Source organism: Chryseobacterium sp. JV274 (assembly GCF_903969135.1).
Classification (GTDB): Bacteria; Bacteroidota; Bacteroidia; order Flavobacteriales; family Weeksellaceae; genus Chryseobacterium.
Genome location: NZ_LR824569.1, coordinates 3,432,401 through 3,490,071, shown reverse-complemented (window position 1 = coordinate 3,490,071; position 57,671 = coordinate 3,432,401). Strand labels below are relative to the sequence as shown.

Genomic DNA, 57,671 nt, shown 5'->3' with positions numbered 1-57,671 from the left:
TTTATTGAGTATTTATGCAGGTTACGACTCTTGGTATGAGTTCAAAAAGCTGCATCTTTTTGCGGGTGAATTGCTACAGGAAAATGAAAATTCTGAAGAAGAAGATCTTAGTGAACTTGAAAAAACAGTTTCTACAGCTCCTGATATTCCAAAAACTGAATTTCAGCCTAGAAAAACCGAAAACACCACCCAAGAAAACATTGATTTACAAAAATCAAATACTGATAACCAGCAAGTTAACCAAAATAACAATACCGCTCAGAAAATTGAAATTTCATCCGTTCCACCTAAGAAAAATTTCTTCAAAAAGAACGCCTGGGCATTCGTTACTTCCGTTTTAATTACGATCACCGGTCTTTTGGGATTTAAAGATGTTCTTTTTTCGAAAACTTATAAATATTGTTTTATCGATAAAGATAGAGGAGTTTCTGTAATCAACACTTTAGAAATAATGGTGGTGAAGGAAAACGAATCTCCATTGATGTATAAAATAAAACCTGGTGAGTGTTTTTATTATTCTACTAAGGATAAAAATTTAAAAATGCGTATCAGCGCTCCTTTCTACGAGCCTCTGGAAGTCAACAGAAACCTTGAGAATGCACCTGAAGAGGAAAAAATAGAACTAAAGCCGGACGATTACAAGATGGCCGTGTACTATTTCTCGATAAAAGACATCAAAGGAGGAAATCCGGATGAACAGGTTGCCCTTATCAAGCAGAAAAGAAATCAGCTGGAAAACCTGATCAGCAGCAATGCTGTAATTTATCAGGTATATGACAATGACACCTATGGAATAGAAAGACTGGATAAACAGAAATACATCACTCTGGTCACTACTCCTACAACTTCACTGAAAAATCTGAATGTAATAGAAATGAAAAAGGATAACAAAGGTAAAATTGTATCCATCAAATTTAAAATTGCTACCACAAATGAAAAGAATAAGTAATTTTTTAATTTTCACCGTACTTCTGACATTATTTATTGCTTGTAATAATAAAACCTCAGAGGTAAGCGACCTCGATAAGCTACGAAACAGCAACAATGAAAAGAGTTATCCTGCAGTACAGATGGACAGCATGCAGGCGATCAATTCTATTACCAAACAGAAAGTTCAGGAACTTTTTGACCTTTCTACTCTTTATCTGTCCGGAAACAGAAATACAGAAATAGATACCGTTATTTATTCACAAATGGAAAGTTATTTCCATAAACCGGATTCTTTGACATTTAAAAGATTACTGAAAGAACTGGATAGCATGAAAGTAAAAACAGCAAAGGTGAGCAACCTGAATGTTTATAAAGAATTCTATAAAAAAGACACACTGGACTATGCCAAGTTTAATGTGGAATATTTTGATAATAAAAACAGATCTCTGGGAAGCTTTGAAAAAAATGCACAATATATACTGCTGTCTACTTCCAAGCTCAAAAAAGAGTTTAAATTCTACTTTTTAGATTTCTATTCCCCACCGATTAAGAAAGACAGTACTTCAGTAGGAGTAATTAAATAGTCTACAGGAAGATCATTTTCCCAGACATCATCCACATATTCATCGGGGTCAAAGTAATTGACTCCGATTTTTTTGGTATATGCTGATATATGCTGGAATAATCCATCATAAAAACCTTTCCCATATCCTACTCTATTTCCATTTTTGTCACAGTACAGCAATGGTGTAATCACATATTGAAAATTATTTTCACCTGAATCTTCATTGGAAACAGGCTCCGAAATACCCCAGCTGTTGGTTTCAAAAACAGTATTTTCAAAGATTTCAATACTAATAAGCCTATCACCCACAATTTTAGGAACATAAACACGTATATTCTTCGCCAAAAAATACTGAATGAAGATTTGGGTATCAATTTCTTTTCTTGCAGGAATTGGGATGAAAACATGTACTTTTTCCCCTTCCTGAGGATTGAAGTGATCAATAAAATTTTCAAAAATCTTTTCAGATAACAAGAAAGCCTCATCAGAAGACAAGGCTTTTCTTTTTTGGGTATATTTTTTTCTAAGCTCAGCTTTTAGCATAATTATTAAGTTTTTAGAACTGAAATAATTTTTACCGGACAAGCTTTCACAGCTTTATCGTTTATTCCTGACTATGCGTTTTGCACAATTCTGTACAGTTTATCAGATAAACGAACTCTGAATGGAAGTTCGAAAGTGATCTGATCTCCAATTTTTGCTATTTCACAAGGACCTCCATTTGCATAAATTTCAGTAATAGTAATTTCCTGTTCTCCAGTTGTTGGACCTGAAATTAATACTTTATCTCCAACTGACAAATCTTTATGTTCAATTAAGAACTGTGCAATTTTTGATTTTGAGAAATAATGCTCTGCCTTTCCAATCAGTTCTTTTTTAACCGCAATTTTTTGGCGTATATTCTTTGTTTCTGCTTTTGCTAAAGGTTTATCAGATAAATCACCTGAATTTTTAAATTTCAAGGCATCAGACTTCCCTTTTCTGAATACTTTATTTCCAACCTGTAATCCTTTTCTTAGCTTCACCTGTTCGTCCCAAGACAGATGTATAGTATCCAGACATTCTGTAGAACAGCAGTTCTCCATTATTGCTTTACACTCATCACACTGGATAAACAGAAGGTGGCATGCATCATTAGCACAGTTGGTATGGTTATCACAAGGTTTTCCACACTGGTGGCACTGTGAAATAATATCATCTGTAATTCTTTCCCCTAAACGGTGGTCAAATACAAAGTTTTTACCTATAAATTTACTCTCTATTCCTTCTTCTTTAATCTGGCGGGTATACTCAATGATTCCTCCTTCCAATTGGTAGACATTTTTAAAGCCTTGATGTTTGAAGTAAGCACTTGCTTTTTCGCAACGGATACCTCCGGTACAGTACATCAAAAGGTTTTTATCTTCTTTAAAATCCTGTAACTGTTCATTGATAATCGGTAAGCTTTCTCTGAAGTTTTCCACATCCGGAGTAATAGCTCCTTCAAAGTGTCCTACTTCACTTTCATAGTGATTTCTGAAGTCTACAACGATTGTATTCGGATCTTCAAGTAAATTATTGAACTCCTGTGCTTTTAAGTGAATTCCTTTATTGGTAACATCAAAAGTTTCGTCGTTCAAACCGTCAGCAACAATTTTATTTCTAACCTTAATTGTCAATTTTAAAAAAGAATAGTTATCCTGATCAACAGCGACGTTCAAACGGATTCCTTTCATAAAATCATAAACTTCAAGCGTATTTCGAAAAGCCTCAAACTGATCTGCAGGAACACTCATCTGAGCATTAATTCCTTCTTTTGCTACATAAATACGGCCAAGTGCATCAAGGGCATTCCAGGCTATAAATAATTCGTCGCGAAATTTTTTGGGATCTTCAATTTTGGCATACGCATAGAAAGACAAAGTAAGACGGTCTTTACCGGCTTCATCAATAAGTTGAGCTCTTTCTTCTGCGCTTAAGGTGTTATACAGTTGCATGCTATAAACGTTTTAAGTGAGAATAAAATTTTTGCAAAGATAATCATTTTTGAATTAAGTATCTTTATGACACAAATCACAGGTAATGAATAATGAGCGGCCAGCATTGAATAATTAGTAATAAATAATGGAAAACAGAATGTATTTTACACCCTACAAACTGACATTTTTTCTTTAATATTTTTTTAAGTTTTGTTAACCTTGACATTAACAATTATGACATAAGACATAAAATGACATAATAGCCGTTAAATTTTAGTTAAAATTGAAACATAGCATACTAATTGCTTACTTATTTAACATTAAATTTGTTTACTCAAAAACATAAAATAGAAATTAATTAATAAACAAGAAAGATATACAATGAAGAGTACTTTAAAAAAACTATTACCATTTGCAGTAGTAGGAGTTATTTCCGGAGCTACTACCGTTGGAGCCATACAATATTTAGGACACAGCTCCAACAATGGAGATCAATCTTACTTCACAACGTCAGCACCTAACACCTCATTCGCAGGAATGAATACGGGGGCAGTAGGTGACGATTTTGTAAAGGCAGCCAAAACAACCGTTCCGGCTGTAGTTACCATCAAAAATTACCAAAGCAGAACAGCAAGCAGAGCTTCAGAACAAGACTTGTTCGACTTTTTCTTCGGAGACCCTTTCGGGGGAAGAGGCCAGGGCCAGCAGAGACAGAAGCAGCAACAGACCCCGGACAATATGCCATCAGGAATGGGTTCAGGTGTCATCATCTCTCCGGATGGGTACATCATCTCCAATAATCACGTGGTAGCAGGTGCCAATAAGCTGGAAGTAGTATTAAGCAATAAAAAATCATATATCGCAACTCTGGTAGGAACTGACCCAAATACGGATATCTCACTACTAAAGATTGAAGAAAAAGGTCTTCCTTACTTAAATTTTGCAAATTCTGATAATATTGACGTAGGACAATGGGTACTTGCAGTAGGAAATCCACTTGGATTAAATTCTACGGTAACAGCAGGTATTGTTTCTGCAAAAGGAAGAGGTATCGGAATTTTAGGAGGCCAGGGAAAAGCAACTAATCCTATTGAGAGTTTCATTCAAACGGATGCTGCAATCAACCCGGGTAACTCAGGAGGAGCTTTGGTGAATACTAACGGGGAGCTTATCGGAATCAACTCTGCGATCCAGTCTACTACAGGATATTATCAGGGATACGGATTTGCTGTTCCTTCTAACTTAGCCAGAAAAATTGTTGAGGATATCAAGAAATTCGGAATTGTACAGAGAGGATTCCTGGGCGTTCAGTCTCTGGACCTTTCCAATGACCAATTGGTAACTTCATACAACAAACAGTTTAAAACGAGTCTGAAAGTAGGTTCAGGAATTTATATTACAGGATTTGGTGACAATAGTGGTGCTGAAGATGCAGGATTGAAAAAAGGAGATATTATTACCAAAGTAGACAACTACGATATCACAGACTTTGCTGATCTTTCAATGTCAATCGGAAGCAAGCGTCCTGGTGATAAAGTTCAGGTAACCTATTCCAGAAATGGTAAAGACGGTACGGCTACTGTAACGCTTAGAGACCAGAAAGGAGGTACTTCCACGAGAACAAAAGCAGATCTTAGCGTAACTGAAAAAATCGGAGCTGAATTCCAAAGCATTGACGAAAGAACGAAAGCATATTACGGCTTAACTAGCGGAGTGATTGCTAAAAACGTTTTAGAAGGAAGCGAAATGGCCAAAGCAGGAATTGTAGACGGTTATATCATTACAGAAATCAATGGTAAACCTGTAAATTCACAGAAAGATGTGGAAAGTTTATTGAATAAGTTCACAGGAACTATACAAATAAAATATATGGACGACTACGGAAGAAATTACCAGAGAGGATTCAAAATGCCTTAATCAGAAGACAAAATTAGTTTTTCATATCAACAAAAAACGCTGCAGAGATCTGCAGCGTTTTTTATTATTTATTTAGGTTTATTCATTTTTTCAGCAATTCTTTTCTGCTTGTTCCGCTCATAAATAACTTCTACAATCTTACCTCCAATCCAGGAAAACGGAAAAAAAGTAAGGAAAATAGAGATCTTATAAAATGTAGGATGGTAAGGAAATATAATCACATCCAGCATAGCAATAAAGAGCATAATAAAACCAATCAGAATAGCATAAGCTACTTTAGCATATTTAACGATGATGGCTGTTGCAACGCCCCCAATAGTAGTTCCCAATCCGGAAATAAACAACAGGAAGCCAAAAAACGCCTGATCATCTTTCATACTGAAAAGAAACCTCTGCCAGTGCTCAAACGGAGCAAAAGCCTCAAAAGTAACCCATTGCGGAAAAACCCTTATACCAAGAGTAATAATAAGCCCTGCAATGCCAAGACCTACCAGAACCGCAATTGTATTTCTTATAAAATTCATTAATCCTGATGTGCGATCATAGAAATTTCGATATCCACATTTTTAGGCAGGCAAGAAACCTGTACTGTTTCACGGGCAGGATAGCTTTCTGAATCTAAGTAAGAAGCATAGATATCATTCATTACAGCAAAATCATCCATGCTCTTAAGGAAGATGGTAGCTTTTACAACGTTTTTGAAAGTCATTCCGGCTTCAGTAAGAATTGCCTCAAGGTTTTTCATTACCTGGTGTGTTTCTTTTTCAATTCCTTCTACCAATTTACCAGTTGCAGGATCTACAGGAATCTGTCCGGAGATATACAAAACTCCGTTTGCCATATTAGCTTGTGAATAAGGACCGATAGCTGCAGGTGCATTAACTGTGTTGATTATTTGTTTCATAGCGGATATTTATTTTTTTCTAAGGTCATATGCCATCACTTTTGCCAGTAAGAAAATCCTGTCAGCAGTGATTTCATTAGAGTTTATTTTGATTGCAAATATAAAATTTATATTCTCAAATGCCAATCTGATATTAGAAAGGTGCATTAGGCTGGGTAAAGCTTCTGTCTTTGTACTTCAGTGCGTCACTTAAGATATTGGCTTTTATACCAATAAAGAAGTCATACACTTTATACTGTCCGAAAGGCACCCAGTTGAAATTGATGGTAAAACTTCGCTGATCTCTTGAGAAACCAATTCTTGTATACGCCAATTCTTTTGTTACCATATCATAATGCGTACTTCCTGTAATATTCCAGAAAGGAGTCAACTTAAGGCTCCCGTCTAATCCTATGGACGCAATTTTGTTGGCAAATCTGCTCAGTCCTTTTGAGTAGGCATAATTAGCACTGATGTTTAAAGTCCATGCCTGATCAAAATGGGCGTAATGATCATCATCAAAATAATAATTTTCATTTCGGATCTCTCCTTTTGAAGAATATTTTTTAGCATAATCTGTTTTCTCTCCAAAAATCTCACTGCTTAAAGGATAAGATAACTGAACATTGAATCCCTGTACACTGAAGTGCCCGAACTGTTCTGTTCTTACCCCTGAATCCTGACCAGAAGAGAAATCTATTTTATAAGGCTCCAGCGCAAGACTGGTATTTACCGTAAGTTTATTATTGAAGAATGAAGACTGTCCGTTGATTGAGAATACAGACCAAGGGTGGTCATTAGCAGCGAAATTATAGCTTCCTGAAAGGTTTAAAGATTCAAATATCTTGATTTTTTTCACTCCTGTGGAATCACTCTTAGACTTTACTTTCATCTCGATATTGTTACCGATATTGAAACCTAAAGCACCCTGCATTCCACTTGACGGGCTTCCTATGATCCCTTTTTCGAAAATAGAATAAGGAGTCAACGCTCCGGTTGCATTGTAATAATTTTTATAATATCCGAAATTAGGACTTGAAAAATCCGGAGAATAGGTGAAGCTTACACTTGGAGTCATCATATGTCTTACTGCTTCTACTGCAGATCCTTTTTTAAATTTCATCATCCCGAAAAGGGTGGTCTGAAGACTGGCAGAAGTAGAGAATGTAGAATATCCTGTAAAGTTCTTATTGATCTCATCTACTGTTACATTCTTTACCGGATCATAGAATCTGTTCAATGTTTTTGTAGTCAATGCATTGTCGATATTCGCACTTAAACTGAAAGTGAAATATTTTGCCACTGTGGTATTGGTAGCCAATGCAATATTGTTTTTAAGACCTGTCTGCATTTTGTCCCACATTTCTTTTTTAAACAGTTCGTTCTCCTGAGTATTAACAAAATTGGTAAGGTTGAAACCTGTATTCACTGTAATATTTTCAAGAAGTCCCTGTCTTATTCCCGTTCTTGATTTAAACAGATAAAACTGGTTAATTGCTACGTTCATCTGTGGAAGACGAAGGTCTGCCAATCCTGTTGCAAAGTTTTGTGAATAAGAAGCCGTTCCTGTAATTGTTGCCGGAAGTTTCAGAAATCTTTTGGTAAGGGTTACCGTAGAGTTCTGCTGGGTATTCAATACATTCTGGTTGAAAATATAGTTGTTGTTAAGAGGATTATTATAAAACTTTGTACTTACGATATCCACAGAAGCACTGAATGTAAGAAAAGGATTGGCTTTAGAATCCTGGGAGTGCGTCCAGTTTATTCTATAAGTACTGTTCTTTGTATAATCATCTAAACCTTTAATACCTCTTACCATGGTTCCAACATCCGCTGTAAAGTTTCCGGAATAACGGTACTTCTTCTGATAATTTACCTGAGGCCGTAAATTCCAGCTTCCTTTGGTATAAATATCAGCAAGAATCTTCACGTCAAAGTGTTCCCCAATTGGCTGGTAATACCCTATTCCATTAAGGAAAAACCCTACATCTTCCCTTTCCCCGAAACTCGGAATCAGGATACCCGCTGCCCTTTTATCTGAAAACGGTAAAATAGCAAAAGGAAGGTAAAGAGGTGTAGGAACCTGCTCAATAAACATCTGGATAGGCCCGGTAACGATCTGGGATTTGGTTTTGGTTTTAATCAGCTTAATATTGTAAGCTCTCATAAAATAATCCGCGGCGGTATCTTTTTTCTTAATGAAATAATCATCCGTGGTATAATCCGCTTTTCTCATCGCGAATACGGAGTCGTTATATTTTTTGGTCTTCTGCGCTATAATTACCCCTTCACTTTCTTCTGTTCTTGCATTGAAAGCAATTGCCTGTTTGGTTTTTGTGTTATAGCTGAATTCGTTGGTTTCGTATTTTTTCCCGGCCTGTGTTGTAATTACAGGTTCAATAATTTTTCCTAAAGAATCTTGTTTTCCTCTGGCGTAGATCAGATTTTTATTATCATCTATGGAAATATAGTCTGCATCAATCTGCATATCCTGATACTTCACCTGCGCATTTTTGTTCAGAAAAGTCATCTTTTTAGGGACATCTCTTCTCTGATCATCAGCTTTTGTGCGAAGAACATCATCCAAAGTTTCTTTTTTTACAACTATGGTATCCTTTTTGGAAATAGTATCATTAACCGCATTTTTAGGCAATTTTTCAGGAGTTTTCTGTGCTAAAAAATTGTTAAAAATTAGGATAATTAAAATTTGTAATATATTTTTGAGGACGGTTTTGGCCAATTTTATTATATATAATTAAGGCCCAAAATTAATATAATTTTTATAACTGTAAGATGCACAAACAAAATTTTAAAATAATTTTATCATTTCTCCTTATCCTGACCAGCAACTTTATTTTCTCTCAGAAGAAGTTTACTATCGTTCTGGATGCGGGACACGGAGGAAGTGATCATGGGGCCAACAGGACCTATTCCGATATTGGAAGAGTCGCTGAAAAAGACATTACACTTGCCATTACGTTAAAAGTAGGCTCAATGTTAGAGAAAAACAGAGATTTCAAAGTTATATATACCCGTAAAATTGACGAGTATCCTTCTCTATCTGACAGAACCAATCTGGCCAACAGGAGCAAAGCAGATCTTTTTGTATCTATCCACTGTAATTCCTCCCAAAGACCTACAGCTTATGGTACAGAAACATATGTACAGGGACCTAACCAGAATAACGAAAATCTTGAGGTAGCCAAAAGGGAAAATGACGTGATCTTCCTGGATGAAAAAGATAAGCAGACCTTCGGATCTTATAATCCTGACTCTCCGGAGTCATTAATTGCCTTAAAACTTCAGCAGAACAAATATCTGGAGTCCAGTCTTCTTTTGGGAGGATTGGTAGAGGATAACTTTGTAAATAAAGACAAGCGTTCCTCAAGAGGTGTTTTCCAAAAGAACCTTCACGTTCTCCGTATGAATGCCATGCCATCTGTACTGATAGAAACAGGCTTCATCAACCATCCTGAGGAAAGCCATTATATTGCTTCGGATAAAGGGCAGACTGAAATTGCAGAAAGTATTTACAATGCTATTATTGATTATAAAAAAGCAGTTGACAGAAAATCGGGAGGTTCTATTGCAGTCAGAAAACCAGAGCCTGAAAAACCTGCAGAAGTTCCTTTGAAAAATGATTTCAGAATTCTACTCATGAGTTCTCCTACGAAATACAATGAAAATGATCCGGCTCTGAAAGGCCTGAACTATATTCTTACTCTTAAAGAAAACGGACAGTACAAGTATTACTATGCTGTAACCAATATGGCCTCTGTAAAAGATATTAATCTTAAAACAGCCAAGGATGCAGGTTTTAGAAATGCTTTTGCAGTAGGATTTATGCCTAATCAAAGGATTAATATGGGATACTACACCATAGAAGTATATTCGGGTGATAAACTGAATGGAAATTCTTACATTCTTCAGAACCTGAAAGATGTGGAAAGAGAGAAAGACAATGGCGTTTTTTATTACACTTATGGAAAAGTATACACGTTGGAAGATGCAGCAAAACTTCAAAAGGAGCTTGAAGCTAAAGGTATCAAAAACACGGTGATACAGAAAGTCTATAAATAATTAAAAAAAATAATTTTGAAGTTAAAAAGTTAATGATTACTTTTGCAACCTCAAAATTTGGCCTATTCGTCTAGTGGTCAGGACTCAAGATTTTCATTCTTGCAACAGGGGTTCGATTCCCCTATAGGCTACAAACTTATCAACCTTTAACGAATCCGTTAAAGGTTTTTTTATGGCTTATTTTATACTGTATTTTACTTTCAAAACCAGCTTGAATATTTTCTGAGAACTCTTTTTAAAATTAATATTCTCCAGATTTTTACAATGCTCTGACAAAATTTATTAGCAATTGCAATATTCTAACAACCTGAAAATTAATATCATTATAATATAGGGCTTTTACTTTTATCGTAAAAATTCATTCCATTTATGTTATATGTCACAAAAGCATTATATTTGCAAAAATTTTAGCCATGATTGGTCACCCAAATATGGCAGCACTGATGAAAAATAATATTGATAAATCATTGTTTGTAGTTTTCTACAGGCTACCAAATTTTATATCATGCCGGATTTAAAAATACAAGAAGCGAAATTGCTTTTTAAGAAAATCCACTCTAACCCAAAAAGTTACGATTTACAAATCAATGAAGACGGGATTACAGGCAGAGATGATAAAATCAGTTTCAGACTTTACAGGACTGGAGAGAGGGTTGCTTTTGAAGTAACAATTGATGGACTCACTTTCACCAACACCACTGGAGAATGGAACAATGCATTGATCATGCTGGGAAATACGATCAAAAAATTAGAAAAAGAACAAGAAAATTTAAAAATAGAACAAGCAATAAATAAACTAAGAAAGTACCTTTCAGAAGAAAATTAAAATTTTTGAAAATAAATTTGGTAGTTTTAAAAAAAGTTTATAGTTTTGCACTCACATTTAAACGATATGGCAAATCATAAATCAGCACTAAAGAGAATCAGACAAAACGAAACTAGAAGACTTCGTAACAGATATTACCACAAGACTGCTAGAACAGCTTTAAAAGCTTTAAGAAATGAAGAGAACAAAGCTGCTGCTACAGAACAACTGCCAAAAGTTATCGCTTTATTGGATAAATTAGCTAAGAAAAATATTATCCACAAGAACAAAGCGGCTAACTTGAAAAGCAAATTGACAAAGCACGTTAATAAATTAGCGTAAAAATATAGCTGGCCCGTTCGTCTATCGGTTAGGACCTCAGATTTTCATTCTGGTAAGAGGGGTTCGATTCCCCTACGGGCTACTTACATCTTATAAAACCACTGTAATAACGGTGGTTTTATAAAGATCACAGTAGAAAAGCTATATATAAAATAAATCTAACCGGCCCGTTCGTCTATCGGTTAGGACCTCAGATTTTCATTCTGGTAAGAGGGGTTCGATTCCCCTACGGGCTACAAGATTAAGAGTTGATACTTATAAAAACAAAAACTAACACATTATTTCGGTAATGGAAGATAGAGGGCCCGTTCGTCTATCGGTTAGGACCTCAGATTTTCATTCTGGTAAGAGGGGTTCGATTCCCCTACGGGCTACAAAAGGATTTTTTCGAAAGTCCTTTTTTTGTTTTATACATACATTCGGACCATCTTTACCCGGCAGTATCTTACTTATTTAATCACCGGATCTCCTAAATTACCACACTACCCTATCATTTTGGGAATCCTCCATTGAATTATACCCAACAAAAGATACTCTTCAATTTTTGCATCTTCCTCTTATACAATCCAAAGAATCAATAGTCTTTGTCATCCGATAACAAGACCATATTAAATTTCATTAAAAACATCACCAATAATGGAAATATTATTTTTTACTTGGTCTATTAATCCTTAAATTTGGCTAAAACTATTCACAATAAAAATAAATAACATGAAAATTAATTTACTTCTGGGAAACCGATTCTCTTTTAAGGCCGGATTAATGGCTTTATTTCTATTTTCAACCAGCACATTATCTTTTGCACAAAACAGAATTTATGCACACGCTCAAAGCTCAGGTGTATTTGGTGTAGCCTGCCTGGGATGTCACATCGAGAATCCTTTGAATGCAGTTGGGTATAACGAAGATGACTATTCAACAATGGTATTGGGAACAGCTTTGTTGGGTGGAATTCAACAAACACTGATTTTTCCTGACCTAAGATCAGACACAAGACTGGTTGTAGGAATTGGTACAGACAACATTCCATTATCTGTACAGTTATTAAGTGGAGTAACTCTTGAAACTATGAATGGAGGCACTTCTAATGAGGACCGCAGAACGATAGATGTAAGTCTTCTTAAACTGGGAGCAATACCAAACAGAGGAACAGTAGAATTCAAGCCGACAAAACCTTATGACGGAATAAGAATAGGCTTAACGGGAGGTGTACTGAGTCTTGGCGGCGGATTCCGAATTTATTATGCTTATCAGGATCCATTGATCAGCATTATGGCCCACAGTCAAAACGGACAGGTTACACTTGGAGGAAATGTTCCGGCAGAAGGCTCAGAAGTCACATTATTCAACACTTCTGGTAAAGAAGTATTTCGTTCTACATTACAATCAAACACTTTTGAACCGAGACAGCCTGAAGGAGTTTATATAATGAATGTGCAGACTAAAGAAGGAAAAACATATTCCAGAAAAATTTTAATTAAATAATAAAATAAGCGATATGATACATGCGGTAGACTTTTAACTACCGTATTTTTTTGCATTCATTTTCAGCGAAATACAAAAACAAATTATTAAGTAAAAATAAATTCATAATTATAAATATCAATAAATTATTAACAAATCACATAAATATGAAATAAAATAAGCAACATAATCATTTTATTTATAAATTTACACGAAACTAAAACCCAAAATTTTTCTACATATGAAAACTTATTTATTACTTGGCCAACGCACCATGAAAGCTGCAGTTTTGGCATCATTCCTATTTTTAACAAGCACAATGTCTTTTGCACAGATTGTGAAAACCTATGTAAGCAGCCAAACCAACCAGGTATTGGGAGTATGCTTAGGCTGCGGAGTATTGAATCCTCAAAATGCAGTAGGAAGTAACGAAACTGACTACTCTACTATCCAGGTTTCAGTAGGCCTTTTGGCGAGAACGGAACAGACATTGATCTTCCCAACGACCAATATCGCCAATAACACCAATAAGCTTGTCATTGGAATTGGTTCAAATGGTACTCCACTATCTGCTCAGGTATTGGGAGGTGTATCAATTGAGACATTCAATGGAGATGTTTCCAACAACGATCGCCAAAATCTTAGTACCAGCCTGCTCAACCTTGGAGCTGGAGACCCAAGCAAAGGTGAGATTGAACTTACCATGAACATTCCTTTTGACCGTATCAAAATCAATGTGAATTCAGGATTACTAAATATTGGTGGTGAGCTTAGAGTATACTATGGATATCAGTACAAAGATCCGTTCATCAATTTCATGGCTCACAGTCAGAATGGACAGTTTACTCTTGACAAAAATATTTCTACACAAGGTTCGGAGGTTAGTCTTACCAATACTTCAGGAAAAGAAGTATTCCGTTCCAAGCTAACATCAAATACATTTGAAACAAAGCAGCCACAAGGAGTATACATCATGAACCTTACTACGAAAGAAGGAAAAACTTACTCTAAAAAGGTAATCATCAAATAAAAGATCCACAACAGATCAAACCCGGCAGGCTTTTCAAGCTTGCCGGGTTTTTTATTAGGAATAATGTGTTACTATTTTTCATGATAAAAAAATCTCTATCACTTCATAAATAAACCCTGACCAAAACTGGCCAGGGTTATATTAACAAGATTTGCTATCTAAAATAGTATTAGTTTTTAATTACTTTTTGCTGATATACCGCTTTATCTGTAATGGCTTTCAAAATATAAATACCTTTTGGAAGCGCGCTTACATTGATTTGTCCGTTGTTCAGCTGCGCATTAAACATTCTTCCTGAAGCATCATACATAGAAACATTCTGGATTTTCTCCTGTGTTTTGATGGTAAGAATATCAGTAACCGGATTCGGATAAATACCAAATTCAAGTTTCTTAACCTCAGCAGTTGCCAAAGTTGAAGTAGTACTGTTTACTGTAAGCGTTTTTTCTACTAACTTACCATTTGAGTTAAACTTGATCACGATATCAGATGTACCTGCAACAAGTGGTGTTAAAACCAGCTCATCATTATCATTAATTACTGCAGAAACTGCTGTAGGATTACTGTTTGATTTGATAGACTTCACAACTGAAACAGTCATATTGTCTGCATCAGAAACTATTGATTTCAAATCAATCGCAGTAGTATTTCCTGCTGTAACCTGTGAAGGTAAAACGTTACTCACAACAGGAGCTGAGTTATTGGTAAATACCGTTAATGCCGGGAACCAATAGTAATCATTCAAAGTTTTTGTACTGATAAGAGCTCCGGCCATATTATAAGTATGGATCCAGTTTTTCTGATAGTGTGCTCCGTATCCGCTTTCTGTTGTGTTCAGAACAAGTTCACCGGTAACAGGATTTACACGAAGAGCCGCACCGTAAGGAATCTGCTTAAATTGTCCTGTCTGCCCTGGAATTGCGGCAAAGTTTTCGTTAAATGTTTTCGTTGTAACGTCAAATCTTACAATCTGTGTTCCTGAACTCCAGCTGCTGATTGAATTGATCCAGTATAAGGCATTTTCTTTATTACTTGCTGAAAATTTACCAGCATTCCATGCTCCCCAATCTCCAATATATTTCGTTGTTGGGATATTGTAAACCTGTGTGGCAAAAGTAGTGGGATTGATGCTGATCAGCTTCTGATCCTGAATTCCCCATACGCTTCCGTCTTTAGCCTGAGCAACAGAATAGAAACCTCCGGCAATGGTACTCACTACCGTATCTGTATTAGGATTAATTACTAAAATTCCTACTCCCTGCTTCACTGCGAATACATATTGTGAAGTACGGATCATATTTCCAATCTGTCCGCTGCCGCCAGTTCCGGCAATTAAAGAACCTACCTGTAAATTATCAATGTTGAAAAGAACAATTCCGGTAGAAGTACCAATATATCCTTTGTGCTCATTTACTCCTACAAATGACCTTCCATCACCGCCTCCAATGTTATTAAACCCGGCAATTTTCTGCATAGTCTGTGCATTAGCTACAACAAGTCTTCCTCCCGGAGTATATTGAGTATCTCCTCCATCGGCAGCCTGTTTTGATACAAAATAGAATTTGTCTCCATAGATGGTTCCATATTGTGTAGTTGCACCGAAAGCCTGGTTGTTGTTTGCATTACTGTACACACGGTAATTGATCTGACCGTTATTGTCAATAAAGTTCACAGAACCGTTGGTATGACCAAACCATTCTTCGTTCACCATGAAATATCCGTTGGTAAAGTTATTGGATGCTACATAAGGAGAAACAGGGGTAAGCGTAGATGAAATTGGGGTAGAATTAAAGCCTACGTTAAAGTTCCAGACATCCCATGAGCCGTTTTCTAATACACGTGAAGAAGCTCCTACGCTGGAATATCCGAAATCAGCATCTGCAGGGTTTTTTACCCAATAAGACCAATACCCGTTAACCGTCCATCCGGACTGCCAGTGATCGTTGGCAGCATCTACGATGGTATAACTGTCAAAATCATAAGCTGTTGTATTAACGAAACCATTCACCGGATATAACGGATAAGTGGCATTTCCGCTTTTGATCAGTGCATTGGTACCTTGACCGTTTATGTCAAAACCTATTCCTCCTACTGCTGACCCAAATTGTGTTCCCTGATACAGCAATGTGTAAAGTCTGTGATCTGCTTTAGCAATAGCTTTAAGCATATCTTCACCTGTAGCATTCCCGTCCCATTTGAATCCCCAAACCATAGCGTCAGGGTTTTTACTGTCGTTCCACTGCACTACAAAAGCAGCTTGGTTAGCTCCTGATCCTACCCAATACTGAATATCAGAAAAACTGATTGTGGTGGTATTAAGCTTGCTGATCCCCGAAATATCATTTCTGGGTACGCCCTGAACTTTTATCTGTGCATTTGATAGACATGCAAACAGAAAAAGCATCATAAAAAGGTAAAACTTTTTCATTTTTTATTAATTTAAATAGATTGAATTATTATTTGAAATGTAAATCGTAGGCTCCTGCCACTTCTGTAGAAACTTCTCCCAGCCAGCCAGCTTCCTGATTGACTCCTGTATATATTTTCATAAAATCTACCCCGGGAAGTTTCACATATTTTCCGTTTCTGTCTACAGCCCATGAAATATCAATATTGGAAGCTTCGTCATTATTCGGAGCATTATCAGCGTATCCGAAATCATATGACTTTCCTACCCAATACGATCCGTCACCATTCTGATCGTAAAAATTGTTTGCCAGTCTTGTTCCCGAAAAGCCGTAAGAACTATCGGTAAACCATAAAGGATAATAGCTTTGTGCATGGAACGTATTTTTTGTTTTAAAACCTTGATTCCCCAGATTATCATTCCACTTGATATATTCTACATCGGTCTGCCAGAATTCGGTTCCGGCTACAGGTGTTTTATTTTCATCAGGTTTATGGTACGTTATACTGTACTCTTTTACTGTTGCGTTTTTAAAATATTCGCTGCCTGCAATTTCATACCATTCATCATTATCAGGTTTTCCGTTTTTGTTTCTGTCGTAGGCTACCATAATAATTCCCGGCTCACATGATCCTGAACGTTGATCACTGGCATCATTTCCAAAGAATGCATTTCCTAACACTTTAAAATCCCTTCCGTTCAAATTCGGAATGGTATGATCAAAACCGAAAACCACATATCCGCCATATCCGCCCAGACTGATCATGGTAGAATTACCTCCCACCAACGATTCGTTTGCTTTCTGAAGCATATTTGCAGCGGTATTTCCAGGCATATATTCCGGAATTTCATTCATGAACTGTCCTACAGCAGGACGGAATTCCAATACTTTAGCAATATATTTACTGTAAGGTGTTTTCTCTTTGGTAACAATGATTTTAGAATGATAAACCTGTTCGTTTCCTTTGTTATTAATTTTTAAAGTCAGCGGATAAGCATCTGCTGTTGGGCTGATAAATTCAAGTTCTGAATTTTGAGAGATAATAGAATCATTGATACTCCACGTAACCGATCCTGAAGCATTGGTTGGAATACTCAAAACCTTTAAACGTTCAATGGAATAAGAATCATCAAGACCGTTAAAGGTAAACTCCTCTTCATCATCGTGCTTACAGGCTATTACACCTGCCAGGAAACATGATAAAACTCCGATTTTTAAATAAGTAAAGGTATTTCTCTTCATTTCTTAAAGTTTGGTTATTTGTATAAAAAGGTAAAGTGGGCAGGGATATTTCCGCCTTCTGTTTTCCATTTAAAATGTCCGTTTTTATCAAAGCAATAGACAAATCCCATAGAAACATAATTTCTGGCATCTGTCATATAGATATCTTCTGTGATTGGGTTTACAGCAATTCCGTAAGGTGTTTTAATCGCAGTTTCGTATTCTTTGTCAAAAATGCTGTTGGCAATAATTTGTTCTGTTTTTACATCAATGATCCCAAAGCTCTTCTTATAGCTGTGCGTGTTGTAATTGAATTCATTTCCGTAGAAATAGAGTTTATCATTAACGATTGTCATTTCACTCACTGCGAGGTGGAAATCTTTTTTAACAATTCCTGTTGCTGCATCTATAAGGTATAGGCTGGAAGGAACGTTATAATAATCTCCTCTTGAACTCACGTACAGATCACCGTAATTATCTTTTTTAATGTGGTGAAGATTAATCGCAACATTTAATTTTTGGATTTCAGTAAAAGTGTTCAGGTCTATTACAGAAACGGTATTGTCGTAATCAGGAGCTTTGTATCCTCCGGAATTGGCCACAAATAATTTATTCCCTACAATTTCCATTTCTTCCGGTTGATACCCTACTACCACTTCACGCTGGATGGAAAGAGAAACTGTATCAATTTCCACAATTTTTCCTTTGGGTGCTTTTGGATTAACCGCTACCGGACCTGCATAGCTGCTGGCATAAGCTTTCCCTCCTTTAAAGGTTAAATAACGGCAGTTCTGTAATGGAATAGAAGTAATACGTTTGGCTGTTTTGGCATCCAACACTTCAATCTTGTTGGAAACATTGACAACAATATACAGCTTGCTTCCGTAGATCTTAATATCATTTCCAACATCTCCCAGCTCTTTTACAACATTCGGATTAATCTCCGCGTAGATGTTCCTGTAATAGGTTCCTTTGGTATAATCAAAAAAGTCCAAGGTACATTTGTTGCTTCCCATATTTCCTTCATTCAGCATGTAGAAACCTTTGATTGCTGTATTTTCTGATGGAAGTCCCTCTACCACTTCCTGGCGGACAATAATATCATCCGTACGGCATGAACTAAGAAAAGCTAAGACAAGAAATAAAAAGTAAAAGTTTAGTTTTCTCATAAGGTAAAGTTTAGAATAAGTTTAAAGTTTCTGCCCGGCATCGGATAATTGATCACTACATCATAATATTGGTTGAAAATATTATTCATCTCAAGGCTTACTTTAAATTGATGATTCGCCCAGTTGAATTTTTTCTGAACAGACAGATCATGGGTATACCAAGGCTGTACATAATTGTATTGAATGTTGTCCTGGTTCACATCATACCTTTCTCCTACATACATCGCACTGTAATTGAAACTCCAGTCTTTATAGTCCGCCATCAGGGTGAAGGAGCCACTATGCCATGGTGTGTAAGGAATCTGATTTCGGTAGAATGTATCCTCCGGATCTGTCATATCTCTTGCACTTTGGTAAGTGTAGGAAAGCAAGGGTCTCAGTTTTACTTTTCCTAACTGCATTTCTGCCTGAACATTCACGTCAGCACCTATGATTTCAACCCGTCCAAGGTTCATCATCAGCCAGCGGAACATACTTCCGTTAGGGGCTGCAACAATCTTATCCTGTACTTTGTTGTAATAACCGTCTACTTTAGCATAAAAGGATGTAAAGAATCGGTTTTTATAATTCTTCTGATACGTAAATCCTACATCATACTGATTGGTAAATTCCGGCTTCAGGTAAGTATTTCCGATATTAGTGTAATACAGATCATTGAAGGTTGGCAGTCGGAAAATCCTTTTATAGAAAGCTCTTAAAGTAAGTTCAGGAATTATTTCAGGCTGGTAGCTCATAAATACAGCGGGGGTCCATTCTCTGCTGTCTCCGGGTCTTTTATTTTTTCTTACTTCTTCAAAAGTAAAAGTTCCTAAAAGGCTGCCCAGGATCTTGAATCTGTTCCACTGATACGTTGTTGCCAATGCAACCAATGTAGTGTAACGTGTAGGATAAGAAAAGTTATCCAGATTGGCATCCAGATTATTGTACTGAAAATCCCCGCTCAGACTGACATCCCAATTGGATGTGATAGAATAGATATTGGATGAGGAAAGATAGAGCTCTCGTTGGATATAGGTGTTATCGGTATGAATAATAGACTGTGAGCGAACAGTATCCATAAAATGAGTGTAATCGTAGGCAAACTTTGCTTTCAGCTGAGTTTCAAATCTGGGAAACAGTTTTTTCCGAAGATTGGCCTGCACGAAATAATTTTCATCAGAAAGTCTTGCTCCTCTTCCTCCAAAACGGCCATTCACAATAGGAGCCGGCATTCCACGGTCTGAAATATAACCATAGCCTCTTACATTCCAGCTTCCGTTATTTAAAGTTCCGTTTAACGAAGTTTCAAAACGTTTCGCTTTGATATCTGAGTCCTGCCTCTTTGCAATCGTATCATAAGCCTGCTGTCCATCAGGATATTTCTTGGCATACCGAAATCTGTAAATCCCATCACTTTGCAGAAATTCTCCACTGAAGCTGGCAGAAGTTCTGTCTGAAATTTTCTGTTCCAATCGGAATGACGGATTAAAAAGGTCTATGGAGGCACTTTTTGCTCTTATCACAAGATTGGTTTTCTTTATTCCTTTAAATACAGGCGTTTTAGGCTGTAAATAGATAGATCCCGAAGAACCGAAATCTTTTGCCGGCTGAAAAATCTCGCTTTTCTGCCCGTTATACAATGATATTTCTTCCAGATCATCCAAAGAATATCTTCCCAGATCTACCAGTCCGTTCTGTGCATTTCCCAGTTGAATTCCATCATAGAAAACGCCTACATGCTGACTTCCGAGGCTTCGGACATTAATGGTTTTCAATCCGCCAATCCCTCCATAGTCTTTGATCTGAACACCGGAAAAATACCGAAGAGCATCTGCTACAGAATGACTGTTCAGTCTTTCCAGCTGCTCGCCCTGCAGGGTTTGTGCCGGAAGAATTTCTTTGAAGTTTTTCTTGTAAAGGTTGATCCCTTTGATTGATTCTTCCTGAACACTGTCTTTTTTGGTTTGAGAAGACAAAAGATGAAATGTTAACACCAGTATTGTGAAAACAGCTTTATGAATTGCAGATATAGTTAATTTTGCCGCCATTAGCTCATTTAGGATAATGAAGACGCTAATGGATATAAGAATACAACGACAAAGCACAGCTGTCACTGCACAGAATCATTGATGTCCTAAGCTTTATTCCACGAAAGCGTCAAACGATTATTTTCTGGCAGGTCTTCTGACTTACTCCATTTTTGAAATCCTTCCCATTAAAAAACAGTGGATATATTCTTCAAAAATCTTGGTGCGGAGCTTACAGCAGCGGGTCTGTTCCGGATTTTCACCGGATTCCCTTTTAAGAGCTTTTTAGGGCTCACCAAATTTCGGCAAAGATAAAAAATTATTCCTAACCCCCAATTAAAATCATGATTCATAAACAATTAAAGCTCCCGAAGGAGCTTTAACATGATTAAAAAGGGGTTTTATTTAAATTCCGATATTCAGGAAAATACTAAATCTGGATTTTGCTTCAATATCACCACCAGCCAAATGGGTATACATAGGAAGCATGAGTTCACTTCCCAGGCTCAGTTTTTTATAAGAGGCTTCAAACCCAATCTTCCCATACAATGCACTTCCGGCTGTATTGGGCAGGGCTTCATCAAACTGCTTGTTCTGAGCATACACTTCTCCCTGCACTCCGGTTTTTACAGAAAAGATAGATTTTTCATTTCCTGCAACCTGATAAAATCCTGTTGCAGCGTAGTTCCACTGGTTTCCGAAATGGTAATTCTTCTTATTTTCCGTTTTGATTGTATAGTCTGTATTGACCAATACAGCTACTTTATTCTTTTGAAATTTATAATTCAAAGCCGCCTGATAATCCCAGCTTCCTGTTCCCAACTGAAAACTCGGATTGACTCCGGATGCTCCTTTTTCATCAAACTTTCCCAAAGGAATTTTCACGCCCAAACCTCCGCTCACGTGATGGAAATTATCTTTAGAGCTCATTAGCTGATAGATTCCCATCAGGTTCAGATCTCCGATTCCGTTGATTTTGATATCTCCCTGCATAGTCCTTTTTTCATGAAAATGAAATGGCAGACTTGCATATACACTTAGTTTTTTAGTCAATGGAATTTTTCCCCAAAGCTGTAAGGTATTAAAATACTGATCCTGTGTAAGATCTTTTACAAATAAATTTTCTTTTGCTTTGTAATGCTGTGCAAAATATTTGATTCCGATAAACTGTGGATTCAGCAAAGATTCAAAACCGGATGATCCGTTACCGGCCGCACAACCGCATGCATCACAGTCATCATCAAAATCGAATCTGCTAAAGGTATCCGGAGCGCTATAAACACTGTCTCTAATGGTATTTGCCTGATACTGATTAAACAGGATCAAACTTAGTATCAATATAATCTTCTTCATGTTTTCTATAAATTATTCTGCAAATTTTGGATTGGATATAAAACTTTTGTCGGACAATGTTTTCAGGAAAGCAATAATCGACTGTTTTTCCTGACTATTCATGGCTATTCCTGTATGACCATTCTTTTTCAGCTGAGGATCAAGATTCGCATTATCTTCCACCTGATCTGAATAGAAATTGAGTACAGCATCTAATGTGTAAAACCTTCCGTCATGCATATAAGGTGCTGTATATTCTACGTTTCTCAAACTTGGAACACGGAATTTCATCCAGTCTACCTGATTAAGAGTAACTCTGTAACGCCCTGCATCTTTGAACTCGGTGTTATAATACATTCCTGTATTACGGAAGCTTTCATCGGTAAATAATTCTCCGCTATGGCAAGAGGCACATTTCTGTCCGAACAAAGCCATTCCCTGAGATTCTGTAGAAGTAAACTGCTCTTTTCCCTGCCTGAACCTGTCATATTTTGAATCTGCAGAAATTAAAGAAGCCATAAACTGTGACAGTGCTTTTAGAATTCTTTCTCCGGTAATGGTTTCATCTCCGTACGCTTCCCTGAAAAGTTTTTTATATTTCTGATCATCTTTTATTTTTGAAATGGCTTCCGGTATAGAACTGTCCATCTCATTGACATCTGTAATAGGGCTTATCGGTTGTTCATTGAGGTTATGAATAACACCGTCCCACATATATCTTTTCAAAAAAGCCATATTCTGAATGGGTGGCGCATTTCTGATTCCTATTCTGTCATCCACACCATGGCTTACGGTATGTCCGTGATGGGTGAAAGCATTTTCCTGAATATGGCAGAAGCCGCATGAAATGGTATTGTTTCGGGAAAGTCTTCCTTCATAGAATAATTTTCGGCCCAGCTCTACTCCGTTTTTGGTTACCAGATTGATTGATTTATCGAAAGTCATTTCCGGAAAATAAGAAGGAAACTGCAGATTGTATGCTTCATCTTTTTCCAGTGGCTGAATCACCTCATCAGAACAGGAAATACAGCTCATAATCAATACAAGCAGAACCAACATCCTTTTAATAAGAAAATTAATCATTGTGAACGTGGTCTACTTTAAACATTTTGGTAAGGTTATTGGTAACGTCTACCAAATGCTGGTTTGAGCCCATCAACATATCATTAGTTGTAGTAAGGGTAAGCGCTTTATCTCCACTCAAAAACTGATTCAGATCCGCAAGAATATGGACAGAAGGACGAATTTGTCCCGTCACTCTTGCTGTTGTCGGAAGATCCAATGTGATTTCACGGTATAGGTCAGCCTGTTCATTAGCGGTAACATTTCCCATATTTCCTGTATGATTCATAAATTCCTTTGAAGGGGCATCATTTCCATATTTCCCTTCCAGTTTCACAAAAATATACCCGGCAGCCCATGACCACGTCAGCCCTTTCTGCTTGGCTTTTGTCCAGAATTCCGCTTGACCATCTTGTCCCAGTAAGTAGGCTTTCTGGCTGATTCCCAATCCGAATTTTATTTTCTTATAATTGTTTTTCGGAATACCATCCAGATTCAGGTATATAATTCCGGCTACCGCATCCGCCTGATCTACTATGAAAGCGCCTTTATCAGGATTGTTTTCATTGTATTTAAATTCATTTCCGTTTTCGTCTATCAGTGATATGTTACTAATGACATATTTTAAAGCCGAAAAATTGTGTTTTTGTCCTTGAGAAGAAGTCTGAACCGTCTGATTTAAAACAACATCTCCTACATTATTAAATCCGTTTTCAAATTTGATCTGAAGTTTTCCGGGTGTGGTATCCTGTGGATTTTCGGCATCCCTGCTACTTTCGCAGGCTGCAAAAGAGAATAAAGTAAAGGCAATAAAGAATAGTGATAAAAATTTATAGATTTTCATTGTTGATTTTTTAAGTTGAATACTAATTATGTAATGTGAAAACATTCTTTTTTACCACAAAAGGCACAAAAGTTCCTACACTTAAGTTTTTAAGTGATAGATTTTATGCACAATAAGAACACTTACACTTTTTTAAATCTTTGATTTTTAATTGATGTAAGCTTTGTGACTTTTGTGGTTGAATAGTGATGGTTTAACTTAAAAAACCGGTGGTTTGAAAATGTGAGTCAGAAACAGAAAAGAATATGCTGTTTCATAGATAAAGTTGAAATTGGAAAGTATAATTTTTCCAGTAATGATAACCTCTGTTATCTCAGGCAATGTATATATATCAAGAATTTTCTGTCCTGAGTTTTTTATTTTATTGAAAGGAGTAGACTCTGTCTCGTTATTGGCTTTTGCCAGCTCTTTGCTCAAGTAACACTTTCCATTGCAGTGAATTTCTGGCCTGGATTTATTCACACAGAGAACTTTAATGATATAATCATAATTTACAGCATACTCTACCACTGGCACCAAAGGTCTTAGCACCATATATAAAGTAAAAAGTATGCTGTAAAATAATTTCATCAGACTATTTCTTACTTAAAGCTTCGTCATATCTTCTGCTGATCTCTTTCCAGTTCGTCACGTTCCAGATAGCGGTAAGATAATCTGCTCTTTTGTTCTGATATTTTAAATAATAAGCATGTTCCCAGACATCAATTCCGAAAATAGGAGTTCCTTTTTCTTCTACCACATCCATCAAAGGGTTGTCCTGGTTAGGAGTAGAGGAAACAAACAATTTTCCATCTTTTCCTACAGAAAGCCAGGCCCATCCTGAACCGAAACGATCCGCTCCGGCTTTAGCCATTTTTTCTTTAAAAGCATCTATACTTCCGAAAGTTTCAGTGATGGCTTTTGCTAATTTTGCAGAAGGCTGTGTATTTTTTTGAGGGGTCAGAACAGTCCAGAACAGTTCATGGTTATAATGTCCTCCCGCATTATTTCTTACTGCAACAGGCAGTTTTGAAACATTGGAAAGAATCTGAAACAACGTTTCCTTTTCCTGTGGAGTTCCTGTAATTGCTTTATTCAGGTTAGCTACATATGCTGCCGCATGTTTTGAATAATGAATTTCCATAGTCTGGGCATCAATATTTCCTTCCAGAGCATTATAAGCGTATGGCAGAGGTGTCTGCTTAAACTGAGCCAGTGTAAACTGGGCCGCGAAAACTGCAGTTACAGCAGCTATTTTCAAAATCTTCATAACGTTTTTGTTTATGGTTGAACAATGTTTTTTTGCTAAGCTGGAAGATGGGAGATGGAGGCTGGAAGTAATTGGCATTAAAGTATAAATCCTTCAACTTCTATTTACTTCTATAGCTATCTAAAAACCGCTACAGCTTTACCGTCTGGAAGAACTTCCAGCTTCCAGCTTCGCGCTCCCATCTCCCTTATTTCAATAATTTCTTAATATCCTCAATCAGGATTTCTCTGTCAGGGTGATACTTTCCCGTCAGCAGAGGTGTTTTACCTTCCGGATCTCCATAATTTAATCCTGAATAATACAGAATCGGCATATTTTCTTTGTTATATCTGCATCTGATATTTCCATTCTGATCTACCAGGGCAATCATTCCGCTGTGGTTCAGGCTTTCTCCTTCATCTTCCTTGTCACCTACGTAGATATTAAATTTATCAGCAAGATCACCAATGTATGTACGGTCTCCTGTCAGGAAATGCCAGTTGGGAGATGTCGCCCCTATTCTTTTAGCATGTTCTTTTAAAGCTTCAGGGGTATCATTTTCCGGATCAATGCTGATGGAAATGATGCCGAAGTTGGGATCATTGACCTGGTTCTGAATAGCCTTCATATTGGTATTCATCACCGGACATATTGTAGGACATTTGCTGAAGAAAAACTCTACAAGATATACCTTACCCAACATATCTTTATTAGTGATTTTTTTGCTGTTCTGATCCGTCAGTTCAAAATCGGGAACTTTCATCACGGTATAAAGGTTCTTTTTAAAATACCCCATTCCTATCCCTATTCCCAGAAAAAGCAATGCAAATAATGCGATCGGTATGATTACCTTACTTTTATTATTGGTTTTTTTATTTTTGGGCATATTTCTCAGGGCTTTTTTTGAATTCATCCTTGCAGTAAACACTGCAAAAACCATACGTTTTATTTTTATATACTGCTGTATCTTTAAGAGATCCGGCAGTCTTCATGTGACAGATCGGATCTTCTTCATTTACGACCAGTACATTTTCTATTTTCTTTCCTGAAGAGTCCATATGGCTTGCATGCTTTACCTGAGGCGTTTCCTTGGCACACGACAGTATTGATATGGACAGCAGGGCAGTCATAATAATGAGAGATTTCATTTTAATGTTAAATTGAAATTAATAATGTTAAATAAAATTATGGCACAATGCATAAGTCTGAAAAAACACAGAATTCTTCAAAAAGAAATAGTGTATTCTAACAGCTTACAATTATTCATTTTAATTGTAGAATATATCTTTAATGACTTATTAATAAAAGTTTTAAGCACTTCTATTTCATCAACTAAAAACATAGTTTATAATAGAAATTAAGCCAACGGAGGATGGAATATCCTTGAAAAGTATTCTGAAGAGTGAGAATTAAAATAGCTTGAATCAGGAATTTCAGAAAGAGATTCCGAATTCAAAAGAGAAGAAAAAGAAAGGATATCATGAGAAATAAAAACATCTAATCCTGCAATCTTTATTGTTTGGGAGCTATTGGACTGTTTTTCTGTTTTTGACAGTTCTTTTTCCACGTAGCATTTTCCCTTACATGTTGATTGGGGTACGTTTCTGTTCTCACAAAGGTTTTTCACAATATAATCATAGTTCACAGCATAGTTTACCAATGGCAAAACGGGACGTACTGCAACGGTAAAAATGATAAATATGGAAATGAATAACCTCAATGTTTTAGTTCTCTGTTACAAATATACTACTTCAAAATTGTTTTATAATAGATTTATGATGAATGTCATTATGGTTGTTTACTGTTACCCATAAAAATTACAAAACTGTGCCTGTCACCGATATAATATTATCCCGAACTTTGATTGAAACTTTAGACCTAAACTAAAATTTAGTTCTTTATATTCAATTTAATCTTGTTGATAAAAGCTTTGCTGATGTTTTTGGCAGAGCTTTTTTATTTTGTTGAAATAATAAAGGCGCTAAAAATGTTTCCGAATACTTAATGTTTTTGAATAAGACATTCAATTAAGAAGTAAACTAGCTGAAAATCTTTGATTTTCTTGCGCCCTTAAAAATAACACAATTTTTATCTTCTTTGCACCTTTGCGTTTATCCAACAAAAAACCTATTTACCTTTCTAAATTAAGTTTTGATGTGATGTTGGAAACGCAAAGACGCAAGTTTTTTTTAAAATGCTTACTGTTTTAAGACGCGAAGATTTTATCTGCGATAAAATTTAAAACTGATAATAATGAGACTGATCATTAGATTCTTACAGAATGACAAACTATGGGTATCATTTTATACTAGTTGTAATTGTCAGTCATAGTTTATACGGAAAGCGAAGGCAGTCTCATTGTCACTCCATAGAAGTCTCAATAGCATAATATGGATTTCAATGGTATGATGTATAATTTAAAACAAAAGCCCTGCTGAAATTCAGCAGAGCCTTTATTGAATATAATTTAGTTGTGCTTATTATTTGCTTTTTAAAATTTCATCCTCTGAATTCTCACTGCATTTAAAATTGCCAGCAATGCGACTCCCACATCTGCAAAAACAGCTTCCCACATGGTTGCCAACCCTCCTGCTCCCAGGATAAGAACAACTGCTTTTACCGCGAAGGCAAGAATGATATTCTGCCAAACGATCTTTTTCGTTTGTTTCCCGATGTTGATTGCCATTGGAATTTTACTCGGTTTATCATCCTGAATCACGACATCAGCTGTTTCAATAGTGGCATCACTTCCTAAACCTCCCATCGCAATTCCCACATCACTTAAAGCAACTACAGGTGCGTCATTCACTCCGTCTCCTACGAAAGCTACCGTTTGGTTTTTAGCTTTGATTTCTTTAACCTTATTTACTTTATCTTCAGGCAGCAGATCTCCAAATGCATTGTCAATTCCCAGCTGATCTGCTACATATTTCACCACGGTTCCTTTATCACCGCTCAGCATCGTAGCTTTTACATTCATTTTATGCAGATTGTCTACGGTTTCTTTAGCATCTTCTTTTATGCTGTCAGCAATCGTGATATACCCTACGAACTTTTTGTCATAAGCTACTGCGATCACGGTGTAAACAATACTGGAGTGGTTGGTATCGTAACTGATACTGAATTTATCCATCAGCTTAAAATTCCCTACCAGAAGTTCTTTACCGTTAACAGTCGCTTTCAGTCCGTGACCGGCAATTTCTTCTACATTTTCTAAAGGAATGGCGTGATTGATATCTCCTACATAATTGTGAATAGCTGTTGCTACCGGATGGGTACTTTTACTTTCGAGGGCATTGACCATCTGAAGGATTTCTTCTTTGTTAAATTCAGGGTTCATGCTTACTTCCTGAACTTTGAATACACCTTCTGTCATCGTTCCTGTTTTATCCATCACGACATTCTGAATCTCTGCAATGCTGTCCAGGAAATTACTTCCTTTGAATAAAATTCCGTTTCGGCTTGCGGCTCCGATTCCTCCGAAATACCCTAACGGAATAGAGATTACCAATGCACAAGGACAAGAAATGACAAGGAAAATCAATGCTCTGTACAGCCAGTCTCTGAATTGATAATCGCTCACAAAGAAATAGGGCAGTAAAGAGATTCCTATGGCAAGAAATACTACAATAGGGGTATATACTTTAGCAAATTTTCTGATGAATAATTCGGTAGGAGCTTTCTGCGCTGTGGCATTCTGAACCAGTTCCAGAATTTTACTCAATTTACTGTCTTCATAGGCCGTATTTACTTTAACCAAAGCAATACTGTTCATGTTTATCATTCCGGCAAGAACGACTTCGCCTTTATTTTTGGTATCAGGTTTACTTTCTCCTGTTAAGGCCGCCGTGTTGAATGAAGCTGAATCTGAAAGCAGTTCTCCATCCAGAGCCAGTTTTTCACCGGGTTTCAGCTGAATAATATCTCCAATTTTAGCTTCTTTAGCTTTCATTGTTTTAGGCTGATTATTTTCCATCACGGTTACCTCATCAGGACGCTGATCCAATAGTGCTTTTATATTTCCTTTGGCTCTGGTCACTGCCATAGACTGAAATACTTCTCCTACGGCATAAAAGAGCATTACCGCTACTCCTTCCGGGTATTCTCCAATGACAAAAGCCCCAATGGTTGCAATGCTCATCAGAAAGAATTCTGAAAACACATCTCCTTTGATGATACTTTTATAGGCATCTTTCAATACAGGGAATCCTACGGGAATATAAGCCGCCAGGAACCATACCAAACGTACCCAGCCAGTAAACCATAAGGGTTTTATATAGTTATCAAAGGCAATTCCCAATAATAAGATCGCAAAGGATATAATTGCAGGAAGAAACATCTGAAAGACCGTCTGATCTGCGGAATCGTGAGAATGATCATGGCCATCGTGGTCATGTCCATCTCCTTCTGAATGGTTATGTTTGTGCCCTTTTGTATCGGGCTTTTCCGGGGTTGTACTACAGCATTTTTCCATAACTGATATTTTTATACAAATGTAAAGATGAGACTGATGCAATGCTATTGCAAACTTTCAAGACAGTTTTCGCAGATTCCTTTGGCAAAGAGTCGTATTTCATCAATCCTGAAATTGGTCTGTATGTTTTCAGGAAAGGAAATATCTTCTTTGCAGGTGGTTTGTTTGCATATTTTACAATAGAAATGCAGGTGCCAGTCTTTATGTGTTTTTTCATCGCAATCGTCTTCGCATAATTTGTATTTTGTGGTTGTATTTTCCTGAATGCTGTGAACAATTCCTTTTTCTTCAAAGGTTTTCAATGTTCTGTAGATGGTAATTCTGTCAGCATTGTCAAAATAATTTTCTATTTCAGAAAGGGATAAAGCCGCTTCCTGAGAGCTTAAAAAATCATATACCAAAATCCTCATACTGGTAGGTTTGGTATTTTTATCAATGAGTTTGTGTTCTATATCTTTTTTCATTGTAAGTTTTTAATTTTTTACAGATGGACTTCATTTTCTTCATAGCCTTCATCTTCTATCTGAAAAGTTGTATGACTGATTTTAAAGTTATTCACAGTAGTATCCGTCAATATTTTTAACAATTGATTCTGAGAATATGCTGCTTCTTTTACCACATGAGCACTCATAGCATTGACGCTTGATGTCAGTGACCATACATGCAGGTCATGAATATTTTTCACTCCCGGAGCTTGTTCCAGAGATTTACGAAGTTCATGAATATCCACTTCTTTAGGAGTTCCTTCAAGCAACACATTAATGGCTTCTTTCAACAGTCTCCATGTTCTTGGGAAGATCAGTAATCCAATTGCGGCTGAGATCAACGGATCGGCGTAGTACCAGCCTGTTGTGAGCATAATCACTCCTGCTATCATCACTCCTACAGAGGTCAGCATGTCTGAAAGTACTTCAAAATACGCGCCTTTCATATTTAAGCTGCTTTCTGAGTCTTTTCTCAGAATCATCATTCCGACAATATTGACGATTAATCCGATTCCTGCTACAATCAGCATGGATTTACTTTGTACTTCCGGCGGATCTTGAAACCGCTTGTAAGCTTCAAATAAAACATAGATCGAAATAGCCAGTAAAACCACCGCATTGATTACGGCTGCCAATATTTCTGTCCTGTAATACCCATATGTTCTTGAAGGATCTGCTTTTCTTTCTCCAATTTTGATGGCGATAAATGCCAGTAACAATCCTACAACGTCTGTCAGCATATGGGCTGCATCAGCCAATAACGCCAGACTGTTGGTAACAATTCCTCCTATTACCTCAGCAATGAGATAGGTTCCGCTAAGGCAGAGTACGATCAGGAGGTTCTTTTTATGTCTGCTTCCTGCAGAAACAATTTGTGTTGGTGTGCTTTCCATATGGTGTATGGTTTAATTACATTTCATAATAAGATGTATTTTCTTTTTTAGGGGGAACATTCTGCTCACCGATCATTTGCCTGATATTGATTTCTATGGTCTGCGCCAGGGAAGTCATCGGAGTGTCTACAGGACCATTTTCAAACGGATCCTGCATGATGATGGATGTTTTTTCAATAGCAATGAATGTCACCGGAACCAGGAAAGTAATGGCAATTTCTACCAACAGCTGTGAATCATCAAGTCCAAAGGGAAGAATTGCCGCAAAAACATAGATTAAAATATGAACTAAAACACTGTAAGAACGTGGAAAAACCGTATTCTTCAGTCTTTCACATTTCCCCATACTGTCGCAGAGCCTTGTGATGATATCATTCAGCTGCATCTGCTGAAAATCGGTCAATCCTTTGGAAGCTGCAATTTCTTTCAGCTGTCTGGAGTGTTCGTCCAGAATTGCATTGGGAATATTGGTTCCTTTGATCTGATGCTGATCCAAATATTGCTGAACTTTTTCAGAAAACGGCAGTTTTCTCAAAGATTCCCCAAGTGCATACGTCCAGGTAATTTGTCTTTCGGCAAAATCTTTTATTATTTTGTCATTTCCCACCGGCATAAACTGAATAATCAACCTTACAAAAGTCCGGGAATCGTTAACAATTGCCCCCCAAACAGTTCTGGCTTCCCACCATCTTTCATAGGACTGGGAAGTACGGAATGCCAGAAGCAATGATACAGCCGTTCCCAGCAAAGCAGGAATATTCAACGGCAGTGAGATCTTGCGAAACCATGGCAGTTCGTCCAAAAGGCCAATGGCTATGGCAAACATTCCGATAAACAGGATTTGGCTTTTTATTTCACGGATGAAATACCAGACTGATATTTTTTTGTTTAATAACATAATTGGGTTATTTATTAAAATTCGGTGAGGTTATCTTGAGTTTTCCCCAACCGTTTTCATTCAATAAAAATTACGTAAACAGCTCTAATTTAAGGATAAAAATCGATATTTTACTAGTTCCGGCTACTTTCATTAATGTTCGTGTTCTCCTGAATTAACCAGTTTGGCATTCACGAAAAATGCTCCTTTCACTACTATTTTTGCATTGTCAGGAATATTCCCCACCGGGGTTATCGCGGTATATCCCATATCAGATGTTCCTTTCACTATTTCTATTTTTTCAAAGTTTAAGGTTTTCGGATGTGGTTTGCCTTTTTCTTCATGCTCTTCTTCCGCTTTTTTATCGGTCTGAACAAATACAAAATATTTCCCGTCTGCTTCTACAATGGCTTCTGTAGGAACTGCCGGGGTTGTACTTTTATCAAGGCTTACAATTCCGGTGATATTCATTCCGTCAATCAGTCCGGATTTGTTTCCGATCACTTCGCAATGCATGGAAATAGTTTTACTTTCATTTTCAAAAGAAGATCCTATGCTGTAAATTCTTGCATCATATTCGGTTTCCGGATTGTTGGTCAGTTTAAAATGAACAATCTGCCCCACTCTCATTTTAGGAAGATCTTTTTCAAACACCTGAAGATCGAGATGGATGGAGCCGTTATCAATCACTGTAGCTACGGGAGAAGAGATATCTACATAGCTTCCGATCTGTGCTGTAATACTGCTGATCGTTCCACTGATAGGTGCTGTGATCACCAGACCGGATTTCATATTTCCATTGTTTACTTTTCCAGGGCTTATTCCCATCATCTGAAGCTGTTTCAACAGGGAAGCTCTTTTTGTTCTTAAGGTTTTCAGTTCTGCATCGGCACTCTGAAGGTTCTTCTTGGCTCCTGCATCATTATCAAAAAGCTCTCTTTGTCTTCTGTATTCCTGTTCTGCATAGGTTATTCTGCTGTTGGTAGTCAGATAATCTTCCTGAAGCTGGATATATTCCGGGTTGGCAATGGTTGCAATGACTTGTCCTTTTTTCACGATACTTCCTACCTGGATATTGATGGTTTTGATAATTCCTCCGTACAGGGAAGTGATGGTTGCTTTATTACTGTTCGGTACACTGAGCAAACCGTTGGCTTTTATCGTTGATGTCAGCTCTTTCATTTCTACGGTTCCCAAAGCCACTCCTACAGACCTCATCTGTTCTTCTGTGAGTGAGGCTATAGTTTGTCGAGCTTCTTCATGTGCCTGTTCTTTCTGTTCTGTTTTCTCAGGAGCTTTTTCTTCTGAAGCTTCTTTTTTTCCACAACTTGTCAGTAATAGTGAAATCAGGATAAGGGGTATGATATTATATTTGAGTTTCATATCTAAGAATGTATTTTGTCTGATACTGTATTTCAGCGCTTTTATATTATTTATTAATGATTGAATTAATAGTTACTACAGATTGATTCACCTGCTGGATAGATTCCAGATATTTCAGCTGAATGTTTGTAGCCGTCTGCAGGGCAAAAAGATATTCAACATAGGAGATCTCTCCTGTTTTATAGCCTAACTGGGCCGCTTTTACAATTTTCTCAGCATTTGGCAACGCCTGACTTATGTAATAATCATACTGCTGAATATCCTGCTGGTATTGACTGAACGCATTGTCCAACTGTGCGGAAAGTTGTTTCTGCCGCATTTTCGCATTAGTTTCTGCAACCTGTCTGTCATATTCCAGAGCCTGAATCCTAGCTTTTGTCGCTCCAAAAGTCAAAGGAATAGCCACTCCTACCGTTGCCGACTGAAAACGTTTCCCTGAGTTATAAAAATTCTCCTGCCCGTTGATGGTATGAAGACCAATCAAAGACTGGTTGGTATATCCTAAGCTGAAATCAGGGAGTCCAAGAGATTTTTCAACTTTCTTATTTTTCTCAGCAATTTCCATTTCCTGGTAAAAGGCTCTTACAGACGGATTGTTGGCTACCACTGCACTGTCGAGTACATTTTCTGCTTTTAAAGGAACATAATCTTTGTTAAACGGAACTTCAAGATTTTCTGACGTATTCATAAGGGTCTTTAAATTCTTATAGGCATTATTCAGAAAGACTTCATTTTGTCTGAGCAGCAGATCAATTTCTCCTTTTTGGGTTTCTGCAGTACTGATTTCTATCTTTTTGATATCACCCGCTTTGAATCTTACGGTTGCAATTCTGATGAATTCCTCATAATATTTGTCCAGCCTCGTCAACTGAGCTTTATTATACTGTAAATATTCAATCTGATAATAGTAAGTACGCACCTGTTTTACTAGTTCATTCGCTGTAATTTCCTTATCAATCTGTTTGCTTTTAATATTCTCATTGATTAAGTCTTTTCTTGCTTTAAAAAGTGTTGGAAAAGGAATACTCTGTGAGATTGCAAACGACTGGTCAAACTTTGGGCTATTATACTGTCCAAGCTGAGCTTCAAGGCTTAATTTCGGGAGTTCTTTTGCGGTTGCCCTTAAAGCTTCAGCAGACTTAATACTTAAGTCTTTTGACTGCAGGGTTAAATTATTATTCACTGCTTGCTCTACCGCCTGTTCTACAGAAATAGGTCTGGACTGTGCTTTAAAAGTCTGTCCCAGCATCATAAATCCTACAACAAGAACCGCCGTAAACATTCCCGTATTATTACTTTTTCTTTTCAAAATTTTCGTGTTAAAAATGATATACAGCATCGGTAAAACAAATAGTGTAAGGAATGTAGCTGTTACCAGACCACCAATCACTACAGTTGCCAAAGGTTTCTGTACTTCTGCTCCGGCTCCGGTGGAAATAGCCATCGGTAAAAATCCTAATGAGGCCACTGTAGCGGTCATTAATACAGGTCTTAATCTGGTTTTTGTTCCTTCAAATACTCTTTTCAGAATATCTGTTTCGCCTTCTTTTTCTAACTGGTTGAATGTTCCTATCAAAACAATTCCGTTCAATACTGCCACTCCAAAAAGGGCAATAAATCCAATTCCTGCACTGATACTGAATGGCATATCTCTTATTAAAAGGGCAAATACTCCACCAATAGCACTCATAGGAATCGCAGTAAAAATTAATGCAGCCTGTTTGAATGAGCGGAAAGTAAAATACAACAGCATAAAAATAAGAAGCAATGAAACCGGAACAGCGATCATCAGACGTTTGCTTGCTTCCTGAAGGTTTTCAAACTGTCCACCATAGGTAAAGTAATATCCGGAAGGCAGTTTCACTTTATCCAGTTTTGCCTGAATATCTTTCACTACACTTTCTACATCACGATCTTTTACATTAAATCCGATAACTATTCTACGTTTTCCTTGTTCACGACTGATCTGTGCCGGACCTAATTTATAACTGATGTTAGCCACTTGTGACAATGGAATCTGCGCTCCGGTGCTGGAGGTGATCATCAGGTTATTTACATCCGAAATATCGGTTCTGTGAAGGCTATCCAGACGGACTACGAGATCAAAACGTCTTTCATTTTCAAAAACCTGTCCGGCAGCTTTTCCTGCAAAGGCCGTACTTACGGCATTATTGACATCTTCGATATTCAATCCATAATTGGCGATTCTTGTTCTGTCATATTGAACATTAATCTGCGGAAGACCGCTCACTCTTTCAATCTGAGGCGCGGTAGCCCCATCTACTGTCTGAATAATTTTTCCCACCTTATCTGCATACACGGCTAATGAATCAAGATTCTCTCCGAAAATCTTTACAGCAACATCCTGTCTGATCCCTGTCATCAATTCATTGAAACGCATCTGGATAGGCTGGTTTTTCTCAAAGAATACACCCGGAATCGTTTCCAGTTTTTCACTAATCTCATCTGCCAGTTCGTCATAAGATTTCTTGGTTTTCCATTCACTTTGTGGTTTCAATACCACAATCATATCGGTTGCTTCAGGCGGCATCGGGTCTGTAGGAACCTCAGCAGAACCGGTTTTCCCGACCACCATTTTCACCTCATCAAACTGTTTGATAATTCTTGATGCCTGCATGGAGGTTTCTATACTCTGGCTCAATGAACTTCCCTGCGGTAAAATACAGTGAAATGCATAATCTCCTTCCTGCAGCTGAGGAATAAACTCACCACCCATATTTTTAAAAATAAAAGCAGAGATAAGAAAGACTACAGCCGTTGCTGAAACCATTGCATATTTCACTTTTATTGATTTCTGCAATAATGGCTGATAAATCTTTTGCAGGCTATTCATCATTTTATCAGAGAACGTTTCTTTATGAGATATTTTCTTAGATAAAAACAGGGCGCTCATCATTGGAATGTAGGTCAGGGATAAAATTAAAGCTCCTAAAATGGCAAATCCTACTGTTTTTGCCATTGGAGTAAACATTTTCCCTTCCACACCAGCCAAAGTAAGAATTGGGATGTATACGATAAGAATAATGATTTCCCCGAAGGCTGCACTGCTTCTGATCTTGGATGCGGAAAGAAATACTTCTTCATCCATCTCAGACTGCGTTAATGCACGGGCAGATTTCCTTACTCCTAAATGATGCAAAGTGGCTTCTACAATAATTACCGCACCATCCACAATCAAACCGAAATCTATTGCCCCAAGGCTCATCAGATTGGCACTTACTCCAAAAACATTCATCATTCCCAGCGCAAACAATAAGGAAAGCGGAATGGCAGAAGCCACGATAAGCCCTGCCCTAAGGTTTCCAAGGAAAATTACAAGTACGAAAATAACGATCAGTGCTCCTTCAACAAGATTTTTCTGTACAGTATTGATGGCTCTGTCTACAAGGTCTGTCCTGTCCAGAAACGGCTCTATAATAACATCATTGGGAAGAGATTTCTGAATGGTAGGAATTTTTGCTTTGATATTGTTTACGACTTCATTACTGTTCGCTCCTTTCAGCATCATCACTACTCCACCTACGGCATCTACTTTTCCGTCATAGGTTAATGCACCGTAACGAACGGCACTTCCTAAACGAACATCAGCGACATCTTTGATAAATATCGGAACGCTTCCAGTTTCATTTTTAACGGCTATGTTTTTGATATCTTCAAGGGAGGTTACTAACCCTATCCCACGGATAAAATAAGCATTGGGCTTTTTATCAATATAAGCTCCTCCTGTATTCTGATTGTTTTTTTCAAGCGCAGTAAATATTTCAGTAATACTTGTTCCCATTGCTTTTAAACGATTGGGATCAATAGCCACTTCATATTGTTTTAATTCTCCTCCAAAACTGTTGATTTCTGCAACGCCTGGTGTTCCGTTCAGCTGTCTTCGAACGATCCAGTCCTGCATGGTTCGGAGTTCTTTGGCATTGTATTTCTTTTCGCTTCCTTTTTTAGGGTGAAGAATATACTGATATACTTCCCCAAGACCTGTACTTACAGGAGCCAGCTCAGGAGTTCCTACTCCTTTTGGAATTTCTTCCACTGCATTTTTCAGCTGTTCATTAATGAGCTGTCTTGCAAAGTACACATCTACATTTTCTTTGAACACCACTGTAATCACAGAGAGCCCGAATCTTGAAATACTTCTTGTCTCCTGAATATCGGGAACATTGGCAATACTTTGCTCAATGGGAAAAGTAACCAGCTGTTCTACTTCCTGTCCCGCCAATGTAGGACATACGGTAATGATCTGCACCTGATTGTTGGTGATATCCGGCACAGCATCTATTGGCAATCTGGTGGCACTCCACGTTCCCCAGATGATCAGTACCAGAGTCATCAACCCAATGATCACCTTATTTTTAATACTGAATTTTATGATTTTATCTAACACGATTTTTAGGTAATTTTTATTGAAAATGAATGCACACAGCATAAAATACTGCAGCAAAAATATCCTGAAAACCTCTGCAATGGTATTGCAAAGTTTCAAGCACAGTTAAATATTAGAAAGCATAACTTTCTAAAAGTCAATAAAAATTAAATTTTAGGAGGCTGCCAGATAGGGTCGTAGATCTGGTAAGCAAAGTCATTTTTGTGAAATAAGATCTTCTTTGAAAAGTAAGCCGGAATCTGCTCAGGAATCTCCAATAAAGGATCCATTTTAAATGCTGAAACCGTCATCTGACAGCAGCTGCATGCACACAGTGGAGAACAGATATCTCCTTTTTCTGTAGAATGAACGCCGTGAATACTTAATGAGATCTTATTATCTCCTGAATTCAACGGATGGGACGTGTCTTCACATGGCATCAATGATAACGCCATGAAATAAAATGCAAGTATCCATCTTAAGAGGTTCATTGTTACAAAGGTAGAGATTTTTTCTGAAGTCGAGATCTATCTCTCATATAACTTGATCTGAAAAGCATAATTTTTACCTTCAAATTCATTTTTTATAAAGGATTCTAACTAAAAATATTCACCATATGAGCAATTACCATAATAAAAAAACAATAAAACGAAATATCCACTAAATAAAACACAAAATCAAATACTTTTTATTAAAAAATATTAATATTGAAAAATATCAACAAAACAACATTGATTTTTTTGTAAATTTGCAAATATCAAATAACTATTTTAGAAACAATAAAACTATTATTAAATACGACGTAATTTGTCGCTACCTGATTATAGTTTTACAAAAAAAATTAATTAATAATTATGAAAACACAATTATTTTCGATTGCACTGCTAGTGTCATCATTCACCTTTGCACAAAGTTGGAATCTTGCAGGAAATACAGGAACCAATTCATCCAACAACTTTATTGGGACTACAGATAACCAGCCATTAGTTTTGAAATCTAATAATATTGAAGGTCTTCGAATTAAGCCTAATGGGAATGTGGGAATAGGAATTACAAGTCCCGATGCTAGATTGCATATAGTTCAGGATAATATTAATGATCAAAATTTAGTCTTAGGAAAGTTTTCATCTATCGGAGCAACTGGAGGTACTGCAATAGTTCGTTTAGTATATAATAGTACTACTGCTAATCTGGAAGTCAATTCCACATACACAGGCAATGGATTCAGATATGGAACTTATGGTGATTTTAATATTGAAAATGAAACTTCACCAGGTTTTGGAGCAATTAATTTTATTACAAACAAAAAAGTACAAATGGCAATCTCACCCAATGGAAATGCCTCATTACAAGGTAAGTTTGAAGCCAAAGAAGTAAAAGTGACTCTAACTCCTACTGCTGATTTTGTATTTGAGGAAAAATACGATCTCCCAAAATTAGAAGAAGTTGAAAAACACATCAAAGAGAAAAAACACCTTCCTGAAATTGCTTCTGCTAAAGTAATGGAAAAAGAGGGTGTGAATGTGGGTGAATTCCAGATTAAACTATTACAAAAAATAGAAGAACTTACATTGTACTCAATTGATCAGAATAAACAAATAAAGAAACAGGCAGAACAGCTGAAACATCTTAAGGATGAAAATGAAGTTTTAAAAGCCCAATCTGCTAAAATTGAAAAGCTCGAGCAGCAGGTTCAGAAATTATTATCAACAGAAAAATAACCACAAATGAAAAGAAAATTACTCTCACTATCATCCCTGATGATAGGATTCTTCGGCTTTTCCCAAACCGAAGTTTATTTCAAATATGACGAAGCTGGAAATCAGAGATACAGAGGAATCGACGCTGCTGGTAAAAAGGCTGAAGAGATTGTTTCAAAAGAATCAAAAGTAACAGCCGTCACTAGACAAGCTCCTGTTATTGATGAGAAAACATTCTTGAAACAAATACGCCTTTACCCCGTTCCTGTCAACGACTATCTTACCATAGACTGGACAGAAAAAGTAGATGGATTAATAGAATCTGTTTCATTGTATCAACACAGTACCGTCCACTGGAAATTCCAACAACAGAATATCCCAGACTTAAACCGCCAGGTTAAGATCAATATGACGGGTTATGACTGGGGAGTGTATGTTGTGCGCTTTACCCTAAAAGACGGCAGAGTTTTCAGTAAAAACATTACCAAACGATAGATAACCATGAAACTTTGCGATAAGAAAATACAGATATTTTCATCATTCATACTGTCCTTATGTTCGGTATTGGGCTTTTCACAGACCATACTGTATCAGGCAGAGAGTACCTCAAGAACGGTTCAGGATCCACAAACAGTGGTGCTGGCGCCAGGATTTCGAGCGTCTTCCAGCTCATCAAATCCATTTATAGCTAAAATTGGTCCTGCAACGGAGAATCCGGGCGGTGGTACTGCCGATTCAAATGCAGGAGCAACTAATCCATCGGGGACAACTGTACCTGTTGGAAAGAGCTTTCATGATACCAGAGGGAATATTGAGGTGAATGGAACTGGACAATTGCAGTTTACTTTACCCATTTCTTTACCTCCAGGGGTGAAAAGTGTAGGACCACAATTCAATTTGGTATATACCAGTGGTACAGGCAATGGAATAGCAGGGTATGGTTGGAATATTTCAGGAATTACTTCTATTTCAAGATCGGGAAAAACAATTGATAAAGATGCAGAAGCTAAAGGTACTCAATTAGACTATTCAGATACTTATAGCTTTAATGGTCAAAGATTAATTTTAAAATCAGGAGAATACGGTAAGGATGGAGCAGAATATGTAACGGAAAAATACTCTAATATTAAAATAAAATCTATTGGATCGATTACCGGACAAGCTTGGCAAGGCCCCGAATATTGGGAAGTAATTTTTGAGGATGGATCTCAGGCCTGGTATGGAGCAACAGGCTCTGGACTCAGTAATGCCAGAACTCCTATTGAATATAATATTGTAAAATGGAAAGATATTAAAAGTAATTATATTACTTATGACTATTTACAAGCAGGAGTTTCTAATGTAGCCATTATTTCAAGCATTCAATGGGGAGGAAATGAGACTTTGAATAAATCTCATTTTAACAGAATAGATTTTACCTATATTGATAGAAGTCTAATAGAGGATTCTTACGCAGGAGGCATTCGTTTCCTACAAACTCAATTATTATCTGAAATTAAAGTCAATTCAAATGGAAATCCATTTAAACGATATGCAGTTAATTATCTAAAAAACGGAACGAATTATGAGATCGTTGATAAAATAACTGAGTATAATAGCGAGAACAATGCTGCCAATCCTGCCTCTTTTACCTATCCAACTCCTACACAGCCTGTTTTAGAATTTTCAGACAATAATTTAGAGAGTTTTGACAATGTAAAATTAACTGGAGACTTTAACGGTGATGGATATTTGGATTTCTCCCTGAATAGTGGTGTAGTGAAGCTTGGCGGCCTCAATAATACCTTTACTGATATTTCTACTGGTAAAACTTTTAATACAGAGGCTAAAGTTATTAACACATTGTTAGATGAAGAAGGACAGATTCATAATGGAAATGGGATAATTCAATATGAGAACGGCAAAGTATTAGGTTATATATTTAGAAATAATACTTTTGTTAAGGTATTTGAAAAGGCAATATCCCCAACTGTATGTACTGTATGCGATGCTACCTTGAATGAAGGTGATATTAACGGAGATGGGATCTCAGATATTTTCCTTAATTTAACAAGCTCTAGTTCAACCAATGGATTTACTGATAAATTTATCATAGACCTGAAAAATTCAACCAATCCTATCTCTACATATTCCCAAGAGAGGGGTTGGCATGAAAGTTTTTATACAAATCAAAAATATCTGGATATAGATCATGATGGAAAGGTTGATATTATCAACATATCCAATACTGATTACACTGTATTTGAGTTTATAAAAACATCTCCTAACCAGTATCTTAAAAAGATAAAATTCACAGGTAGTTTAGCTGAAACAAAAGCACAAGAATCTCCTGTGTTGTTTGGAGATTTCAATGGTGATGGAAACCTTGACTTTACAATCCCTACCACAGATACTCAGGAAAAAGATAACTGGAGGTTTTATATGGGCACAGGAAAAGGGTTTTCCAATATTTTAAAAACAGACTTTTTGAAATATAGAAAGCCCGATGACTATCAAAACAGCAACTATCCGACTTTTAATATTTACAGGAATTTTTACACCACATCAGATATTAATAGGGATGGCAAGTCTGATATTGTGCACATCAACTCTTTTAATAAAGCAGGGGTGGTAAATTCCAGCGGAGTTATACTTAAGAGATATTATGGGTATACTATTGCTGTTTATACTGCTAATGGAGCCACGACAAATGGCAGCCCTGATTTCTATACCAGTTATAATTATGGAGAAAATAATTATGTAACCGGTAATGGTGAATTTGCTTTATTCTCTCCAATTACTTCACAGGTAAAATCCAACAACAATTATTACGATATCTTATTGTTCTGGAAAGAAAGGATGCATAAACTTAAATCTCCATCACCTGTCGGAACATTATCTCTAGTACAAACTATTACCCAAGGTGACATCGTTACATCAGCAGATTATTTGGAGGTGATTCCCAATAATCCGGTACTTCCTAATTTCTATCAAAAAGTAAAAAAAGAATATTATCCTTATTTTTCTTTAAGCAGAGCAGACCAATCCTATGCTATAGCTCAGCTTAGACAGGAAGGAAGAAAACAAGACTTCCGTTACAGAGGAATAACAGGACATTTACAGGGCAAAGGAATGATGGGCTATCATCAGTCTGCCCGCAGCTCATGGTATGCTGATGGATTTGAAAATACTAAAATATGGTCAGGAGTAGAGATTGACCCTCTTTTTGATGGGGCCCCTGTAAAAGAATGGAGCATCAGAACGAATAATGAAAGTAATATTTTTCCTACAGATATTTCTGAGAACAATTCCCTGTTATTAAGCTTTAAATCCACTGTATATGAGGTTTATAAATTGCTAAACGGACAGGTGACAAACACTCCTGTTTCCGATGCCGATAAATCGAAAATTGTTACAGCTACCGTTCCAAAAAGCACTAAAACTAAGGATTTCCTCACTGGAGCAATAGCAAGCAGCTCTATTATTTATGGAGATTATTATCTTCCGAAACAGACAGTAACCAATGTAAATAATGGTTATGCTGTAACCACTTCTGATTTTGAATACATTCATAATATATCAGCAGCAGGTTCTGATTATTTTGCAGGACGTCCAAAAAGCAAAACAGAAACACTTCAAGTTTATGGTGACACAAAATCTTCCAAAGAAGAATACACCTATGAAAATAACCTGCTAAAAACATTAAAAACCTGGAATCGGGATAATACGGGATATTTGCTTGAAACATACAATTATGATGATTTTGGAAATATAACCCAGAAGACAATCAGTAATAGTGTGAACTCCCAAAGCCAAACAAATGGAACTCTGTATGATCCTAAGGGAATATTCGTTGTAAAGAAAACAGATCATTTAGGATTAGAAACCAATATTGAATATAATGATTGGGGACAGATAAAAAAACAAACTGATGCTTTAGGAAATACACTTGTTAACGTATACGATGGTTGGGGGACATTATCGACTTCTAAAACCAATATTGGAGGTACAACAACTTATCAGTATAACAGAGACAACAATTCTAACATCACTGTTACACAGTATAATCCGAATGGAGATATTTCAAAAAAATACACCAATAGATTAGGACAGCAATATAAAGTTTCTACCAAAGCATTTGGTCAGGGGCAATATATTTCTCAGGAAACTCAATATGATGTACTAGGAAGAAAGACCAAAGAGTCTGAGCCTTACTTTGAAGGGCAAACTGCCAATATGTGGAATACCATTGTTTATGATGATACGGTATTTCCTACTAAAGTCACGGCAGCCTCATTCAATGGCAAACAAATGGAGACCTCTATTTCTGGTTTAACAACAACTGTAAGGGAAATTAATGGCTATGGCAGAACGACTTCAAAAACTAATGATGTCTTAGGTAATACAGTCTCTTCTACAGACAAAGGTGGAAAAATTCAGTTTAGTTATAATGCAGCAGGTGAACAGATAAAAGCACAATATGCTGAAAACATGGTGTCTACTAAGTACGACTCCTGGGGTAGAAAATCAGAGTTTAATGATCCGTCCAATGGTATTTACAAATATGAATATGATGGGCTTGGCCAGCCGAAAAAAACAATCAGCCCAAAAGGGACCAAAGAATTTAATTATAATAATTTAGGCCAGCTTATTTCTCAGATAGAAATTTCAACGACAGACGGAGGACAGGCGACCAATAAAATAATTTCGTATTCATACGATAATAAAGGCAGAATTATTTCCAAATCAGGAACATCTAAAGGAAAGGCTTACAGCTCTAATGTGACATATGATCCACAGGGAAGACTCTTATCTTCATCCGAAAGCAGTAATGGTAAATATTTTATCCACAAAGGAATTACCTATGATGATAAAGCAAGAGTAAGCTCTTATGAAAAGCAGCTCTATTCTTCCGGTATCCTTACTAAAGTTCAAATTGAGAACGTTTACAGTGCTTGGAATGGTGAACTGTATCAGATTAAGGATAAGGTAACAGGTAAGATATTGTGGGAACTTAAAGAAACCAATGCCAAAGGACAGGTACTAAAAACTAAACTGGGAGCTGCAGATATCAATAATACCTATGGTACCAATGGTTTTCTGACAAACGTGAATCATTCCTCAGCAGTAAAACCAAGTATCCTGCAAATTTCTTATTCATTCGATGCTATAAAAAATGAATTGAAGAGTAGAACTACCGGAGGAGATTTTAACATTAATGAGTCTTTTGATTATGATGATAATAATCGTTTAGTCAACTGGACAAATCCTATAACCGGAATCAAACCAACAGCCAACAGAAATGTTTATGACATCAAAGGAAGAATTACCCAAAATGATCAGGTAGGAACAATCAAGTTTGAAAATGCTACTAAGATTTATCAGGCTACAGGCATGACCCTTAATGCTGCCGGAGAACAGAATTATAATAATGATTTAATACAAAGCATTACCTATAATGAGAACAATGACCCGGTATTCATTGACGGAATGAAAGGAGATGCAGTCTTCCAGTATGGCTTAACTTCAATGAGACAGAGAGTAACCTATGGAGGTAATTTCAATACCGATGGAGAAGGTAAGTTTACTAAATTTTACAGTGAAGATGGAAGCTATGAAGTAGTAAAAGATAATACAACCGGAAAAGAAAAGCACATTCTTTATATTGGCGGAACACCTTATGACTCAAATATTGTATATTTAAAAAACTTTACGGAGAGTAGTGGTTCTTATAAATTTTTGCATAAAGATTATATTGGAAGCATCTTAGCAATCAGTGATGAAGCTGGAAACAAATTAGAACAAAGGCACTTCGATGCCTGGGGTAATTTCACCCATCTTCAGATTGGAAACGAAGCTATTATCACCGATCAAAATGCCATCCTGAGCTTGTCGAAGGATCTGATAATAGATCGTGGTTATACCAGCCATGAGCATTTTGCAGAACTAGGAATCATCCACATGAATGGAAGGCTATATGATCCTTTATTAAGAAGATTCTTAAATGCAGATGAAAATATACAGGATAAATTCAATACCCAAAACTATAATAAGTATGGGTATGTACTGAATAATCCACTGATGTTTAATGACCCAAGTGGAGAGTTTGTATTTGCCATATTTGCAGCCTTACCTATTTTCTGGGGAACAGTAGCAACAGGAGCTATCATAGGAGCAGCAATAGGTGCCGCTTCTTATGCACTAAACGCAGCATTTTCTGGAAACTGGAGTTGGGGAGGTTTTGCGAAATCCATACTAGTAGGATCTATTACCGGAGCGGTCTCGGCAGGCTTAGGACAGGTTTTTAGCGCAGGTGGTTTCTGGTCTTCTATTGGCAATGGAGCTTTGGCAGGAGCTGGAACCGGCGGAGTAACATCATTAATTAACGGAGATAATTTTCTTGAGGGTGTTTTGAAAGGTGCTGTAATTGGTGGAGCGACAGCAGCAATTTCTTATACAATTGGTTTTTATTCAAAAACAGGAGGTAAACAAGCTGGAGCAAAATTCTGGAGTGGCAAAGCAGAGCTAGATTTATCAAAAGGTTTTGGAGCACATGGTGTTGATACTGAAGTTTTAAACAGTAAAATTCAAGCAAAATATGTTGGACAATATAGAGGTGTAAATGTTTATGAATCATCTGTTGGATTTGGTAACGGCGCTCAATCTGGAGGATTAACCTTACCACCAAATCAAATGGTTGTTGGCAAAGGAGCCTTTGCTTTAAAAGATATATTTGGAAAATCTGGAACCTATGATTTATTTACTCATGAATATGGACATGTATTACAAGCGAAAAAAGTTGGGGAGGCGGCTTTCTATGAAATAATAGCACCAAGTAGTATTTACAGTGCATCAAAAAACACATATTTAGGGCACAACCAATTTTGGACAGAAACCTGGGCAAATCAATTGTCTTATGATTATTTTACCAATAGAGGATTATCTTTTAATGTCTGGGAAAATTTAGCGAGTCCTCTTGCACAAAAATACATTGATATATTCACTAAATATCTATTAATAAAGGGAATACCGATTCCAACATCATGGAATACCAACCCATAATAAATGTAAAAATTATGAAACTTTTTTTATTAGCAATATGCCTTGTCGTTTTTTCTTGCACATCCAAAATTAAGGAAGGTGCAGAAATGACTATATACAATGAAACAAATTCTGATATTTTTATCATAGACAAATTTCATTTTGATAATACAGACCTTTCCAAACCCTTTGAGATATTTTCATATGGTTATGATAGTTCCAATACAAAAGAAATTAGACCTTACTTAAAGCCCGAATATGTTACGATGTATACAAACAAAACATTATTTTTTCCTTTAGGAGATTATGATAACAATAAGGTTTATAAGACTTTAATATTTTATTTTATTAAGAGAGAGAATCTGAGGAAAACCAAACAGGAAATACTCACCAATAAATTATATGACAGTATAGATATAAGCTTAAGCAAATTCCACAAGGAGGGTAACGATAATCATATGCATATAAAAGAAAACAAGGTTGAATTTAAAAATTATTAATAAAAAAGAGACTGTCTTTTAAGGCAGTCTCTTTTTTTAAGCAAAAAAGCCACCGCAAAAGCAGTGGCTAAAAATCAAATCTAATTATAAGTATGTCCTCTTATAAATTCGGGTTGTTTTCAGATTCTCTTTGTGGAATACTGAATAAATAATAATTACTGTTGGCTGTGAAAGCAGATTTATCCGGAAAATCAAGAACAGAATGTCCTTTACCGTCTACTATTTTCACGGTTCCGTCCGGTGTAGTAATCTGAACTTTTATCGGTTTACCATCAGCATCTACAAACGGTTTTCTTACCACCGTACCCTGCGTTCTGATAATATCTGAAAGGGAGAAGCCTTCTCCAAACAATTCTTTTCTTCTTTCAACCAGAACTGCTGCTACAACCTCATTCTGTGATAATGAACCATTATAAATATTGGCATTTCTGGCAGATTTCAACTGATTAAGAACGGCTACCGCCTGAGAGACATTTCCAGTTCTGGCTTCAGCTTCAGCTTCAATCAGATACATTTCAGCAGCTCTCATATAAACGATATCTGCAATAAGGGTTGGTTTAAATTTAAACTTAGCATACCTCAACAATCCTTCCCTTCCTTTTTGTCCATCCCATGAAAATAACTGAGATCTGATATCATTGGCATCAAAGAGATCTTTAAAATAAGGATCTGCCATAAAACTGTAATAATAACTTCCTGATGAAGACACATCCAGATAATGGAAGGCATAACTTGCATCAGACTGTTCCTGCGTTTGCCCGTGTCCCCAGATCCATTCTGCATTATTGATGTCATTAAAACCATCTTTGTATTTTTCAGGAGCCATCAACGGAAAACCTTCTCTTGCAATTTTTGCAGATGCTGAAGCCTTACTCCATTCCCCGGTATTCAGGTAAGTTCTTGCCAAAAGACCGTTCACTACAGCACGGTTGATCTTATCTTTGTTATTTCTCGTATAAGTTTTCAACAGGTTATCTGCCTCGGTAAGATCACTTTTAATCAAAGTATAAATTTCTTCAAGACTTGCTCTCTTCTTCCCTACTGTACTTGTTGTGGAAGGTTCAGTATAAATGGGAGCTGTCAAAGCTGACTTATCTTTCAGATAGCTGAACTGATAAAAGCTTGCCAGATTCAGATAACAGAAAGCACGCAATGCTTTAGCCTGACCTTTCACCTGATTCTTTTTCTCCTGACTGCCTTCCGTTCCATCAATTCTTGTAATCACATTATTCATATTATTGATGGTGGAATACAACATCGTCCAGATAAATAAAGGTCTGCTTGCTGTACTGTTTACCATTTCAGTAAATGCATAGGTTGAAGCAAAACCATATTTATTAGTCAATACAGCCACATCACTTCCCATCGCATCACTGGCTCTTAAAACTGTAGAATACCCAATATTGGCATACGTTGTTCCGTCGTTATTAAATTTTGCCCACGTACCGTTTACTACAGTTTCTGCACTTTCAGCTGTTTTGAAAACTTCTACACTGCTAGCCTGATCAGTTGGAGCGGTATCCAGTTCACTTTCACAGCTTGTCAGTGACAAAAATCCGATAACAGCAAATGATAGATATTTTAATTTTTTCATTGTTTCAATTTTAAAGGTTAAAGAGTTGCCTGAAGACCAAAAGTAATTGTTCTCATTGCCGGATATCTGTAATACGTTGTTCCGTCCAAAGCCTGTTCAGGATCCATCCCTTTATGTTTATAGAAGGTCAGAAGATTTTCTGCCTGGATATAAATTCTGAATTTCTTAAGTCCTATTTTCTCAAAATAATCCTCGGGAAGGGTATATCCTAAGCTTACATTTTTAAGTCTTGCATACGTTCCGGAGTAAAGGAATCTTGAAGAGGTTGAGGTCCAGTTATTCGTTGTTGTACTTAATCCAGGAACATCCGTATATGGATTTTCCGGAGTCCATCTGTTTAACATTTCAGCGCTCCATGCACGTCCTCCCGCACTTCCGTTATGCATAATGGAAGTATAATCCGTATCTAGAATTTTTCCTCCGATTTTGAATGTCAGTAATCCTGAAAAATCAAAATTCTTATAAGTAATACTTGTACTGATTCCTCCTGTCAGCTTAGGCAAAGCTGAACCTTGTAACAACTTTGTGGCTTTTGAATATTCCGAAGTCGTTCCTTCTACTGAATTTCCGCTGGCATCGGTAGCAACTGTTTTCCACAAAGGCTTTCCATTGCTTGGATCAACTCCAGCCCACTCCGGAATAAAGAAGTCGTATACCGAACCTCCTACTGTCAACAACTTAGTTCCTACCACAAGAGAACCTCCGGGTAATTTCGTTACCTTATTGTTTAAAGTACTCAGATTCACATCTACATTCCATTGGAAATTATCATTCTTAATGGGTGTTGTGAATAATGAAAATTCAAATCCTGTGTTCTGAATGGTTCCGATATTCGCCGGATAATCACTGATTCCCAATGATGGTGCTACAGGCATATTAAACAAAAGGTCCTGACTTTTTCTTTTAAAATATTCGATATTCCCTTTAATTCTGTTATTCAGAATTGCGAATTCCAATCCTACATTTAAATTAAGGTTGGTTTCCCATTTCACATTATTGGTAGACGTTTTTTCCAGTGTTGTTCCCGGTTCTCCACCAAGGCTGATAAATCTGTACAACTCCTGATAAGCATAATAAAGCGGCTGTCCGTTTGGTCTAAGCAGTTTATCATTTCCTTGTCCTCCATAGCTGGCACGCAATGTCAATTGATTGAAAACATTTAAACTTTTGACAAATTCTTCGTTTGAAATTTTCCATGAACCTCCTACTGACCAGAATCTTCCCCATCTGTTATCTTTTGCAAATCTCGATGAACTGTCTGCCCTTCCTGATGCAGATAAGAAATAGGTATTGTTGTAATCATACTCTACTTTTCCAAGGAAACTCAATAAACTCAATTTATTACTGTTTCCGCTGAAACTTCCCAGTAAAGAAGCGGCATCCGGCTCATAATAGTAAGGCAGTGAGAACTGACTTCTTGTTCCGGAGATTGTCTGATAATCATATTTATAAAATTCGTGCCCTGCTAATGCATTGACATGATGTTTTCCAAACTTTTTATCATACGTCAGAATATTACTTGTTGTATAAGAAAGCGTTCTGGTATTGGTTTTCGTCACCGATCCTCCAATCTCTGCGCCTTGCCCCAATAATGGATTTGAATAATAATGTCCGTTATAATTCACCAAATCCACAGAGAAGCTCGTCTTGAATTTTAACTCCGGCAAGAAAGTAAATTCCATAAATCCTTTCCCTGAAAAGTTGTCCTCTTTATTTTCGTTTTTGTCTAATGGTAAGGTTGCTGCGGCATTTTGATTCTGAAGCGCATTCGTGGGTCTGTATTTTCCAAAATCATAAATCGGGTTTCCATCAGCATCCAAAATATAAGTTCCGTCAGCATTTCTTTCATAATAAGGATAGAATGAAGGAATAAATCTTGCCGCATTGATGATGTTACTGGCCTTGGAATCCGAAGAAGTAGGTGCCTGCTGAATACTGTTTGTATAACTTAAGTTCACCCCAACATTCAGCCATTTTTTTACTTCAGAATTGATTTTCAATCGGGTATTATATCTTTTATATCCTGATTCAATTGCCATTCCTTTATCATCCAGATACCCCAGAGAGAAGAAATAATTACTTTTCTCACTTCCTCCGCTGATATCAAGATCCACCTGATTTCTTGAAGCCACTCTCTGCAAGATATCTCTCCAGTCATCATTCCAAAGTGGTGATGCGCCAGGTAATAGTTTTCCATCTGTACCTACCGGCTTTGGATAAGCTGTCCCATATGGATTAATCCCTAATGAAGAAACAAGGTTGTCTGTTGCCATCTGAGCTGCCTGCTGAGAAGAAACTTTCCCGGATTGATATCCATTTCTCAATGCTTCCCAGTAAAGTTGAAAATACTGATCTGTATTTACCTGCTCATAGTCTTTTACCGCTCTTCCGGAGAATCCCTGACTGATATTAAAATTAACTTTCGCTTCCCCTTTCTTACCTGATTTTGTAGTAATGATGATAATCCCATTTGCTCCTCTTGAACCATACAAAGCACTTGCTGTAGCATCTTTCAGAACACTTATAGATTCGATATCGCTGGGACTGATAGAGTTCAGATTTCCATCAAAAGGAATTCCATCCACTACATATAACGGATCGCTGGAAGCGCTTATTGAACCAATTCCTCTGATTCGGATCGTGGAAACCGCACCTGGCTGGCCTGATGCACTGGTAGTCTGAATCCCTGCAACCTGTCCTTCTAATGCTTTCGTAATATTCGTTACAGGTCTGTTATTGATTTTATCGCTGGAAATTGTAGCCACGGAACCGGTATAGCTGTTTCTTTTCGCTTTTCCGTAAGCTACCACTACTACTTCATCAATCTCTTTTTCATGAAGGCTATCTTTTTTCGGCTTGGAATTCTGTGCATTTACACTGGTAATTCCCAGAAAAAAAGCAGCAACCGGAGGTATCCAAGCTTTAGAATTAAATAAAGTTTTACTAGTCATAATCAATTTTATTTATCATATATTAAAATTTAGCCCTTTGCAGAAAAGTCAGCAAAGGGCATCGATAAATACGATAAACCAAATGCTTATTTTTCCTTAAAAGGCTGAACGTAACACCTTGCCCAATGGGTAGGTTGTTAAGACTTCACGGGGTCAGTTCCCTCCATCTTTCTTTATAAGCCGATCGAAATATGTTTGCAAAGCTAAAAACTTTTAGTCTACAAAACAAGTAGACTTATTTATTTTTCATGATAAATTTTTAATAATTAACATAAAATTTTAATAAAACTCATTACAATAAGGAGTTGTAGCCGTTACCATTTATTCAAACATGACAAATATCATTATTAATAATTCAATGGAACAAATATTTGAGGACATCTTAATTTTTGTATTATTAATTGAAAAAACTTTTTAATTTTATAGGATGAAAGTTTTGATTATAAATGGGCCTAATCTCAATCTTTTGGGCACGCGGGAACCGGAAATTTATGGAAATGTTTCCATGGAAAGTTATTTGGAAAATTTAAAATCCGAGTTTCAGTCTCATGAAATACAGTATTATCAGTCCAATATTGAGGGCGAGCTTATCAACAGACTTCAGGAGGATGATTTTGATGCAGTGGTAATTAACCCGGGAGCATTTACCCATTATTCTTATGCTATCGCTGATTGTTTAAAGAATATCCGCAAGCCAAAAGTAGAAGTACATATCAGCAATATATACAAAAGAGAAGAATTCCGCCAGAAATCTGTAACGGCAGCGAATACAGATGCTGTTTTATCCGGCTTTGGAATGGATGGGTACAGATTGGCTTTATTGAGCCTGAAGTAATTTTCAGTCTATATTTTCCCACAGATAGCACAGATTCTCACAGATAATTATGTATAAAAAGAGAATAATTTATGAAGATAAAGGATAAGATTTACTGTAAAAGCATTGGCATATATTCCGGGCAATTAACGAAGAGAAAATCTTATATCGTTGAAGAAATAAATGATGAAAATATAAGAATCTGGAATGACGAAGGAAAACTGAGATGGTATTCACAATTTTATTTTAGTGCAGACAATGATCCGGAAATAATTTCTATTAACATAGATGATCCAATAGAAAATATTGAATCTGATGCCATAGAAGTAACTATTACCTTTTCCAACAAAGCAAAATACTGGATGACTTTCACTACTCCAAAGTATTTAGATAAGATATTGGACGAAGAATCTTACTTTTCTTCAAAACATTTTATGATCATAAAACATTTAACTGAAGAATCAATCAAATCAACAGTCATAAAACTTGATGAACAGGATGAATTGATTGAAAGCTGTCAAAAATATTAATAAAAAAGCCTCATCTGTGATGAGGCTTTTTATATGTTATAGAGAACTATTAGATAGTCTGTTCCTGTAACTGAGGTCCTGAAGCAACTAATTTCTTACCTTCTTCAGTATCACAGTATTGCTCAAAGTTTTTGATATATCTTGAAGCAAGATCTTTTGCTTTTTCTTCCCAGTCTGAAGCGTTCTCATAAGTATCTCTAGGATCTAAAATACCTGTAGAAACGTTTGGTAATTCAGTAGGAATCTCAAGGTTCATGATTGGAACCTGAGTTTTAGGAGCATTATCAATAGAACCGTCAATGATTGCATCAATGATCGCTCTGGTATCTTTCAGAGAAATTCTGTTTCCGCTACCGTTCCATCCTGTGTTTACTAAATAAGCTTTAGCTCCGTGCTCCTGCATTTTACCGATCAATGTTTTAGAATACATTGTTGGGTGCAATGTAAGGAATGCTTCACCAAATGCAGGTGAGAAAGATGGCTGAGGCTCTGTGATTCCTCTTTCTGTTCCGGCCAATTTAGATGTATAACCGCAAAGGAAGTGGTATTGAGCCTGATCTTCATTTAAGATGGAAACCGGAGGAAGTACCCCGAATGCATCTGCAGAAAGATAAACAATCTTCTTAGCATGACCTGCTTTAGAAGGCAATACAATTTTGTTGATATGGTAAATTGGATAAGAAACCCTAGTATTTTCTGTGATAGATCCGTCAGTATAATCTGCTATTCCATTGTTCACTACAACGTTTTCAAGAAGTGCATCTCTCTTGATTGCTCTGAAAATATCCGGTTCTTTTTCTTCTGATAAATCAATTACTTTCGCGTAGCATCCTCCCTCATAGTTGAATACTCCGTTGTTATCCCATCCGTGCTCATCGTCACCGATAAGGTATCTTTTAGGATCTGCCGATAAAGTAGTTTTACCTGTTCCTGAAAGACCAAAGAATAAAGCAACATCACCTTTTTCTCCTACGTTTGCAGAACAGTGCATTGAAGCCATACCTTTTAATGGAAGGTAATAGTTCATCATGGCAAACATTCCTTTCTTCATTTCACCTCCATACCATGTACCTCCGATGATCTGTAGTTTTTCTGTAAGGTTGAACATGATAAAGTTCTCAGAGTTTAATCCCTGAGCTTCCCAGTTCGGGTTTGTTGTTTTTGATCCGTTGATTACTGTGAAATCCGGCTCACCAAAGTTTTCCAGTTCGTAGTGAGAAGGACGAATAAACATGTTTGTCACGAAATGTGCCTGCCATGCTACTTCAACAATAAATCTTACTTTAAGTCTTGTATCTGCATTTGTTCCACAAAAAGCATCTACTACATAAATCTTCTTAGCTTCAGAAAGCTGGTTCATCACTAGTTCCTTACAAGAACCGAAAATTTCTGCTGATGTAGGTAAATTTACTTTACCATCCCAGAAAATTGTATCTCTTGTAACATCATCCTGAACAATATATCTGTCTTTAGGTGAACGACCTGTGAAAATCCCTGTTTTTACTGATACCGCGCCAGATTCTGTAAGTTCAGCTTTCTCAAATCCCTGATTTTCAGAAGAAACTTCAGCCTGATATAATTCTTCATAAGAAGGATTGTACACTACTTCATAGTTTCCTTTAATCCCTAATTTCTCTAAATCCTGGATGATTTTAGTGTTTTTCATTTTACTTATATTTTCTATTTCTTTATTGACTTCAACAAAAATAATATTAATTATTTGTTAAAGGTGGTTTAAATATACTGATATAAGTCAGAATGACAAATAAAAAAACAGGATCGTAATGGTTTGATTATAAATCAATTATATTTTCCCATTCAAAAATAGTTGTAAAACCTTTCTCCCAAAAATAGTTCTTGTAGTCCCCAAATTTGGCACTCATTACAAAATCTCCCCCCCATGCGCCTAAACTTTTGACAAAAGAAGGGCAATCTGAGAATATTTTTTCTTTAACTGTGGATATTTCAAGAAAATCAGCAATTTTACGCTCATGAATCATCATTAATTCGGAAAATTTTTCCAATTCACTGCATAACATTATTTTTTTTGTGATATTTGAAAATTCTTCAATCAATTCAGGAGACTTCTTTTTTGATTTATAAAAGTTGATCCCTTCTCTGCTATCCTGCTTCTGATTTAAATGAATAAAAATCAGTTCATTTTTAAATGAAGGATTGAAATTTACCTTCTCATATTTAATCTCAGGTTTGCTTTGAAATAGAACTGCAGATTTTTCTTTTGCCACTGCAATATCATATCCGCTTCCTCCTAAACTAATTGCATTAAGATGAAAAGGATCAATCTCAGCCCATTCTGCAAGATTGTTCATCAAAGTAGAACTGCTACCAAGACCATAGTCTGCAGGAAACTGAAGATTAGTTTTTAAGTGGTAAGTAAGATTGAATTTGAATTTAGTATTAGAAAGCTGCTGAACATTCTTTAATGTTTTGACAATAAATTCAGCGCTTGATGGAATATTGGTTTCTAAGACCTGCCAGTTTTTATAATCAATGACCGCCTTCAACCATAATTTGTTTTGATGATAAGCCTCCCAAAGAATAAGTGACCTCTCATCTTCTTTTTCTTCAAAGAAAAACTCTTGTCCCAGCTTGGTAGGTACCGCTAAGACAAGAGCTCCGTCGATTGCGAAATATTCTGAAGTAAGCATAAGCTTGCCCGGTGAAAATATCGCGTTCATATATTTTTAGTTAGATTGCAGAAGCAGCATCTACTGATCCGTCAATTTTCTTGATCAGTCCCTGAAGGGTTTTTCCTGGTCCTACTTCTACGAAGTTGGATGCCCCATCTTTAATCATATTCTGAACAGACTGCGTCCATTTTACAGGACCGGTAAGCTGATCGATCAGGTTTTGTTTGATTTCGTCAGGATTCGTTACCGCTGTTGTAGTGATATTCTGATATACAGGAATAGTTGCTTTTCTGAATTTTGTTTTTTCGATAGCTGCTGCCAGTCTTTCTTGTGCAGGCTGCATCAATGGTGAATGGAAAGCTCCATTTACTGGTAGTAACAATGCTCTTTTAGCACCTGCTTCTTTCAGTTTTGCACAAGCTTCTTCTACTGCTGGTGTTTCTCCTGAGATCACCAATTGTCCCGGGCAGTTATAATTTGCAGGAACAACAATTCCACTGATTTGCGCACAGATTTCTTCAACCTTAGCATCATCTAATCCTAAAATAGCAGCCATAGAACTTGGATTGGCATCACAAGCAGCCTGCATAGCTTTTGCTCTTTCGGAAACTAATTTCAAACCGTCATCAAAGGATAGAACTCCGTTGGCAACCAATGCTGAAAACTCTCCTAAAGAGTGTCCTGCAACCATTTCAGCACCAAGACCGTTTACGGCTTTTAATGCTGCTACTGAATGTATAAATATTGAAGGCTGGGTAACCTCTGTTTTTTTTAGATCCGCGTCCGTTCCGTTAAACATAATGGAAAGAATGTCGAAACCTAAAATTTCATTGGCAGATTCCATCAGATCTTTAATATCTTTTCTAGAATCATACAATTCTTTTCCCATTCCTACGAACTGAGAACCCTGCCCTGGAAATACAAGTGCTTTCATGTATTAAATTAAATATTATGCAAATATAACTATAATGTTAACAATATTCTTTTAAAGAACAATAAATCATGTTAAGGTACCAGTCTGATTACTCTGTAACCCGTGTTTACATAAGCACCGTTAGCTTTAGATTTTACAAACTCAAATTTTGTAGCAAGCTGAGTCTGAACTTTATTCATCTGTTTAAAGATTTCACCTTTTTTATTCTCTCTGGTTAACATGTCATTGACAACATCAAAACCTACGATAGCATATTTTGGTGGAGTTTTACAGTATTTGCTTTTGTAAGCAGCCAGTATTTCTTTTTCAAAGGTACCGTCTGTATTGATCTTTCTATCCATCAGATAGACCAAACTAGCCTGGCTCAGCTCATCAACTTTTTTCTCAAAAGTTGGAGAATAGAACATACTGAACGCTTTCACGCCCTGTACTTCCTTAGAAATAGCAATAATTCTGTTGGCAAAAGCATCTCCTGCTGCATTATCATCATTAGCAAGAATAGCAATAACCGGTGCAGACTGACCTGTCATCATATTCTGATCAGGCTGAATATCCGCCGGAGAGTTGACAATAATGATATTAGGATTTTTCACAGCTTTTTCAAGCCCAGCTTTGATGTAATTGGCATTTTCTTTTTTGGCATCTGCCACTACATATATTTTCTGGTCAGAATAAATTCCTTTTACTTCTTCTACAATCTTATCAGCATACGTCTGATTGTTGGTTTCAACGATAATAAGATTATTATAGTTATATAATTCCGGAGTGTTGGCAAATGGTGCTACAATCGGGATTTTCTGATTTTTTGTAAAATCAAGAACATCAATTACATTAGATTTAAAGAAAGGTCCGATAATAAGATCTGTATTATCAGGGTTAATCTGTGTCAAAGAATTTTTGAATGATGCTTCATTTCCAGAATCTACTATTTTGACATCCAGTTTCTGTCCTCCTCTGGCATTCCTTTCAATAGCAAGCTTAGCTCCTGTTAAAAAGTCAAGTGCCATTGCTCTGTACTGCGTTTCGTTTGTGCTGTACCCGAATGGAAGCATTAGGATCACACTAAGGGCATCACCATTTTTCTTACTATATGCTGCATCCTGTTTTTTGATCTTTAAAACCATTCCGGTTTTCAACCCATGAGAAAGGTCCGGGTTAAGAGCAATAAGCTCATCTATAGAAACACCGAATTTATTCACGATGGAAAATACAGTATCTCCCTGCTGAACGGTAT

44 protein-coding genes, 4 tRNA genes and 2 riboswitches (2 of these 50 running past the window's edge) are annotated in these 57,671 nt (G+C 36.7%); of the genes, 18 read left to right on the top strand and 30 right to left on the bottom strand.

What is annotated here, in order from left to right; all coding sequences use genetic code 11:
- Both CHRYMOREF3P_RS16060 and CHRYMOREF3P_RS16055 read left to right on the top strand, forming a co-directional pair.
- Window positions 1–949: the 3' portion of a hypothetical protein gene (locus CHRYMOREF3P_RS16060; RefSeq protein ID WP_077413566.1), read on the top strand. The gene continues 233 nt to the left of window position 1, outside the view; 949 of the gene's 1,182 nt are visible here — the last part of the coding sequence; the start codon falls outside the window, past its left edge; its stop codon occupies window positions 947–949.
- Window positions 933–1,514 (top strand): hypothetical protein, encoded by a 582-nt coding sequence (locus CHRYMOREF3P_RS16055; RefSeq protein ID WP_077413565.1) that lies wholly within the window; start codon window positions 933–935, stop codon window positions 1,512–1,514. The genes CHRYMOREF3P_RS16060 and CHRYMOREF3P_RS16055 overlap by 17 nt, the downstream gene beginning before the upstream one ends.
- Here the strand turns inward: CHRYMOREF3P_RS16055 and CHRYMOREF3P_RS16050 are convergent.
- Window positions 1,463–2,038 (bottom strand): 5-formyltetrahydrofolate cyclo-ligase, encoded by a 576-nt coding sequence (locus tag CHRYMOREF3P_RS16050; RefSeq protein ID WP_077413564.1) that lies wholly within the window; start codon window positions 2,036–2,038, stop codon window positions 1,463–1,465. The two genes, CHRYMOREF3P_RS16055 and CHRYMOREF3P_RS16050, sit on opposite strands and share 52 nt — an antisense overlap.
- Before the next feature lie 71 nt (window positions 2,039–2,109).
- Window positions 2,110–3,471: a rhodanese-related sulfurtransferase gene (locus CHRYMOREF3P_RS16045; RefSeq protein ID WP_077413563.1), complete on the bottom strand. Its 1,362-nt coding sequence runs from the start codon at window positions 3,469–3,471 to the stop codon at window positions 2,110–2,112.
- Between the two features lie 363 nt (window positions 3,472–3,834).
- On the opposite strand from CHRYMOREF3P_RS16045, the gene CHRYMOREF3P_RS16040 reads away from it, so the two are divergent.
- Window positions 3,835–5,370 carry a trypsin-like peptidase domain-containing protein gene (locus CHRYMOREF3P_RS16040; protein ID WP_180565036.1) on the top strand — a complete coding sequence of 512 codons (1,536 nt, stop codon included), beginning with the start codon at window positions 3,835–3,837 and terminating at the stop codon, window positions 5,368–5,370.
- Window positions 5,371–5,438: 68 nt separating this feature from the next.
- Here the strand turns inward: CHRYMOREF3P_RS16040 and CHRYMOREF3P_RS16035 are convergent, their stop codons facing one another.
- From CHRYMOREF3P_RS16035 to CHRYMOREF3P_RS16025, 3 genes are all read right to left on the bottom strand, one after another.
- Window positions 5,439–5,894, bottom strand: a complete 456-nt coding sequence (locus CHRYMOREF3P_RS16035) for a hypothetical protein (RefSeq protein ID WP_047376540.1) — start codon at window positions 5,892–5,894, stop codon at window positions 5,439–5,441.
- On the bottom strand, window positions 5,894–6,274 hold the full coding sequence (locus CHRYMOREF3P_RS16030; RefSeq protein WP_034694591.1) for a RidA family protein: 381 nt from the start codon (window positions 6,272–6,274) through the stop codon (window positions 5,894–5,896). Before CHRYMOREF3P_RS16030 ends, CHRYMOREF3P_RS16035 begins: the two co-directional genes overlap by 1 nt.
- 133 nt (window positions 6,275–6,407) lie before the next feature.
- Complete coding sequence (locus CHRYMOREF3P_RS16025) at window positions 6,408–8,993, bottom strand: putative LPS assembly protein LptD (RefSeq protein ID WP_077413561.1); 2,586 nt, start codon at window positions 8,991–8,993, stop codon at window positions 6,408–6,410.
- A gap of 53 nt (window positions 8,994–9,046) precedes the next feature.
- Between CHRYMOREF3P_RS16025 and CHRYMOREF3P_RS16020 the strand changes: the two genes are divergently transcribed.
- The 9 genes from CHRYMOREF3P_RS16020 to CHRYMOREF3P_RS15980 all read left to right on the top strand — a co-directional run bounded on the left by CHRYMOREF3P_RS16020 (window position 9,047) and on the right by CHRYMOREF3P_RS15980 (window position 13,974).
- Complete coding sequence (locus CHRYMOREF3P_RS16020) at window positions 9,047–10,333, top strand: N-acetylmuramoyl-L-alanine amidase (RefSeq protein ID WP_175627180.1); 1,287 nt, start codon at window positions 9,047–9,049, stop codon at window positions 10,331–10,333.
- Between the two features lie 59 nt (window positions 10,334–10,392).
- Window positions 10,393–10,464 (top strand) — tRNA-Glu (locus tag CHRYMOREF3P_RS16015).
- A gap of 374 nt (window positions 10,465–10,838) precedes the next feature.
- On the top strand, window positions 10,839–11,159 hold the full coding sequence (locus tag CHRYMOREF3P_RS16010; RefSeq protein WP_047380487.1) for a hypothetical protein: 321 nt from the start codon (window positions 10,839–10,841) through the stop codon (window positions 11,157–11,159).
- A 66-nt stretch (window positions 11,160–11,225) separates the two neighbouring features.
- The gene (rpsT, locus tag CHRYMOREF3P_RS16005; protein WP_002983073.1) at window positions 11,226–11,480 is read left to right on the top strand and encodes a 30S ribosomal protein S20; all 255 of its coding nucleotides are present in this window, start codon (window positions 11,226–11,228) and stop codon (window positions 11,478–11,480) included.
- 10 nt (window positions 11,481–11,490) lie between these two features.
- A tRNA-Glu gene (locus tag CHRYMOREF3P_RS16000) sits at window positions 11,491–11,562 on the top strand.
- Window positions 11,563–11,644: 82 nt separating this feature from the next.
- A tRNA-Glu gene (locus tag CHRYMOREF3P_RS15995) sits at window positions 11,645–11,716 on the top strand.
- Between the two features lie 66 nt (window positions 11,717–11,782).
- Window positions 11,783–11,854: transfer RNA gene (locus CHRYMOREF3P_RS15990), tRNA-Glu, on the top strand.
- 337 nt (window positions 11,855–12,191) lie between these two features.
- The gene (locus CHRYMOREF3P_RS15985) at window positions 12,192–12,965 is read left to right on the top strand and encodes a T9SS type A sorting domain-containing protein (RefSeq protein WP_077413560.1); all 774 of its coding nucleotides are present in this window, start codon (window positions 12,192–12,194) and stop codon (window positions 12,963–12,965) included.
- 220 nt (window positions 12,966–13,185) lie between these two features.
- Complete coding sequence (locus CHRYMOREF3P_RS15980; RefSeq protein ID WP_077413559.1) at window positions 13,186–13,974, top strand: T9SS type A sorting domain-containing protein; 789 nt, start codon at window positions 13,186–13,188, stop codon at window positions 13,972–13,974.
- A 169-nt stretch (window positions 13,975–14,143) separates the two neighbouring features.
- On the opposite strand, the gene CHRYMOREF3P_RS15975 is transcribed toward CHRYMOREF3P_RS15980, so the two are convergent.
- The 19 genes from CHRYMOREF3P_RS15975 to CHRYMOREF3P_RS15885 form a co-directional block, all read right to left on the bottom strand.
- Window positions 14,144–16,402 carry a DUF5074 domain-containing protein gene (locus CHRYMOREF3P_RS15975; RefSeq protein WP_180565035.1) on the bottom strand — a complete coding sequence of 753 codons (2,259 nt, stop codon included), beginning with the start codon at window positions 16,400–16,402 and terminating at the stop codon, window positions 14,144–14,146.
- 28 nt (window positions 16,403–16,430) lie between these two features.
- Window positions 16,431–17,624 (bottom strand): cell surface protein, encoded by a 1,194-nt coding sequence (locus CHRYMOREF3P_RS15970; RefSeq protein ID WP_180565034.1) that lies wholly within the window; start codon window positions 17,622–17,624, stop codon window positions 16,431–16,433.
- A gap of 14 nt (window positions 17,625–17,638) precedes the next feature.
- Window positions 17,639–18,772, bottom strand: a complete 1,134-nt coding sequence (locus CHRYMOREF3P_RS15965; protein WP_180565033.1) for a YncE family protein — start codon at window positions 18,770–18,772, stop codon at window positions 17,639–17,641.
- A complete protein-coding gene (locus CHRYMOREF3P_RS15960) occupies window positions 18,769–20,799 on the bottom strand; it encodes a TonB-dependent receptor plug domain-containing protein (protein ID WP_077413555.1) in 2,031 nt (676 codons plus the stop codon). Before CHRYMOREF3P_RS15960 ends, CHRYMOREF3P_RS15965 begins: the two co-directional genes overlap by 4 nt.
- A gap of 108 nt (window positions 20,800–20,907) precedes the next feature.
- Window positions 20,908–21,093: riboswitch (cobalamin riboswitch) on the bottom strand.
- A 90-nt stretch (window positions 21,094–21,183) separates the two neighbouring features.
- Window positions 21,184–22,131, bottom strand: coding sequence for a transporter (locus tag CHRYMOREF3P_RS15955; protein ID WP_077413554.1), 948 nt, complete (start codon window positions 22,129–22,131; stop codon window positions 21,184–21,186).
- A 12-nt stretch (window positions 22,132–22,143) separates the two neighbouring features.
- A complete protein-coding gene (locus CHRYMOREF3P_RS15950; RefSeq protein ID WP_077413553.1) occupies window positions 22,144–23,193 on the bottom strand; it encodes a cytochrome-c peroxidase in 1,050 nt (349 codons plus the stop codon).
- Window positions 23,186–24,016, bottom strand: a complete 831-nt coding sequence (locus tag CHRYMOREF3P_RS15945; RefSeq protein WP_180565032.1) for an MbnP family protein — start codon at window positions 24,014–24,016, stop codon at window positions 23,186–23,188. The genes CHRYMOREF3P_RS15950 and CHRYMOREF3P_RS15945 overlap by 8 nt, the downstream gene beginning before the upstream one ends.
- Before the next feature lie 198 nt (window positions 24,017–24,214).
- Window positions 24,215–24,586, bottom strand: coding sequence for a hypothetical protein (locus tag CHRYMOREF3P_RS15940; protein ID WP_175627179.1), 372 nt, complete (start codon window positions 24,584–24,586; stop codon window positions 24,215–24,217).
- A gap of 4 nt (window positions 24,587–24,590) precedes the next feature.
- Window positions 24,591–25,265, bottom strand: coding sequence for a superoxide dismutase (locus tag CHRYMOREF3P_RS15935; RefSeq protein WP_317169702.1), 675 nt, complete (start codon window positions 25,263–25,265; stop codon window positions 24,591–24,593).
- A 187-nt stretch (window positions 25,266–25,452) separates the two neighbouring features.
- A complete protein-coding gene (locus tag CHRYMOREF3P_RS15930; protein ID WP_180565031.1) occupies window positions 25,453–26,130 on the bottom strand; it encodes an SCO family protein in 678 nt (225 codons plus the stop codon).
- Window positions 26,117–26,392, bottom strand: a complete 276-nt coding sequence (locus CHRYMOREF3P_RS15925; RefSeq protein WP_077413550.1) for a YHS domain-containing protein — start codon at window positions 26,390–26,392, stop codon at window positions 26,117–26,119. The genes CHRYMOREF3P_RS15930 and CHRYMOREF3P_RS15925 overlap by 14 nt, the downstream gene beginning before the upstream one ends.
- Window positions 26,393–26,601: 209 nt before the next feature.
- A complete protein-coding gene (locus CHRYMOREF3P_RS15920; protein WP_077413548.1) occupies window positions 26,602–26,964 on the bottom strand; it encodes a hypothetical protein in 363 nt (120 codons plus the stop codon).
- 771 nt (window positions 26,965–27,735) lie between these two features.
- Complete coding sequence (locus CHRYMOREF3P_RS15915) at window positions 27,736–29,385, bottom strand: heavy metal translocating P-type ATPase (RefSeq protein WP_410493571.1); 1,650 nt, start codon at window positions 29,383–29,385, stop codon at window positions 27,736–27,738.
- Window positions 29,386–29,762: 377 nt separating this feature from the next.
- A complete protein-coding gene (locus CHRYMOREF3P_RS15910) occupies window positions 29,763–30,182 on the bottom strand; it encodes a Fur family transcriptional regulator (RefSeq protein ID WP_077413546.1) in 420 nt (139 codons plus the stop codon).
- Window positions 30,183–30,199: 17 nt separating this feature from the next.
- Window positions 30,200–31,096, bottom strand: a complete 897-nt coding sequence (locus CHRYMOREF3P_RS15905) for a cation diffusion facilitator family transporter (RefSeq protein ID WP_180565030.1) — start codon at window positions 31,094–31,096, stop codon at window positions 30,200–30,202.
- A gap of 16 nt (window positions 31,097–31,112) precedes the next feature.
- On the bottom strand, window positions 31,113–31,994 hold the full coding sequence (locus CHRYMOREF3P_RS15900) for a bestrophin family protein (RefSeq protein WP_180565029.1): 882 nt from the start codon (window positions 31,992–31,994) through the stop codon (window positions 31,113–31,115).
- A 132-nt stretch (window positions 31,995–32,126) separates the two neighbouring features.
- On the bottom strand, window positions 32,127–33,356 hold the full coding sequence (locus CHRYMOREF3P_RS15895; protein WP_180565028.1) for an efflux RND transporter periplasmic adaptor subunit: 1,230 nt from the start codon (window positions 33,354–33,356) through the stop codon (window positions 32,127–32,129).
- A gap of 46 nt (window positions 33,357–33,402) precedes the next feature.
- The gene (locus CHRYMOREF3P_RS15890) at window positions 33,403–37,764 is read right to left on the bottom strand and encodes a CusA/CzcA family heavy metal efflux RND transporter (RefSeq protein WP_180565027.1); all 4,362 of its coding nucleotides are present in this window, start codon (window positions 37,762–37,764) and stop codon (window positions 33,403–33,405) included.
- Window positions 37,765–37,910: 146 nt separating this feature from the next.
- Window positions 37,911–38,234: a DUF6660 family protein gene (locus tag CHRYMOREF3P_RS15885; RefSeq protein ID WP_079240189.1), complete on the bottom strand. Its 324-nt coding sequence runs from the start codon at window positions 38,232–38,234 to the stop codon at window positions 37,911–37,913.
- Between the two features lie 363 nt (window positions 38,235–38,597).
- Here CHRYMOREF3P_RS15885 and CHRYMOREF3P_RS24170 point away from each other — a divergent pair, with 363 nt between their 5' ends.
- Genes CHRYMOREF3P_RS24170 through CHRYMOREF3P_RS15860 form a run of 4 tightly spaced genes read left to right on the top strand, consistent with a single transcriptional unit; the run spans window position 38,598 to window position 46,963 of the window.
- Window positions 38,598–39,464, top strand: a complete 867-nt coding sequence (locus CHRYMOREF3P_RS24170) for a cell wall anchor protein (RefSeq protein WP_232539046.1) — start codon at window positions 38,598–38,600, stop codon at window positions 39,462–39,464.
- Between the two features lie 6 nt (window positions 39,465–39,470).
- A complete protein-coding gene (locus CHRYMOREF3P_RS15875) occupies window positions 39,471–39,938 on the top strand; it encodes a hypothetical protein (RefSeq protein ID WP_180565026.1) in 468 nt (155 codons plus the stop codon).
- A 6-nt stretch (window positions 39,939–39,944) separates the two neighbouring features.
- Entirely contained in the window at window positions 39,945–46,484 is a 6,540-nt protein-coding gene (locus CHRYMOREF3P_RS15865) for an RHS repeat-associated core domain-containing protein (protein ID WP_232539045.1), read from the top strand.
- A 14-nt stretch (window positions 46,485–46,498) separates the two neighbouring features.
- Window positions 46,499–46,963, top strand: coding sequence for a hypothetical protein (locus CHRYMOREF3P_RS15860; protein WP_180565025.1), 465 nt, complete (start codon window positions 46,499–46,501; stop codon window positions 46,961–46,963).
- Window positions 46,964–47,063: 100 nt separating this feature from the next.
- Here the strand turns inward: CHRYMOREF3P_RS15860 and CHRYMOREF3P_RS15855 are convergent, their stop codons facing one another.
- Both CHRYMOREF3P_RS15855 and CHRYMOREF3P_RS15850 read right to left on the bottom strand, forming a co-directional pair.
- Complete coding sequence (locus CHRYMOREF3P_RS15855) at window positions 47,064–48,557, bottom strand: RagB/SusD family nutrient uptake outer membrane protein (protein WP_180565024.1); 1,494 nt, start codon at window positions 48,555–48,557, stop codon at window positions 47,064–47,066.
- A 17-nt stretch (window positions 48,558–48,574) separates the two neighbouring features.
- Complete coding sequence (locus tag CHRYMOREF3P_RS15850; protein WP_180565023.1) at window positions 48,575–51,508, bottom strand: SusC/RagA family TonB-linked outer membrane protein; 2,934 nt, start codon at window positions 51,506–51,508, stop codon at window positions 48,575–48,577.
- A gap of 83 nt (window positions 51,509–51,591) precedes the next feature.
- A riboswitch (SAM riboswitch) is annotated at window positions 51,592–51,690 on the bottom strand.
- A gap of 245 nt (window positions 51,691–51,935) precedes the next feature.
- On the opposite strand from CHRYMOREF3P_RS15850, the gene CHRYMOREF3P_RS15845 reads away from it, so the two are divergent.
- Both CHRYMOREF3P_RS15845 and CHRYMOREF3P_RS15840 read left to right on the top strand, forming a co-directional pair.
- Window positions 51,936–52,343 (top strand): type II 3-dehydroquinate dehydratase, encoded by a 408-nt coding sequence (locus CHRYMOREF3P_RS15845; protein ID WP_180565022.1) that lies wholly within the window; start codon window positions 51,936–51,938, stop codon window positions 52,341–52,343.
- Between the two features lie 71 nt (window positions 52,344–52,414).
- Window positions 52,415–52,852 carry a hypothetical protein gene (locus CHRYMOREF3P_RS15840; protein WP_180565021.1) on the top strand — a complete coding sequence of 146 codons (438 nt, stop codon included), beginning with the start codon at window positions 52,415–52,417 and terminating at the stop codon, window positions 52,850–52,852.
- Between the two features lie 49 nt (window positions 52,853–52,901).
- On the opposite strand, the gene pckA is transcribed toward CHRYMOREF3P_RS15840, so the two are convergent.
- From pckA to CHRYMOREF3P_RS15820, 4 genes are all read right to left on the bottom strand, one after another.
- Window positions 52,902–54,518, bottom strand: coding sequence for a phosphoenolpyruvate carboxykinase (ATP) (gene pckA / locus CHRYMOREF3P_RS15835; RefSeq protein ID WP_180565020.1), 1,617 nt, complete (start codon window positions 54,516–54,518; stop codon window positions 52,902–52,904).
- 127 nt (window positions 54,519–54,645) lie between these two features.
- Window positions 54,646–55,551 carry a GYDIA family GHMP kinase gene (locus CHRYMOREF3P_RS15830; protein ID WP_180565019.1) on the bottom strand — a complete coding sequence of 302 codons (906 nt, stop codon included), beginning with the start codon at window positions 55,549–55,551 and terminating at the stop codon, window positions 54,646–54,648.
- Between the two features lie 10 nt (window positions 55,552–55,561).
- Entirely contained in the window at window positions 55,562–56,437 is an 876-nt protein-coding gene (gene fabD / locus CHRYMOREF3P_RS15825; protein WP_077413532.1) for an ACP S-malonyltransferase, read from the bottom strand.
- A gap of 71 nt (window positions 56,438–56,508) precedes the next feature.
- Window positions 56,509–57,671, bottom strand: the 3' portion of a protein-coding gene (locus tag CHRYMOREF3P_RS15820; RefSeq protein ID WP_228408611.1) for a LysM peptidoglycan-binding domain-containing protein. The gene runs 805 nt beyond the window's last position; the window shows 1,163 of its 1,968 coding nt (coding positions 806–1,968); its start codon lies beyond the right edge, outside the window — the gene reads right to left on this strand; it ends in the stop codon at window positions 56,509–56,511.

Excerpts from the sequence above, each read along its gene's own strand:
- CHRYMOREF3P_RS15915 (WP_410493571.1), bottom strand. The coding sequence starts at position 29,385 with ATGAGCATTGCAACCATTGGGGCTTTTGTCATTGGAGAATACCCGGAA.
- CHRYMOREF3P_RS15860 (WP_180565025.1), top strand. The coding sequence starts at position 46,499 with ATGAAACTTTTTTTATTAGCAATATGCCTTGTCGTTTTTTCTTGCACA.
- CHRYMOREF3P_RS16010 (WP_047380487.1), top strand. The coding sequence starts at position 10,839 with ATGCCGGATTTAAAAATACAAGAAGCGAAATTGCTTTTTAAGAAAATC.
- CHRYMOREF3P_RS16035 (WP_047376540.1), bottom strand. The coding sequence starts at position 5,894 with ATGAATTTTATAAGAAATACAATTGCGGTTCTGGTAGGTCTTGGCATT.
- CHRYMOREF3P_RS15850 (WP_180565023.1), bottom strand. The coding sequence starts at position 51,508 with ATGACTAGTAAAACTTTATTTAATTCTAAAGCTTGGATACCTCCGGTT.
- CHRYMOREF3P_RS16030 (WP_034694591.1), bottom strand. The coding sequence starts at position 6,274 with ATGAAACAAATAATCAACACAGTTAATGCACCTGCAGCTATCGGTCCT.
- CHRYMOREF3P_RS16050 (WP_077413564.1), bottom strand. The coding sequence starts at position 2,038 with ATGCTAAAAGCTGAGCTTAGAAAAAAATATACCCAAAAAAGAAAAGCC.
- pckA (WP_180565020.1), bottom strand. The coding sequence starts at position 54,518 with ATGAAAAACACTAAAATCATCCAGGATTTAGAGAAATTAGGGATTAAA.
- CHRYMOREF3P_RS15830 (WP_180565019.1), bottom strand. The coding sequence starts at position 55,551 with ATGAACGCGATATTTTCACCGGGCAAGCTTATGCTTACTTCAGAATAT.
- CHRYMOREF3P_RS15935 (WP_317169702.1), bottom strand. The coding sequence starts at position 25,265 with ATGAAGATTTTGAAAATAGCTGCTGTAACTGCAGTTTTCGCGGCCCAG.
- CHRYMOREF3P_RS15875 (WP_180565026.1), top strand. The coding sequence starts at position 39,471 with ATGAAAAGAAAATTACTCTCACTATCATCCCTGATGATAGGATTCTTC.
- CHRYMOREF3P_RS15855 (WP_180565024.1), bottom strand. The coding sequence starts at position 48,557 with ATGAAAAAATTAAAATATCTATCATTTGCTGTTATCGGATTTTTGTCA.
- CHRYMOREF3P_RS15945 (WP_180565032.1), bottom strand. The coding sequence starts at position 24,016 with ATGAAAATCTATAAATTTTTATCACTATTCTTTATTGCCTTTACTTTA.
- CHRYMOREF3P_RS16055 (WP_077413565.1), top strand. The coding sequence starts at position 933 with ATGAAAAGAATAAGTAATTTTTTAATTTTCACCGTACTTCTGACATTA.
- CHRYMOREF3P_RS15975 (WP_180565035.1), bottom strand. The coding sequence starts at position 16,402 with ATGAAAAAGTTTTACCTTTTTATGATGCTTTTTCTGTTTGCATGTCTA.
- CHRYMOREF3P_RS15845 (WP_180565022.1), top strand. The coding sequence starts at position 51,936 with ATGAAAGTTTTGATTATAAATGGGCCTAATCTCAATCTTTTGGGCACG.
- CHRYMOREF3P_RS15905 (WP_180565030.1), bottom strand. The coding sequence starts at position 31,096 with ATGGAAAGCACACCAACACAAATTGTTTCTGCAGGAAGCAGACATAAA.
- CHRYMOREF3P_RS15930 (WP_180565031.1), bottom strand. The coding sequence starts at position 26,130 with ATGCCCAAAAATAAAAAAACCAATAATAAAAGTAAGGTAATCATACCG.
- CHRYMOREF3P_RS15970 (WP_180565034.1), bottom strand. The coding sequence starts at position 17,624 with ATGAAGAGAAATACCTTTACTTATTTAAAAATCGGAGTTTTATCATGT.
- CHRYMOREF3P_RS24170 (WP_232539046.1), top strand. The coding sequence starts at position 38,598 with ATGAAAACACAATTATTTTCGATTGCACTGCTAGTGTCATCATTCACC.
- CHRYMOREF3P_RS15865 (WP_232539045.1), top strand. The coding sequence starts at position 39,945 with ATGAAACTTTGCGATAAGAAAATACAGATATTTTCATCATTCATACTG.
- CHRYMOREF3P_RS15985 (WP_077413560.1), top strand. The coding sequence starts at position 12,192 with ATGAAAATTAATTTACTTCTGGGAAACCGATTCTCTTTTAAGGCCGGA.
- CHRYMOREF3P_RS15950 (WP_077413553.1), bottom strand. The coding sequence starts at position 23,193 with ATGATTAATTTTCTTATTAAAAGGATGTTGGTTCTGCTTGTATTGATT.
- CHRYMOREF3P_RS15885 (WP_079240189.1), bottom strand. The coding sequence starts at position 38,234 with ATGAACCTCTTAAGATGGATACTTGCATTTTATTTCATGGCGTTATCA.
- CHRYMOREF3P_RS15925 (WP_077413550.1), bottom strand. The coding sequence starts at position 26,392 with ATGAAATCTCTCATTATTATGACTGCCCTGCTGTCCATATCAATACTG.
- CHRYMOREF3P_RS15895 (WP_180565028.1), bottom strand. The coding sequence starts at position 33,356 with ATGAAACTCAAATATAATATCATACCCCTTATCCTGATTTCACTATTA.
- CHRYMOREF3P_RS16045 (WP_077413563.1), bottom strand. The coding sequence starts at position 3,471 with ATGCAACTGTATAACACCTTAAGCGCAGAAGAAAGAGCTCAACTTATT.
- CHRYMOREF3P_RS15910 (WP_077413546.1), bottom strand. The coding sequence starts at position 30,182 with ATGAAAAAAGATATAGAACACAAACTCATTGATAAAAATACCAAACCT.
- CHRYMOREF3P_RS15900 (WP_180565029.1), bottom strand. The coding sequence starts at position 31,994 with ATGTTATTAAACAAAAAAATATCAGTCTGGTATTTCATCCGTGAAATA.
- CHRYMOREF3P_RS15960 (WP_077413555.1), bottom strand. The coding sequence starts at position 20,799 with ATGGCGGCAAAATTAACTATATCTGCAATTCATAAAGCTGTTTTCACA.
- fabD (WP_077413532.1), bottom strand. The coding sequence starts at position 56,437 with ATGAAAGCACTTGTATTTCCAGGGCAGGGTTCTCAGTTCGTAGGAATG.
- rpsT (WP_002983073.1), top strand. The coding sequence starts at position 11,226 with ATGGCAAATCATAAATCAGCACTAAAGAGAATCAGACAAAACGAAACT.
- CHRYMOREF3P_RS15965 (WP_180565033.1), bottom strand. The coding sequence starts at position 18,772 with ATGAGAAAACTAAACTTTTACTTTTTATTTCTTGTCTTAGCTTTTCTT.
- CHRYMOREF3P_RS15980 (WP_077413559.1), top strand. The coding sequence starts at position 13,186 with ATGAAAACTTATTTATTACTTGGCCAACGCACCATGAAAGCTGCAGTT.
- CHRYMOREF3P_RS15940 (WP_175627179.1), bottom strand. The coding sequence starts at position 24,586 with ATGAAATTATTTTACAGCATACTTTTTACTTTATATATGGTGCTAAGA.
- CHRYMOREF3P_RS16040 (WP_180565036.1), top strand. The coding sequence starts at position 3,835 with ATGAAGAGTACTTTAAAAAAACTATTACCATTTGCAGTAGTAGGAGTT.
- CHRYMOREF3P_RS15955 (WP_077413554.1), bottom strand. The coding sequence starts at position 22,131 with ATGAAGAAGATTATATTGATACTAAGTTTGATCCTGTTTAATCAGTAT.
- CHRYMOREF3P_RS15840 (WP_180565021.1), top strand. The coding sequence starts at position 52,415 with ATGAAGATAAAGGATAAGATTTACTGTAAAAGCATTGGCATATATTCC.
- CHRYMOREF3P_RS16020 (WP_175627180.1), top strand. The coding sequence starts at position 9,047 with ATGCACAAACAAAATTTTAAAATAATTTTATCATTTCTCCTTATCCTG.